The sequence below is a fragment of the Methanoregula sp. genome, from assembly GCF_023227875.1.
Classification (GTDB): domain Archaea; phylum Halobacteriota; class Methanomicrobia; order Methanomicrobiales; family Methanospirillaceae; genus Methanoregula.
Genome location: NZ_JALOCH010000004.1, coordinates 169739 through 226654 on the forward strand (window position 1 = coordinate 169739; position 56916 = coordinate 226654).

Consider the following 56916-nt stretch of genomic DNA (forward strand, 5'->3'; position numbering starts at 1 on the left):
CGTGTGCCGGTTCGGGTCCGTGAATGTCGGCGAGTTCATGGGGATCGAGAAGTTCTCTCATGTCCAGCACATCGTCTCGACTGTCAGCGGGACGCTCCGCGATAACCTGGACTGCTACGATGCCTTCAAGTCCTGTTTCCCGGCGGGGACCGTCTCGGGAGCACCTAAGATCCGGGCCATGCAGATCATCGATGAGCAGGAGCCGGGAGCCCGCGGCCTGTATGCCGGCGCTGTCGGGTATATCGGTTTTGACCGGAACCTCGATTTCGCCATCGCTATCCGGACGATACTGGTCCGGAAGGACCGGGCATACGTCCAGGTCGGTGCAGGGATCGTTGCAGACTCCGTGCCGGAGAACGAGTGGAAAGAGACGGAGAACAAGGCGGCAGCGATGGTCCGGGCAATCGAGCATTCGGGAGCCTGTTCATGAAAGTGCTGATCGTTGACTGTTATGACAGTTTTACCTTTAACCTGTACCAGCAGGTGGGAAAGCTCGGCGCAGAACCTCTGGTGATGCCCTGTGACACACCCCTTGACGTCCTGAAAAAGACCGGTTGTGACCGGATCATCCTGTCACCAGGCCCGGGTACTCCGCAGGACTCCGGTGTCTGCCTTGATGTGCTGGAAACCCTGAGCCGCAAGGTTCCGACCCTGGGAGTCTGTCTCGGCCACCAGACAATCTGCACCGCATTCGGGGGAGAGGTCATCCGGGCACCGCACCTGATGCATGGCAAGACCTCGACAATCCAGCATGACGGGACGGGTATCTTTGACGGTGTCCCGACCCCGTTCACTGCAACGCGATACCATTCACTCGTTGCACGCGAGGGATCTCTTCCGAAGGATCTTCAGGTAACCGCCACCAGCACGGACGATGGGTACATCATGGGTGTACGGCACCGTAACCTCCCGATCGAGGGCGTGCAGTTCCACCCGGAGAGTATCCTCTCGGCAGAGGGGGACCGGATCATCAGGAATTTCCTCACCGATGGGGTGGGCTCATGATGTTCAAAGACGCAATTATGCAGATTATGGATCAACAGGACCTTGGCGAAGTCGAAGCGGCCGGTCTCATGGATATTATTATGGAGGGTAAGGCAACCCAGGCCCAGATAGGAGCATTCCTTGTTGCACTTCAGATGAAAGGCGAGAGCCCACAGGAGATCGCGGCATTCGCCCGGATCATGCGCCGTCATGCGGTCGCGGTCAGGCCGATCACAACAGGGATGCTGGTCGATACCTGCGGTACCGGTGGCGATGGCACCCATACGTTCAACATCAGTACGACGGCAGCGTTCGTTGCCGCAGGTGCCGGAGTACCGGTCGTCAAGCATGGCAACCGGAGCGTGAGCAGCACCTGCGGTTCGGCGGATGTCCTCTCCGCGCTGGGCGTGAATATCTCTGCTGATCCGCAGACTCAGGCCCGTATCGTCGAAGAGGTGGGTATCGCATTCCTGTTTGCGCCGCTCCATCACCCGGCCACGCGCCACGTGATGGCGGCCCGCCAGGAGATCGGCTGCCGGACCGTCTTCAATATCCTCGGCCCGCTCGCAAACCCCGCGGGTGCCCAGGCACAGGTACTGGGTGTCTACCACCCTGACCTGACCCGCACATTGGCAGAGGTCCTCCGGCTGCTCGGGCTCTCCCGGGCCATGGTGGTCCACGGGGACGGTCTTGACGAGATCACAACAACAGGGGAGACCGTGGTATCGGAACTCATCGCCGATACGATCAACACATACACGCTGAACTGCGAGACCTATGGCATTGCCCCTGCCCAACTCCCCGATCTTGCGGGAGGCGATGCGGCAACCAATGCCCGCATCGTCCGGGAGATTCTTGGTGGCGAACGGGGTGCGGGTCGGGATATCGTACTGATGAATGCGGGCGCTGCGATCTATGTGGGGGGACAGGCACGGGACCTGCATGAGGGGATCGCCCGTGCAGTAACCTCTATCGATTCGGGAAATGCCCTCGCTCGGCTGGATGCGCTTGTTGAGGCAACGAGGAGTGCAGCATGATCCTTGACGATATCATCCGCCGGACAGAAAAACGGGTGGCACAGCTCCCGTCATCATTCCCGGAACCGGCTTCAGAGGGACCCCCGAGCCTCTCCGGTGCAATACGGGGCAGGAACGGTAAAAATGCAGTCATCGCAGAGATCAAATGTGCATCTCCCAGCGGGGGGATCATCCGCCGCAACGTGGACATGGCCCAGATGGCTGGTGTCCTCGCGGGAGCCGGGTGCGTTGCCCTGTCGGTGCTCACCGAACCGTACTTCTTCGGGGGAACGGGACTTGATATCGCACGGGTGAAGACCACGGTGGACATCCCGGTGCTCCGCAAGGATTTCATCATCGATGAGCGACAGATCGCAGAATCGAAAGCGCTCGGGGCAGATGCGGTGCTCCTGATTGCAGCAGTGCTCAAAAAGAACCTGCCGGCATTTGTCGATCTCGCTATGGACTACCACCTCGAACCGCTGGTCGAGGTGCACAATACTGAAGAAGCCGAATCGGCACTTTCAACCCGGGCAACACTCATCGGGATCAACAACCGTGACCTTTCTACCATGACGATCAATCGTTCAACAACAAGGCTGCTGTCCGGACAGATCCGGCCAAAAGGCAGGCTGATCGTATCAGAAAGCGGGATGCGATCCGCTGATGACGTGCGCGAGATGCGGGGATATTGCGACGCGTTCCTCATCGGATCATCGATCATGGCAGATGCCCACCCGCGGAAGAAACTGGAGGAGTTCGTATGCGCATAAAGATCTGTGGTATCACGAGACCGGAAGATGCACGGTTTGCAGAGAACGAAGGCGCCGATGCAATTGGTGTCGTGCTCTTCAGCGACTCGAAACGATCGGTCAGACCTGAACGGGCGCGGGAAATTTTCCATGCGGTCGGGCCGTTTACCGCAACTGTTGCCGTAACTCATACGAACTCGGAAGACGATCTCGCGCAGATCATTGCACTGGATCCCGCCGCGATCCAGATCTTCCACCCGTTCGTATTCGATTCACACCCAGGCCCGAAGGTGATCCGGGTGATCGCCCGGGGCGACCCGCTGCCGGATGACTGCGACGCGGTTATCGTGGACGAGAGCCACGGGGGCGGGAAGCAGTTCGACCTTGGGCATGCACGGGAGACCGTCAGGAGATCGCACGTGCCGGTTATCCTCGCGGGAGGACTGGCTCCGGAGAATGTCGGCAGGGCGATCCGGGAAATCGGTCCATACGCAGTGGACGTAGCAAGCGGGGTTGAGGTATCCCCGGGGATCAAGGACCACGAAAAAGTACGGGCGTTTATCGCCGCATGCAGGAGTTATTGACATGACAACGAAAGGACGATACGGCGATTACGGCGGACAATACGTCTCGGAAACACTGATGAACGCCTTACTCGAACTCGAAACAGCGTACGAAAACATTGAGATGGACAGGGCATTCGCAGCCGATCTCGCCGCGCTCCAGAAGGAGTATGCCGGCAGGGAGACCCCACTCACGTTCTGCCCGAATGCATCACGGGAGATCGGGTGCAAAATCTACCTGAAACGCGAGGATCTCGTGCACGGGGGTTCACATAAACTGAACAACACCCTCGGGCAGGCCCTGCTGGCAAAACGCATGGGCAAGAAGCGGCTGATCGCCGAGACGGGTGCCGGGCAGCACGGTGTCGCCACCGCCATTGTCGGGGCGGCACTCGGGATGCCGGTGGAGGTCTACATGGGAGAGGTCGATACCCGGCGACAGGCCCTCAATGTCTTCCGTATGGAACTGATGGGTGCAAAAGTGATCCCGGTTAAATCCGGGACCAGGACCCTGAAGGATGCGATCAACGAGGCGCTCCGGGACTGGGTCGCAAACGTGCGGGATACCTATTACCTGATCGGTTCTGTTGTGGGACCGCACCCCTATCCCCTGATGGTCCGGGACTTCCAGTCGGTAATCGGAAGGGAGACCCGCCAGCAGGTCCTGAAAAAGGAGGGACGGCTCCCGGATACGGTCGTTGCCTGTGTCGGTGGCGGGTCCAATGCGATGGGGATCTTCTACCCGTTCGTCAAAGACGACGTGGAGTTGATTGGTGTAGAGGCGGGGGGCAAAGGTGTTGAGACCGGCGAGCACTCGGCTACGCTCTGTGCCGGTGAGCCCGGGGTGCTGCACGGTGCTCTCTCCTACCTGCTGCAGGATGCCCACGGGCAGGTGCTCCCAACCCACAGCATCTCCGCGGGTCTCGACTACCCGGGGGTAGGCCCCGAGCATTCGATGCTGAAGGACAGTCACCGGGTCTCCTATGCCGCGGCCAATGATCCGGAAGTGCTCGAAGCATTCAGGTTCCTCTCCCGGTCCGAGGGCATCATCCCGGCGCTCGAATCGGCACATGCTCTTGCGTACGTCATGACGAACCGGGACCGGTTCGATCGGGACGATATTGTTGTTATAAACCTCTCCGGCCGGGGGGACAAGGATGTGGCGGAAGTGGCACGGATGCAAGGGTGTGAGGTATGAGCCGAATCGATACGGTGTTTGAAACACCCGGAAAGACTGCTTTTATCGGGTTTACCGTTGCTGGAGATCCCGACGTTGCGACATCCCTCCGGATTGCAAAAGCGCTCATTGACGGCGGTACCGATATCCTCGAACTCGGCGTGCCGTTCTCGGATCCTGTTGCCGACGGACCCACCATCCAGCTGGCGGACGAGCGTGCACTTGCTGCCGGCACAACACCGGATACCATCTTCAGGCTGGTAAAAGAGATACGGGCATATTCCGGTGTCCCGATTGTCTTCCTGACATACTACAATATCGTGTACCGGAGGGGTATCGAACGGTTCTATCAAGAGGCCCGCGAAGCGGGTGTAGACGGAATCCTCGTTGCTGACATGCCGGTTGAAGAATCCGAAGAAGTCACAATGATTGCCGCCCGGTATGGCATCGATCCCATATTCCTCATCACCCAGACAACCAGCGATGAACGAATCCGGAAGATCGCAGCACCGGCACGCGGGTATCTCTATCTCGTTTCCGTACTCGGAGTGACGGGCGTAAGGGCCGAGGTCTCTGCCGGGGCCATCGACCTCCTGCACCGGGTCCGCAAGCACACGGATCTCCCGCTGGCGCTCGGTTTTGGCATATCAACACCCGGCCATGCAGCAACGTGTGCTGCCGCCGGTGCCGATGGCGTGATAGTCGGGAGCGCAATTGTTGATATCATCGGATCAAACCTTGGTAATCCCGGGGTAATGGGGCAGAAGCTCAGGGAGTATGTCGTGCAGATGAAGCAGGCAACAGGATCCGCAGGACGGAAATAATCCCCGTTAACCTATCTTTTTTATCCCGTGCCTTCCAACGATATCGTGGATTTATCATGATGTCCAGAAAGGGTATTTTTATAATTCTTGGGGCCTGCATCATCGCAGGACTTCTCATCGCAGGATGTACACAACCGCAGGCACCAGCCACGGTCCAGACCACGGCACCTTCGGGGATTACTGTCGCTCCTGCTGAACCTGCAGCACCTGTCGGTGAAACAATCGTTGGCATGGCAAACCCGGCATCCGTCAACTGTGGCGCCCTCGGAGGTGCAACCGACATCAGGACCGCCGCTGATGGTGGAGAGTACGGCATGTGCACATTCACCAACGGGACAACCTGTGAGGAATGGGCGCTCTTCCGCGGTGAAGGATGCAAGGCACATATTGACACTGCGGCAACAACTGCAGCCTCCGAAGGTATGGCAAACCCGGCATCGGTCAACTGTGGTACTCTTGGTGGAAAAACCGACATCAAGACCGCCGCTGATGGTGGCGAATATGGCATGTGCACGTTCACCAATGGGACAACCTGCGAGGAGTGGGCACTCTTCCGTGGTGAAGGCTGCAAACCTTACGATGGGAACGTTGTCGCTCCGGCAACCACCGCTTCTCAATAATCTGTCAAATCCACAAGACTACTCAACGGCATCCCCGCGGTACCCGTGTGCCGCAAGGATGCCGATGACCTTTTTCACCCATGCCGGATCGTTCTTACCCTGAAGATGGGGATGGGGAATTGCCACAATCTGTTCGTTCCAGAGCCGGGCGAGCGTCTCATCGGAAGTGCTGATCTCACCAGCCCCGATCACTTTACCTGATAACCGGTTATCAGCATCATACACCAGCATCCGGTAACACCGGAACCCGCGGCAGACCTGAGGGCGGCTGTCATAAATAGTGCAGATAAACCCGTTACCCCCCCGGTTACGACACAGAAACGGGCAGGGCCTTTTCCCGGCAGGTGCAGCGGAGTCAGATGGTGAGGAGTATCGATCAGACACTTCATCCGCATAATCCCTGTCCACATGGACCGGGAACAGGTCGCGGGTCAGGGAATACCGGCAATAATAATCACGGTCATTCAGCTGGCGCTCGATAGTAATGAACGAACCGAAACTTGAACAGCATTTTCCGCAGGAATCACAGGTAAAATCTGCCATATCCTGATCGTTCGTATGACGGGTATGCTGATAAAGGCACAATGTTCCTGCGAATCTTTTTGTGGCAACCGGCCAACATACCTGACAGTCGGTTACCTGATTCGCACGTAAAGGAGAATACACTCATGGCAAAGAAAAGAATCCTCTTCATCTGCACGGCCAATGCCGCCCGCTCCCAGATGGCAGAAGGGCTGCTCCGTGCACGGTACGGCAACCGGTACGAGGTATACAGTGCCGGCACCCGCCAGTCGAAAGTGAGCACCCGGGCGATTGCCGTGATGCAGGAGATCGGGATTGACATTTCCCATCACCGGTCAAAAACCATTGATGAAGTCTCCGGAACCCCATTCGATCTCGCGGTAACGCTCTGTGACAATGCCCACGCCATCTGCCCGGTTGTGCATAATGCAACAAAGACGATCCACCGGGGATTCACCGATCCCCACCTCACACCCGGGACTAACGAAGAGATCCTCAACGGCTACCGGTGCGTCAGGGATGAAATCGCCGCATGGATCGATACCACCTTCGGAACTGCGGGAATATACTGACGACCGGCAACATGTGACAACAACATTGATGAGATACCATCGCGTTCAATGAATCAGGGCTGTAAAAAATGAAACGGGGAAAAAAGGGAGATATATACTCAGAATCCCTCGAACTTCACAGGAAGCACCGGGGCAAGATCGAAGTCTATTCCAAGGTCCCCGTTACCACCCGTCATGAACTCTCCCTTGCATACACCCCGGGCGTTGCAGAGGTCTGCCGGGAGATCCATAAGGACAAAGACCTTGCGTACAAATACACCCTCAAGGCCAACACCATCGCCATCGTGACCGATGGTTCCCGGGTGCTCTCGCTTGGAAACATCGGGGGGTACGCCGCAATACCCGTCATGGAGGGAAAAGCCCTCCTGTTCAAGAAATTGGCCGGGATCGATGCATTCCCCCTCTGTTTTGAGCGGTACCACATGGAGTTTGCCGATGATATTAAGAATATCGCCCCCGTATTTGGCGGGATTGCCCTTGAGGACATCGCGGCGCCACGGTGTTTCGAACTCGAAGAGTCATTGCAGGGGATCGGGATCCCGGTAATGCACGACGACCAGCACGGGACGGCAGTCGTGGTCCTTGCTGCCCTCCTCAATGCGTGCAGGGTGACGAAAAAGAAGTTCGAGGACTTAAATATCGTCGTAAGCGGTGCAGGGGCAGCCGGGTATGCGATAACAAGGATGCTCAAATGCATCGGCTACAATCCCGACCTCTGCAGCAGCGTCAGGGATATCATTGTCTGCGACAGGAACGGGATCATCCACCGGCACCGTGATGGCCTGTACGCCAACAAATACAAGTTCATCATCGCTGAAGAGACCAATAAGGCCGGGCGGACCGGCACGCTTGCCGATGCCATGAAAGGCGCCGATGTCTGTATTGGCGTATCGGTGCCGGGGATCATCACGCCGTCCATGGTCCGTTCGATGAACAAGGACTCGATCATCTTTGCCCTTGCCCATCCCATGCCGGAGATACTTCCCGCGGACGCACTGCAGGCAGGAGCGGCCATCGTAGGTACGGGGCGGAACGATTTCCCTAACCAGATCAACTATGCTCTTGCATTTCCCGGGATCTTCAGGGGAGCACTCGATGCCCGGGCAACGCGGATATCCGACGAGATGAAAGTCGCGGCAGCGCATGCCCTTGCGGATTACGTGAAGCGGCCCGGAAAGACCCGGATCCTCCCCTCGGTCCTCAACCGCCAGGTGGTAACTGCGGTGGCCGAAGCAGTCAGAAAAGCAGCAGTAGCAAGCGGGTGCGCCCGTGCGATCACGTAAGATCACTAAAAGAGGCAGGTGTATCAGGTACGTTGCCCGGTTTTTAACCGGGCCTCATCACCCGGCATACGTTCCCCATCAGTGCATGATGCCGGGACAGTTGTTCAAGGAACAGGGTACTACGTTCACCCGCAGGCATCGGCGTCCAGCTGATACCGCAGTCCGTGTCCCAGAGGATCAGGCCCTCGGAGGGGGCGGGCTGGAGGGGCTTTTTCGCTTCCGCTGTCAGGAGTTCATCGATAGAATTCTCTCCTGATTCGCCGTTCCCGACCCGGAGCAGGGAGGCAGCCATGCTGCGGACCTGGTGCCACAAGAAACTCTCGGCGGTCACTTCAAAGTACACAAAACCGCCCTCCTCGGCAACCGTGGCGGCAAGGACGGTCCTGTACGGGTTCTTACCCTCGAGACGGGCGAAGTTGGTAAAATTATGGTTACCGACAAACCTGCCTGCTGCCTGTGCCATCGGTTCGATATGAGAGGGAGGGTCGGTAAAGTAATACCGGTACGTCCGCTTCTTCGCATCGTACCGCGGGTGAAACGCAGGGAGTACTTCCGCATACCCGGTACACCAGCAGTCAGGAGGGAGCTGGGTGTTGATGGTGCGGACGGCCCGGTCCGGGGCGGGAGTCGTTAAGGCCATCACCTGCCCGGTTGCATGAACACCGCGATCAGTCCTGCCCGCCGACAGGAACCCGGCTTCCCTCCAGTCATCAAAGAGGCTGAGCCGCTGGCAGGCAGCGATGAACTCCCCTTCCACCGTCCGGTGGGAGGCCTGCATCTGCGATCCGAAAAACCTGCTGCCCATGTACGAGACCCGGAACGCGAGCCTCACCGGAGCTGCATGTGCCGGGTGATCCTCTTGATCTTTCTCCATGTGTTGTTGATGGACTGGCGCGTATAGGTGCGCAGCGGTGTCTTCCTGCCGCCACAGGATACTCTCCCGGCCTGGATTGCCTCAAGGATTGCGGGGACATTCTTCTCCGCTTCAATGTAGGTCCTGCCGAATCCGACAAACTTTGCGTTATGGGCATCGCTCCCGCCAACGCACGGTTTACCCAGCCGTTTTGCGATACGGGCCGCTTTCTTGTTTGCCGAGCCGACGATATACCGGCTGTTGAACACCTCGACCGCGTCCACTACGTTCATACCGGCTTTCTTCCTGCGGGCAACCCCGTGCCGCCAGACATGGTACGGGTGAGGGAGGATCGCGATGGCACCCATCCTTCTGGCTATACTGACCGTGGCCACCACATCGAGACCTGCGGGGATGATCTCCGTGACGCCGAGCACCAGCAGGTGGCCCTGCTTTGTCGAGACCTCGATGCCGGGGATCACCAGAACGGTTGTCGGGACCGTCAGGGCTTTTATTGCCCCGTCCACAGAATCGTGGTCGGTGATCGCGATCGCGTCAAGCCCCTCGGCCTCGGCCTGCCGGAGGATCTCCTCGACACTGCTCTCACCGTCCTTGGAATAATTCGTATGCACGTGCAGATCGCAGGCAAGCATCTGATCATAGTGTTTTTATCTCTCTGGTATTAAGGAAACTTATGCGCATCCTCCTCCCCACCGGCACCGCCACCGAAGAGATGGTCCGGATGGCGGCCGCCGGTTTCGACGTGGAGGTTATCGTGACCGGGGAGATTGCATCCTTCCTGACCCCCCACCGGCTTGGTGAACTCATCAGAAAGGGGCACTATGATATGGTACTCGTCTCCGGGATGAGCACTGCATCGTTTGAGGGGGTGGAACGCGAGACCGGTGTGCCGGTCTATCGCGGGCCACGGCACGCAGCGGATCTCGCCATGATTCTTCCCCTCATCGGGAAGATCACCCTTTCCCGTACCGTCCCCGCAGACGAGTTCCTCACATCACAAAGGGCGGCAGATGCGATGGCACGGGTCGATACACGGGAACAGGAGGCGGAGTGCGACTGCATCATCAGGGGACTGAAGATCGGCGGGGGGTCACGGATGAAGGTACTCGCAGAGATTATGGACGCCCACCGGTGCGAGAACATCCGCGAGCGGGCAGAGTCCTTCTTCTCATCGGGCGCTGATATCGTTGACCTCGGGTTCGGGTTCGATGCGACTCCTGCCGATGTGACCCGGGTGTTCTCTGCACTCGACGGGATCGATCGGCCGCTCGCAGCAGACACCCAGGACCCGGCACTGATCCGGGCTGCACTTGTAAGGGCCGATATCATCCTTAGCCTGCAGGAGGAAAACATCCCCCTTATCGGAGAAGATGTGGCACGTGCCGGTGCTGTGGTGGTTGTTGTTCCGGGTGCAGGCACGCTTTCAAAGAATATTGCTCTCGCAAAACAGGCAGGGATCCGGTGCATCATTGCCGACCCGCTCCTCCGGCCAGCCGGGTCCGGCCTTGTTGCGTCCCTGAAAAATTTCAGAAAAGGGCGTTACCCCCTCTTCTTTGGCGCCGGTAATGTTGCCGAACTCCTTGACGCGGACTCTCCCGGCGCCAACGCCCTCCTTGCCGGCATGGCAATGGAACTGGGAGCGGCCGTGATCTTCACGAGCGAACATTCCGACAAGACGCGGGGGTCCGTCCGCGAGATGCGGCAGGCAACGGAGATGATGGTGCTTGCCCGGGACCGGCCCTACCCAAAAGACCTCGGGATCGACCTCCTTGTCCTGAAAGAGAAGCGGAGACGGTGCGAACCGCCACTTGAGTATGAGACGGTCACCCCCGCAAAGGAGATGCCGGACGAGATTGAGTACGATCCGAAAGGTAATTTCCGGATCGGTATCGAGGGTAACAGGATCATGGCAGTGATTAACGGGAAAGCCGTGCAGGGAACGCGATGGCAGGATGTGTTGTATACCCTCCTGTCGCAGGGGAATGTCTCCCTGCTGGACCATGCCAGTTATCTGGGCCGGGAACTCTACAAGGCAGAGCTCGCGATCAGGTACGGGCGGAGTTTCGAGCAGGACGGGGAGTTCTGATACCAACCTTTTATTGCAGGAAAAAATCACCTGTACTCCATGTCCACACAGGCACGCGCATCCCATATCCTTGTAAAGACCGAAGATCAGGCAAACCAGATCATGAAGCGCCTCGCTGACGGCGAAGAGTTTGACAAGGTCGCCCGCAGGTTCTCCTCCTGTCCTTCCGGCAAGCAGGGGGGAGACCTCGGCTGGTTCGGCAAGGGCATGATGGTCCCCGAGTTCGAGAAGATCGCATTCGAGGAAGAAGTCGGCAAGGTGGTCGGCCCGGTCAAGACCCAGTTCGGGTTCCACGTCATCAAGGTCACCGGCAGGAAATAATTTTTTGAGGTTCCCATGGAACTGCAGAAATTCCTTCTCGGTATCGGTCTTGCCATCGTGATCGTCTTCTGCGGTGCATCGGTGTACACCCATTTTGTCAAGGCTGTCCCTGCCCCTGCTGACCACGACACACTCTACCAGGTCTCCACCATCGATGCCCTGATGCTGGGGGTATACGAAGGGGTCCAGCCGGTCGGGGAACTGAAAAATCACGGGGACTTCGGGATCGGCACGTTCGAAGCGCTTGACGGCGAGATGATCGTGCTGGACGGTGTTGTGTACCAGGCAAAGGCGGACGGGCACATCTACGTGGCCGCTGACCGCCAGACAACGCCATTTGCAACGGTGACGCATTTCAGCAGCGATCAGGCGGTCACTACGGACCGCCCGATGAACCTCTCCGTCTTCTCTTCCGTTATGGAAGACCGGCTCCCCACCGGGAACATGGTCTACGCGGTCCGGATGCACGGCACATTCCCGCTCATGAAGGTCCGGGCAATACCAGCGCAGCAGGAGCCCTATCCCACACTGGCCGAGGCATCAAAAAACCAGTCGATATACACCTATTCTGATGCCACCGGCACGATTGTCGGGTTCTATACACCGGTCTTTTTTAAGGGGGTCAATGTCGCAGGATACCACCTCCACTTCCTCAGCGATGACCATACGACCGGCGGTCACATCCTCGACTTCACGGTACCGGCAGACACGACGGTTGAATATGATATCACGCCGGGATTTTCCATGGCACTGCCGACAAGCGGCGATTTCACCGGGGTCGACCTCTCGCAGGACCTGAGCGCGGACCTTGCGAAGATCGAGAAATAATCCCCTTTTTTAAAGGAGAGTTTTTTTGCGATCGCATCCAAGAGGATCGGTACAGTACTTCACGTGCTGGCAGGGACGTTCACATGAAAATCCGCGGCATCCGGCAGGACCTCATCACCCTTCTTCTCCAGATGGGACGCGAGAACCATCCCAACGAGTTTGCCGGTGTGATCCGCGAATGCGACGGTGTCATGGAAGAACTGAACCTGCTCCCCGGGACCATCGGCCGCGAGGATTCCGCATCCATCTTCTACGATATGATGCCCCTTGACACCCACGTTGCCGGGAGCGCCCACAGCCACCCGAACGGCGTGATCAGCCCTTCGGATGCCGATATCAGTTTCTTCCCGAGGACCGGCCGGTACCACCTCATCATCGGGTACCCCTACCGGAACAACGACTGGCGGTGTTTCACCGCGGACGGTCAGCCCTGCAATCTTGAGGTGATCCCGTGACCGTACGACGTATTGTTGCCACGGGGACCTTCGACATCCTTCACCCGGGACACCTCTATTACCTTGAGGAATCGCGGAAACTCGGGGACGAACTCTGGGTCATCGTGGCCCGGGACACCAACGTGAAGCACAAGCCCCGCCCGGTCATCCCGGAGGAGCACCGCCTCGCGATGGTCGCTGCCTTAAAGCCAGTCGACCACGCAGTGCTCGGGGACAAGGTGGACATGTTCCGGCCCATCGAGGAGATCCACCCGGAGATCATAACGATTGGGTTCAACCAGATGTTCAACGAGGAGAAACTCACAGAGCAGCTCCGGGCCCGCAACATATCATCCCGGATCGTGCGCATCGGAAGGTATGCCGATGACGAACTCTGCAGTTCGCGGCTGGTCGTCAAGCGTATCCTCGACAAGCGGTGCCACGACCAGCACCATCCTTGAGTAATCCCGGAATCCTTTTTTACCCATATACCTGCGGGGCATCGGATGCATCAGGAGAGAACTCCCTGCCCGCCGAAAAAAATTGATTATGGGAAGACTATCTGATCGACCGGGCAGGGAAATAACGGGTTATCTTCCCGAATTATGGGGCCGTCGGACAAGAGCCTTTCTCCTGTTGTGACTGACGATCCCCCGTCTCATCGACGTACTGTACCTGGCCATGAACGAACCCACGAGAGTTGTCACAATGACCAGGGCGGCAATGACGGTCCCCACGACGGCTGAGCCGTACAGGACCGCGATGGCGATCGAGAACTCTCCCCGGCTGATCGTATTCGCCCAGATCTCAAGTCCCGACAGGGCAGACCCGTAAATCGTAAGCCCGATGAGCATACCGGAAATCAGCTTGCTGAAAACTGCCAGGATACAGAGTATCGCAATCGCGTACAGGTCCACACCGCTCGCGAAATCGATCGTGACCCCGAAGAAGACAAAGAACATCACCAGGAAGACATCCTTGAACGGCCGTGCGTGCTGCTCGAATGCATCGGGGTCCGTTGTTGCAAGAGCGGCGCCAAGTGCGATCACCATCAGGGTATCCGGAATCCCGAACAATATGGCGAGGGCGGCCGTCGTGAGCACTGCGGCGAAGGTAAACAGGATCGGGGTTTCGTCGTCACGGTCAAGGATCGAGACGAGGAACTCCCTCCCGTGATGCGCAATCAAGTACATGACTCCGAGGGCCAGTACGATCTTGAGGAAGAAGTACAGGAGGTCCTTGTCTGCCGAAGACAGCAGGGCGATGATGACGATCAGGACAATATCCTCGAAGACCTCCAGCCAGATGATAAGCTCGGCCTCCTTCATCATCAGTTTCCGGTTCTCGATGAGAGAGGTGAGGACGATGGCCGTGCTGGTGATGTAGAAGGCTACACCGATGATGAAGGCCTCAATGAGCGGGAAACCGAGGAGGTATGCGGCGGTAAACCCGATTCCCATATCAACGACGAGACCGATGAGTCCGCTGATGAGTAATTTCGAGGGATCGGCAAGCATCCGGTCCAGTCTCAGCTCGAGGCCCATGAAGAACAACAGGAAGAGCAGGCCGATCTCCGAGAAGAACTGGCTGATCTCATCCGACTGGACTACGCCGAGGCCTGCCTTGCCCAGCACGATACCGGCAAGGATATAGAACGGTATGGCTGGAATCGAGAGATATTTGGAAATAAGCGCAAGCACCATGCAGACAAAAAGGGCGATGATGAAGCCTTCCATTACTCCACCATAATTTCGCTCTCAAATTTGTTAATCTGGTCACTCTCCCCTATGACCAGTACTGCGTCCCCAACCTCGAAAACAAATGAGGGGGCGGGATTGATGATATTGTGATCGTGCCGGGAGACCGCAACCACGGTCGCACCGGTCTTCGCCCGGATCTGGAGGTCTTCGATTGTCTTCCCGATGATGGCTTCCGGGATGTAGAACGTGTGGATGGTAACCCGGAGGTCGGCAAGTGCCGAGAATGCGATCTCCACGCTCTCCTGGTCCGCTTCGATGATCGCCCCGGTGAGGATATTTCCCAGGCGCCGGGCCTCCCCGGGGGTCATCTCGGCTGCACTGGGAGTTTTACAGCCTTTCTGGAGCGTGTACATCTGGATGACCCCGGTTGTGGTAAAAAAGATCGCAACAGTGTCACCCTTGTCGGTCTTGAACTCGTATTTTGTTCCAATACCGGGAAGGTTCTTGGATCGAAGCGCCATATCAGACATTAGAGAAATGATCCTGAAATATATTATGGTTCTTAAAGGTGAATGCATCGCCGGAGCGCTACAGAAAAAAAGAAAATAGGGTTTTTGGTCTGAGAGGTCGGGAGGAGCGATGCACGAACATTAACTGGCATCTGACTCTTGAGAGGGTTAGATCGTCCTCCCCACATACCCTGTTGAAACACAGGAGATTTAAAGTCCGGACCGGGCGGAGTGAAAGTGATTCCTCCTCCCCAACGGCGTGCCCGACAAACAACCATTTAACCCGCCATACCGGACACTGATCCATGGATCGGACAGAGCACGTCCATATCATCAGCGCAGGTGAAAAGATACACATTGCCTATCCTGCCATGTTCCGCGAACTCCCGGCCATTTCCCGGACCATGGTGTTTACCGACAGCACCGTTCATGAGGAATCCACGGACCCGGTTACGGACAAGTACCGGCTCGCGGTCCGGAATGCCGTTGCGGCAACGCAGGAGATCTCCGCGTCGCTCTTGATACCCTTCAGCAGGGAGATGATCTTTCCCCCGGCCTATGCTTCTGTCCGATCGGCGCTTGCAAAGATACGGCGGGAGTACCCGGATGCACGGTTCACGTTCGACCTGTCGGGCGGGTCAAAAGAACTCTGCCTGGCGCTCTTTGCTTTTGCCCCTTGGCTTGGTGGGGAGGTCTATGCTTCCTTTGATGAGAAAACCGCACGTCACGTCCCGCTGCCGGACCGCACCATCGGTTCCCTGCTTTCGAGTCCCAATCACCAGATGATCCTCGCGATTCTCCTCAACCGGAAGAAGATGAAAAAGGACGCAGCAAAGGGTGCGGTGCCAGAAGACCCGGCGTTGTGGGTGCCCCGGCAGTACCTGTACGGGCAGCTCGTTTCGTCCTATGTCCCGTCCCGGACCGGGAAGGAAAAACCGGGCGCTCCCCCAAAGCCTGTTGCACAGTATAAGAGCGGACGGAAACCGGTCGCAGAACTATCCCACGCCACCTTTTCCGGGTTCATGCGCACGCTCCGCGATGCCGGGCTCGTTGAAGAGGGATACTCTCCGGGCAGCCGGAAAGAGAAGAGTTACCGGATTACAGAAGCCGGGGAGATTGCCTTCCGGTTCTTTTCCGATCCTGCCACCAGCTCGCTGGTCTGGAGCATGCTGGAGAGTTCCTGAGGCAGGAACCAGGATCACGTTTTTCGTGCATTTTTTCGTGCACAATTTTCTGCTAGAATTTTCTTTTTTACAAAATTTTTTTGGGTCGGACCCTGCCGGAAAAATTTCAGTCGCGATCATGAGGTGTTAGTTGGTGAGGCTACAATCGGATAATTATGCTACAAAATGCCTGTACATGCTACAAAATTTTTGATTCTCCGGGGTGAGGGGCCAGGCGTGTTGGCCAGACCCTGCCGGAAAAATTTTGGTGAGGGGGCGAGGGGGTGATTGAAAATTTTTTGGCGCACGGGCGATAGCGAATTTTTTTCGCGGGCCGGATCCGGAGTTTTGTGTAATGTGTTTGCCAGAATTTGATCTGGATCGATTCAAAATCAAATCATAAGATTGTTGAAATTGAATGTACTAAAGAGGTTCCCCGCCTCAGGGCCTCTCCGAGGCACGGCGGGGCGGGGAGGTTTCTTTTAGTCGTTGAAACCGCCGCGGGGGCGTCCCTTCGGGGGCGGCGGCGTTCATCCCAATCTCTCTAAAATAAGAGCATCCCATTTTCACACATTTTTTACCACAATTTATCCAATCGATCATGCTCGTTATCTAGGTTCGAATCCCTATACCCGCACGTTTACATTGGATTATAGGTATCTGCCAAAATGCAACCCATCACTTTCGATGTCGCGGGTGATGTCACTGTTCTGAAAAAAGCGTTGTTGGGCTCGTGCGCGGGTTTAGTTAAGGGTTGCACATTCAGCCTTAAATGAAAGGTAATTGACTATTATCTACAATCGGATTTAGTCATTAATTTGACTTTAAAATGCTGTTAACCTTTGTATAAAGTTCTCTTTTTTTAGTCCGAGGTGAGACATCTATGTTGTTCTTTGAAAGAAAGTCATCAATATTGGTTTCTGTAACCATTTTCAAACCAAGTTCTTTAGCCCAACTAACACATGGGTTAATTAAAGTGGAAACCTCTGGATTTTCTTTTTTTAATTTGATTTTAACCAATGATTGAAGTGACCTTTTTTTAGTGCGAGAAAAACCGTGTGTATCTCTCTCTAAAATAAACCCGTCAATATCGGCCTCAGTAATCTTCTTTAAACCGTATTTTTTCGCCCATTCTACACATGGATCAACTAAAGATAATATTTCGTCATTTTCCTTTCTTTCTCTTTCATCATCAAGTTGTTTTTGGGCTAATCTGTCGGCTTTTCTAACTTTTAGTTGTAAATCCCATGGAAGATCCCATTTATTAACATTTTTGTTTTCCCAAAACATACTTATTATCATCCTTATATCTGATAATTGGTCTGCGGATTCCTTTTTAGCAAATGCTATTATTTGTCCTGCAAGTTCTTCAGCGCTGGATGATTTGATTTCATCCGGTATTTTTTTGTCAATGGTTAATCTTTCAATTTCCTTTTCTGATTGCATGGGGATGCATTTTAGTTCTGCATTTGTATCTGCTTCATTATCTATGAGGTCTTCTAAAACTCCAACCGATTCCCAAACGGAAATTGTATCGCCATCTTTTGTCCTTGCTCTAAAGAAATCTAGATAATCGTTGAATTCTTCCAACGTGATTATTTGAATGCTATAATATGATTGATCTATTGCTCCAATCAATAAGTCGGTATAATCGTCATTGAATTTTAGTGGAGAATAAACTTCAATACTGCCCCAATTTTTCTTTATCATCTCAGTTAGGGTAGGAATCCATGCTTGGATATTTGTGGTAGATTCTACTATTATGTTCATCCGGATTTACCCCTTTTTATGAGTCATTATCAATGATTCATTAATTTGTTTTCTATCGGATTTTTACGAAAGATTCCGCTCAAATCTGATTTGTTACTCCCTCATCCCATTGATCCAATCTTTCCCTAACTTGTTTATTGAGAGTAAACGGCCTGTCGCTCTCGGCGTTCTTCTTCATAGAATTCAGGCCACCATTTGAGAATCCACGTTTCTTCCATTCTGAGTAAGGGATGCTCAATATTTGCCGGATTCATCCGCCAGCAGTATACAGCAAACTCTTCCACCCCCACATCAGCTCAATTATGATACTTTTTTCACCAGCCGTGATGATAAATAATGATAGATCCACGATCGCATCATAGCGCTCTCCGATCATTCACCATTACCTGCAGGAGTTGGACACCATCCCAGAAATCCCCAAGGAAGAATATATCCTGAAGTGCACGTCAGCCTGTGCCGGGTGCAGCGACTCGCTCGCCCTCCGGTACGTGCTCAAGGCCGCAGGCCCGGATACCGTGCTGGTCGTGCCGGCATGCTGCACGAGCGTCATCCAGGGCATCTACCCGAACACGGCCTTCAATGTCCCCGTATACAACATCGCCTTTGCCTCAGCAGCGGCCTGTGCATCGGGCATGAGCAACGCATTCCGCGCAGCCGGCAAAAAGACGAATGTGATCGCCTATGCCGGTGACGGCGGGACACTCGACATCGGGATACAGGCAATGTCGGGGGCTTTCGAGCGTGGCACGGACTTCCTCTATATCTGTTACGATAACGAAGCCTACGGCAATACCGGGATGCAGCGCTCGGGCGGTACTCCCCTCGGTGCTCGGACCACAACGACCCCGACCGGCAAGACCGATAACAAGAAGGACATCGATGCGATCATCGCAGCCCATGACCCGCCGTACCAGGCAACGGCCTGTGCCGCTTACCCGCAGGACCTCTTCAAGAAGGTGGCAAAGGCCCTCACCTTCCGTGGGCCGACCTTCATCCACATCCTTGCACCCTGCCCGCCCGGCTGGCGTTACTCCACAGAGAAGAGCGTTGAGATGGGCAAACTCGCGGTGAAGTCCGGCATGTGGGTGCTGTACGAACGCGAGTACGGGAAACTCACGATCGGAGCGCAGTCAAAGGCTGCAATCAAGAAGCCCATCCCGCTCGAAGATTACCTTGCACCGCAGGGCCGTTTCAAGGGGATCGATCCAAAAACCGTTGAGATCCTGAAACAGCGCATTGCAAAGAACCTTGCAAAACTCACAGCAGAGGAGGCGGCATCATGAAGAAGATCTCAACCGGGAACAAGGCCGTTGCCGAAGCAGTGAAACAACTCGTTCCTGCCGTAGTCGCAGCATACCCGATAACACCGCAGACCGAGATCGTCGAACAAATCGCCGAATTTGTCAGCAGCGGGGAGCTGAAAAGCAGGTACATTGCAGTCGAGAGCGAGCACTCCGCGATGGCAGCCTGTATCGGCGCCAGTATCACCGGTGTCCGCACGTTCACGGCAACGAGCTCCCACGGCCTCCTCTACATGCACGAGATGACCAACTGGGCGGCAGGTGCAAGGCTTCCCATTGTCATGGCAAATGTCAACCGTTCGCTCGGACCCGGCTGGAACATCTGGGCGGAGCATACCGATGCCCTGCAGGAGCGGGACACCGGCTGGCTGCAGGTGTACGTGAGCACCGTGCAGGAAGCCTACGATGCAACGATCATGGCCTTCCGGATCGCGGAACACAACGATGTCCTCCTGCCGGTGATGGTGAACCTCGACGGGTTCCTCCTCTCCCACATCATGCAGCCGCTGGACACCGTTGATGTGGGTGACTTCGTCCCGCCCATCCACCTCCCGCATGCCATCGACGTGAAGAACCCGAGGGGGTACGGGGGACTTACCGGCCCCGACCAGCAGTTCAGATTCAGCTGGGACATCGAGCGGTCGATCCGTGACTCGGTCAAAGTAATCGAAAAGACCCAGAACGATTTCGCAAAACGGTTTGGCCGGAAGTACGGGTTCACCGAGGACTACCAGTGTGGAGATGCCGATGTCGTCATTGTTGCGATGGGCACGCTCGGCAAGGAAGCGGAAGTCGCCATCGATCTCCTCCGTAAGGAGGGGATCAAGGCAGGCTCGATGCGCCTGCGCTGGCTGCGCCCGTTCCCGAAGCTGGACCTCAAGGGAAAACAGGTCGTTGTCATTGACCGCGACTACTCCTTTGGCCGGGGGGGGATCCTCGCCACCGAGATTGTGGCACAGACAAAGGAAGACGTCTTCAGCGTGATCGCCGGCCTCGGAGGGCAGGAAGTCACGTACGAGGACCTGGCAGACTTTGTCCGGAAACGTCGCATGGGCGAAGAGTTCTGGTTCGGGGTGAACGCCAATGTTTGAGATCCGGATCCATTCCCGTGGTGGGCAGGGAGGCGTCACCGCAGCCCGGCTCCTTGCCCTTGCTGCAATCCATGATGGTAAGTACGCGACAGCGGCCCCGTTCTATGGGGCAGAACGCCGGGGGGCACCGATTGTCTCGTTCGTCCGCATTGATGACAGGCCGATCCGTATCTACAGCCAGATCAAAAAACCCGATATGGTCATCGTGCTGGATGCGAGCGTCATGGACGTGGTCGATGTCCTGCAGGGCCTGAAATCCGGCGGGAAAGTCCTCATCAACAGCCAGCAGAAGAAGGAATTTGCCGGCTTCACATCAAGCCATGTGGACCTGACCGGTATTGCGCTCAAAGAGAACCTTGTCGTCTCCGGCAGCCCGATCCTGAACACACCGGTCATCGGCGCCCTCGCAAAGCAGGGAATTGTCTCGGTCGATTCCGCTAAGAAAGCGATCCGTGAGATGTTCTCCGATGAACGGAATGTAAAGGCGGCCGAGACGGCCTACCAGGAGATGAGCGCATGACTCCGGATACAAAACGCGAGCGCCTTGCCCTGAGCAGACCGGTGGTGGGGGCTGCCGGTAAGACCGGGACATGGCGGGTCTTCCGCCCGGTCGTGGACAAAGAGAAATGCAATGAATGCGGACTCTGCGCAACCTATTGCCCCGATGCAGCAATCGATGATGACCTCATAGTCGACCTCGGGTTCTGCAAGGGCTGCGGGATCTGTGCGAACGAATGCCCGAAGAAAGCCATTTCCATGGTCCGTGAAGAAAAATAAGCGTTCTTTACGAAGATCTCCTCCCTTTTTTCATTGCGGAAATTATTTCACAACCTTTTTTATCTCATGCTAAAAATATAACGCTCAGGGACTACTCCATGAACATTTCCTTTTCGGGGGACACTCGGGACCTCTTCAAGTTCGATCTCGTCCGCCATATCATGAAGAGTTTCCCGGGCCTTGCCAGCTTCACCTTTATCCCGATGCTGACCGACCGGGAAGAGCCGGCAAAACAGAAGAAGAGCAAGAGGGCCGACCTGAAAAAAGCGGTCAAGACCGGAAAAGCGGGTTCCCAGAACCGGGAACTGATGGAACAGATGGGAAGACTGCAGGAGATCGAGGATGAGTCAGGCTATTTCTCCGGTATCAGGTCCTATTTCAGGGGAGAGAATATCCTTGTCGATATCCTCCACAGGGACCGGTTTTCCCATGAACACCGGGTAAACTATTTCAAACCGGTATTTGATAAATTCCCGGAGCGGTCCCTCATCTTCCTCGACCCTGACACCGGGCTTGAAGTGAAGAATCCCACTCAGCGCCACCTGCTCTTTGATGAACTCAAGAAGATTGCAGAGACCATGGACAGCCGCTCGATCCTGATGATATACCAGCACTTCCCCCGGGAAACACGCGAAGGCTACGTCAGGCAACGCTGTTCGCAGATCGCCGGAGTGACGGGCATCAGTCCGGTATCGATCACGGACAATGAGATCGTCTTTTTCCTTCTTGCAAAAAGCCCGAAACTCCGTGAGCAGCTCCAGGACAAGGTGGCTGCCTACGCAGATACGTACCCGGCCCTCCGCTCGTGCGGATGATCATCCGTTTTGCCTGAATATCAGCACTGCGTGCCCCGACCGCATTTCTCCCCGGAAGGGATCCCGACAGGTCCCTCAATATAATAGGTCTTCCCCTGGTACCAGACAATCCGGTCCTGCACGGCAGACAGGAACGCATCATCGTCCGGTGAGACCGGCATCCAGCTGTACCGGTTCCACTCCAGTGCCAGGGACAGTACCTGGCGGGGATCAAGGGAGACCACCACCCGTTTCCGGTGGATAATCAGTGCAGAAAGTGCCGGATGAGCGGTCATATCCTCCCCGGTCAGGTACCGGGCACTGACAACATCCGGATGATCCCGCGGGGACTCATCCCGGTGGGCTTCATAGTATTGTGCCGGAATTGTGAGACCATCTATATGAAAAATAAAAATGAGCAAAAGCCCTGCCATAAAAAGCGTCAGGAAAAGCGCGGCCAGGATGACCAGGGTCATTAAACCCGTTTTATTATCCATCAATTATCTTTAATATTGATATCCTGATAAATCCGACAGATCAGATCCCGAAATTACTTGACAACACAACTACGTCGGGATTGAGAGCGCGTCATCCAGCAGGCCCCCGTGCAAGCATTTTTCCCCCTCTGACCCCCAGAACCCCGTTCAGGAACTATGGAGTATGAGTGACGGGAACAGGCCCGGTCTTCAGTTCGTCCTTTGCCATGTACTCGAGATCGAATTTGTAGAAATGGGTAAACCGGCAGTGCCGGCACTGGACCGTGAGGTGCCGTGAGCTGACGATGATATCATGGGGACCGGTCACATGACAGTTCCGGCACGTGGCATCCTGCACCAGCTCCCAGACCGGGTACTTCCCGATTTTTGTTAACGTCCCGGTCGCATCCACATCCTCGACACGGGGGATGAAGACCCTCGTCGCCCCGCAGTTGTCACAGGCAACCTGGGCCTGGTACGGGACCGCCTTGATGATCTGGTCTGCGATTGCTTTACAATGGTAGCAGTCCGTTAAGAATTTTGTAAAGATGAACCGGTCGCTCATGGAAGATACTGGAGGCGTACGGGTTCATTAACCTGTTGCCCGGCAGGGGAGAGGTTCAGCACATCCATATAACAGGTATACAGGTCCTGCCGGTTGCCGGTACCTTCCTGCCGGAGAAATGGGGAAATGTAATATTATTTTTATATTTTTTTCCTTTGAACGAAAATCTGCGAGTTTTTCCCTGCTGAAAGAAAATTCTGGGCGCTTGGAGGAAAAGAGTTGCGAACAGGTCAGTAAATTTAATTATCAGGTGAAATCAATTTATTGGATATGAAGAAATTTCTCGGACTTCTTATCCTGGTCATTGTCCTTGTTGCGGTGAGTGGATGCACCCAACCGGCAACGACAGCGCCCGCGACTACGACAGCAGCTACGGAGATACCTACCGTTGTTGAGACAACCGTCGAGGAGACAGCTACCCCGACAATCGAAGAAACACTGGAGACAACACCCGTTGAAACCACTGCTGCCACAAATGAGACCGCCGCTGTTACGAATGAGACAACCGTAGTTCCCACGGCAACAGAACTCATTACCGCAGGCATGACCCCGTCAACCAAGATCACGGTCGTCCATATCGCCAACAACACGTTCACCCCCTCACCATTGATGGTCCTCCCGGGAACCCGGATCACCTGGGTCAACGATGACTCGACGGTTCACTCCGTCAAGATGATCGGGGAACATGCAGGCAAGTTCAACTCCGGCGAGATCGCAAGAACCGGCCGCTGGGGGTATGACTTCGGTGATGCCGAGGGGACCTTTGAATATGCCGACGGGACCAACATGAATGTCACCGGTGTTATCATCGTCAAGAAAGGCGATTCACTCGTTGGCAATGTGGTAGCCACACCGTACGTGACAAGCAACGCAACCTGGTAACATAATCAGGTCTCCTTTTTTTTCTTCAGGGTATTATCGTCACGGTCCAGCCATAAGGGCAACCGCAATACCTGCCCGACAGGACACCATTATTTGAGTGATCGCATGACCGGATCCGATCTCTGCTGTCAATAACACAGGCGATGCAGGAAAACCAAAACCGTAATAAAAACCGGCAATGCGTCCCGCGGGGAATTACCTGATCGGAAAATGTTCTTTTAAAAAAAGGGATTGAAGTTAGAAGTCGCCGCCCATGCCGGGGGGCATACCGCCCATTCCACCCATGCCGCCCGGCGGCATACCGCCTTCGGGCATCGGGCTCTTGGACGAGGCGATGACATCGTCAATACGCAGGATCATGACCGCTGCTTCTGCAGCAGAGGAGATGGCCTGGGTCTTGACGCGGAGGGGCTCGACGACTCCGGCTGCCTTCATGTCGACTGCCTTGCCTTCGAACACGTTCAGGCCGTGGGTCTTCTTGCCCTTCTCGTGGGCTGCACGGATCTCGACAAGCATGTCGATGGGGTCAAGACCTGCATTCTCCGCAAGGGTGCGGGGGATGACTTCGAGTGCATCCGCGAACGCGTTGATGGCGAGCTGGGCCCGGCCGCCAACGGTTGCTGCGTACTCGTGGAGACGGAGCGAGAGCTCGGTCTCAGGTGCGCCGCCACCGGCAACAACCTTCTTGTCTTCGACAACGACCGCGACAACGCGGAGTGCGTCGTGAATTGCACGCTCGAGCTCATCGACTACGTGCTCGGTGCCGCCCTTGACGATGATGGAGACCGCCTTGGGGTTCTTGCACTGCTCGACAAAGGTCATCTCTTCGCCACCGACCTTGCGCTCCTCAACGAGTCCGGCCTTGCCGAGTTCTTCCTTGCCGATTGCATCGATGGAGGAGACGAGGCTTGCACCGGTTGCCCGGGCGAGTTTCTCCATGTCGCTCTTCTTGACACGGCGGGTTGCAAAGAGTCCGGCCTTTGCCAGGTAGTGCTGTGCAATGTCATCAATGCCCTTCTGGCAGAAGAGGACGTTTGCACCACTCTTGACGATCTTGTCGACAATGCCCTTGACCATCCGCTCTTCCTCGTCGAGGAATGCCTGGAGCTGGTCGGGGGAGGTGATGTTGATCTCGGCGTCGACTTCGGTCTTCTTGAACTCGACTGCTGCATTCAGGAGAAGGATCTTCGCATTGGTGACCTTCTTGGGCATCGAGGGGTGGACACGTTCCTTGTCGATGAGTACTCCCTCGACGATCTCGGAGTCCTCGATCGATCCGCCGGTCTTCTTCTCGACTTTGATGTTCTCGATGTCGACGGTGCCGTCTGCATCGGTGACCATGGTCACTGCCTTGACAACGAGGTCACAGAGCTTGTCCTTGCTGGCCTCTGCGCTCTTGCCGGTCATTGCAGTGCCTGCAATATTCCGGAGCAGCGCCTTATCGGTTACCTTGACATCGAAGGCGAGCTCTTTTAAGAGTGCCTGTGCCTTCTCGGCTGCCTGGCGGTAACCTGCTGCGATAACGGTCGGGTGGACGTCCTGCTCAAGGAGGTCTTCTGCCTTCTTTAAGAGTTCCCCGGCAATGACGACTGCTGAGGTGGTCCCGTCGCCGACTTCGGCGTCCTGGGTCTTTGCAACCTCGACCATCATCTTTGCGGCAGGGTGCTCGATGTCCATTTCCTTTAAGATCGTGACACCATCGTTTGTGATCACTACGTCGCCAATGGTGTCGACGAGCATCTTGTCCATGCCCTTTGGACCGAGTGTGGTCCTGACTGCAGCTGCCACTGCCTTTGCGGCGGTGATGTTCATACCCTGAGCGTCGCGGCCGCGGGTACGGGTGCTGCCTTCCTTGAGAATAAGTATCTGCTGTCCTCCAAGTTGTTGTGACATAAAAATCACCACTTTTAGCACTAAAAGTGGTATGCGGTTCTATATAAACGTTATTGAAAATTCACTCACCGAACAGGTCGAGGAGCTCGAAGCCGTCTTCGATTTTATGGAGGCGCTGCTCGCTGATCACGAGCGTACGCCCGATCTTCTTCTCCTTTTCCGAATCGGTGATGATGCACATTGCGTGCTTCTTTGCGATCTGCGAGAGGTTCCCGATCAGGGCCGCCCGCTTCACGACCTTCTGCGCCGGTCCGTAGCCCGTGAGGATCGTGTGCTTATCAAACGTGAGGAGTGCCTGGAACGGGGCGCCGTGGAGCGTGTGGAGCCGGACGCCGATCTGCTCCAGGAACTCCATCGGGCTCTGGATGTACGAACCGGTCTTCGCTTCGGCCTCTACGGCCTTCAGCTTATCGTGCCGGATGAGGTCGATGGACTCGACAACACCGGTATTGAAGAACTCCTCGATACGGATCGCGACATCGAGCGTTGTGCCCATCCCACTCTCGTACTTACTGATCGTACGCCTTGAGACCCCGAGCACGTTCCCGAGGTCCCCGAGAGACATATTCCGTTTCTCGCGGAGGTCCCTGAGCACGTCCCCGTCGATGTTGACATAGAGCCCGCCGGGCGAAGCGTACACGAGCGGGGGGATCTTCTCCACGAAATAATCGTAGAGTGTGGCAGGGCTCACCGCGTAGATGCCATACCGGACATAAACGGCCCCCCGTTCCAGTTCCGCGTCCCGGGCCCGTTCCCCGACAATGAGCGGGATACCGCCAAGAAGCCTTGAAATCAGCTCGATATCGAACGCCACCTCCTCGCTCACCGAGTCGATATGCGCGACCACCTTGATGACGAGCAGCGTCCCGTCGTTCCGTGCGATGAGGTCGAAACTCCGCGGGCGCAGGGTGAAGCGCTCAGAGACATCGAAACCTGCCGTGATCATTACGCTGGTGACCAGCTGGAGCTGGCGGTCCTGGGACATGTGAATACAAATGGATGGAGCGCTCCCATATATTAATATAGACATGCTGATCGGCGTTGATGATACGGACTCCCCGCAGGGCATGTGCACGACGTACCTCGGGGCCGTGCTCGCCCGGCAGCTGATCCGCGAGCACATGCAGGTGCGCGAAGCCCGGCTCGTCCGGCTCAACCCGAACGTCACGTTCAAGACCCGGGGCAATGCCGCGGTCATGCTCGATGTGGAGGGCGACCCGGACCGTGCCTTTACGATCACATGCGCACTCGTGGAAGAACTCGCGGACTTCTCCTGCGAGAATACGAACCCCGGGGTTGTTGTTGCTGAAAAACAGGTGGACCCGGCATTCTACCGGCAGGCAGTAACGGACTTCTGCGAGATCGACGCGGCGGTGGCACTGCTCGATACGGCCGGCGCCCGGTACAAGGGCTGGAAGAACCGGCGCGGCCTTATCGGGGCAACGGCAGCCGTGGCAAGCAGCCTTCCGGACAGGACCTCCGAGATCCTCGTGTACCGCGAACCGGCCCGGTTTGGCACGCCGCGTGACGTTGACCGCACAAGCCTGTTCGCCGCGGAGGCGGCAACCTTCCCGCATACATGGGACACCGTGGACGTGGCAAACGATGTCGTAGTCTGCGTACCCCACACACCCGATCCGGTCCTCTTCGGCATCCGGGGCGAGAGCCCGCGCTGGGTGCTGGCTGCCCGGCAGATGGTCCAATCCGAGAAGCCGGGAATCGAACAGATCTGGGTGACGAACCAGGGCACCGATGCCCACCTGCTTGATGCAACGATTCGTGAATTGCAGGATGGACTCTCGTACCGGGTCCGCGGAACCGTTGCGGAGTCTTCGAAGACGGGTACCGGAGGGCACGTCTCGTTCACGATCCATGACGGCGATCATGCCGTGTGGTGCATGGCGTACGAGCCCACGAAAAACTTCCGGCAGCTCGTCCGCAAGCTGGTGCCGGGCGATGAAGTAATTGCGTGCGGGAGCTTCAAGAAAGGGAGCATCAATCTCGAAAAACTGATGATCGTTTCCCTTGCAAAGGACCAGACAACCCGCCCCCCGGTCTGCACCGCGTGCAGCAAGCGGATGACGAGCGACGGGAAGCGCAAGGGCTGGAAATGCAAAAAATGCGGCGCCCGGGCTGATGCTCCGGACATTGAGGAGAGCCCCCGCATGCTGGAGCCGGGATGGTATGAAGTCCCCCCAACGGCAAGACGGCATTTAGCTAAACCATTATGCCGGGGCTTACCTCCTTACTGAAGATTAAATAGGCAGCCAAATGGTCGCCCCGGTTTCGAAAGGCGGAGCATTCGTGCGAGACCACGGTGCCGGGGAGGGCCGGAATACCACCTTTTGTTAACGTGAGATCAGTCAGAAAACTATGTGTTAAGGGAATCTTTTTCTATCTGCGTAATCCTCTAAAGATCATCGATTCATACGGGTCACGCAATGATCTCTCTCCTCTATGTCGACGATGAACGGGACCTCCTTGAAGTGGCACAGGTCATCCTGGAAGAGTCCGGCGAGTTCAGCGTCAAAACCGCGACATCGGCAAAGGAAGCACTGGCGTTACCCTCCATCTCGGAGTACGATGCCATCATCTCCGACTACCTGATGCCGGGGATGGACGGGATCGCTTTTTTAAAAACCGTCAGGGAACGGTACGGGGACATCCCGTTCATCCTCTTCACCGGAAAGGGCCGGGAGGATGTGGTGATCGAGGCGATCAACAGTGGTGCTGATTTCTATCTCCAGAAGGGCGGGGACCCGGAGGCCCAGTTTGCGGAACTCGCGCACAAGATCCGCCAGGCAGTCCGGAGCAGGAGGTCGGAGCGGGAACTCCGGATCAACGAAGAGCGCCTGCGAATGGCCCAGGCGATCGGCCATACCGGCAGCTGGGAGTATTCCCTTGCAACCAACACGATCTGGGGGTCTGCAGAAGGGCTCCGCATGTTCGGGTTCCCCCCAAAAGCCGGTAATTTCCCCATCGAAGATATCGAAGCATGCATCCAGGAGCGTGAACGTGTTCACCAGGCACTCGTTGACCTGATCGCCTCCGGAAAGGAGTATAACCTTGAATATACCATCCATCCCGCGGACGGCTCAGCACCAAAAGTGATACACTCCATTGCCCGGCTCGATAAGGACCCCGCGGGAAAACCGCTCAAGGTTATCGGCTCCATCCATGATATTACCCCGCGCAAGGCCACCGAAGATGCCATGCGGGAGAGCGAGAGGAAGTTCCGGACCATCTTCGAGAACAGCCCGTACCCCATTGCGATCAACAGCATCACGGATTACAAATTCCTGGAGATCAACAAGGCGTTCCTGGACGCCAGTGGCTATACGGAGGAAGAGATCATCGGAACGGACCCGGTGGGACTGGGACTCCTCCCCTTAACGGAGGCGGCAAAGCTCATCTCGCGCCGGGTGCTTGCAGGAAAAATTGAGAACGTCCCCCTGGCCCTGACCGTAAAAGAGGGGAGACGGGTCCATGTCCTGTTCTCGACCATGCCGATCACGATCAACAACACGCCTGCCATCGTGACCGTGACCACGGAAATTACCAAACTGAAACGGATCGAAGAGGACCTGCTCCGGAAAAATGAAGACCTCAATGCCGCCTATGAACAGCTCGCGGCTTCGGATGAAGAACTCCGGCAGAATTATGACGAGCTCAGTAAAAAGGAGGGCGTGCTCCGGGCCAACGAGGAGAAGTTCCGGGCACTGGTCGAACACTCGCTTGACGGCATCGTGATCGCGGACTTTGGGGGGACACTCCTCTTTGCAAACCGGGCAGCAAGCATCATTGTCGACGCACCGGATTACCAGTCGATGGTTGGGAAGAAGAACGTGATGGAATATGTCACCCCGGAATCACAGGCCGATGTGCTCAGAGATTTCCGGAAAGTCTCGCAGGGTATCGATTCGTACCTCGTCCACTATAAACTCATCACCGAGAAAGGACGGGAGGTCTGGGTCGAATGCATTGGGAAGAAGATTCCGTTCGGGGACACCGAGGCCATGCTGGTCTCCATGCGGGACGTGACCGAGCGCAAACTGGCCGAAGAACGATTAAGGGAGTCAGAGAAAAAATTCTCCACCGTCTTCCGGAGCAGCCCGGTCGCACTCACGCTCGTATCGGCAACGGACGGGACGATCGTTGATGTCAACGACGTGTTCCTGAGAAACACCGGCTATGCCCGCCACGAAGTGGTTGGCAATATGGCAGTCGCCCTCGGGATCTTTGCCGACCGGACCGAATATAAACGCTTCAATTCCGACCTCCGTAACCACCGGACGGTGTACGGCATGGAGATGAAGTGCCGGATTAAGTCCGGCGAGATCCGGACCTGCCGGTTTTCTTCCGGTGTTGTCCTGATGGACGGAAAACCCCATATCCTCTCGACCGTCGAGGATATCACCGAACGCAAGAAGACCGAGGAGGCGCTCCAGGAGAGCGAACAGAAGTTCCGCCGTCTTGCAGACAATGCACCGGATATGATCTACCGCGTGTCAATCCCGGACGGGAAGTACGAGTACATCAGCCCGGCATCGGTCGCGCTCACGGGGTATTCACCGGAAGAGTACTACGCAGACCCCACCATCTTTGAGAGCCTGATCCACCCGGCCTGGAAGGAGTACTTCCACAGGCAATGGGTGGGAGTCCTTGAGAAGAATGTCCCGCCGGTATACGAGTACCAGATCATTGACCGTGATGGCGAGACCCGCTGGTTTCACCAGAGGAATATGCTCATCACGGACGACCATGGGCGTGCCGTGGCAATCGAGGGGATCGTCACCGATACCACCGTACAGAAGAACACTGAACACGAACTGCGGAGAAACGAGCTGCGGTCCCTTGCGGTGAGCGAGACGGTGGGGGACTGGATATGGGAGATCGATCAGGACGGCATGTACCAGTACTCAAGTCCCGCTGTTGCCCATATCCTCGGCTACCAGCCGGACGAACTGGTAGGAAAGAAGCATTTCTACGACCTGTTCGACCCCTCGATCAGGGAGAGCCTGACAACAACGGTATTTGGCACCATGGAGAGCCACGAGCCGTTCCGGGATTTCGAGAACCTCAACCGCCACAAGAACGGGAACCCGGTCCTGCTGATGACGAGCGGTACGGCGGTGTTCGATGAGGACGGGACGTTCACCGGTTACTGCGGGGTCGATGAGGATATTACGGAACGCAAGGCCCGGGACTCCGCATTCCAGGCAATCGTCCGGAGCATGGTGGGAACGACAGGGATGGACTCTCTCCGGCAGATCGCGGAGAACATCAGCTCCTGGCTTTCAACCGACTGCGTCATGATCGGGGAGATCCAGCCGGACCACCAGACCGTAAAAGTCCTCTTCATGCTCCTTGACGGGAAGGAGGTCCCCGGTTTTCAATACTCGCTCAAGGGTACGCCCTGTGAAAATGTCGCGGAGAAGGGCTTCTGCCTGTACGAGGACAATGTGAAGCAGCTCTTCCCAACGAGCAGGGACCTCTTCGAGCTCAATATCCGCGGATACCTCGGGACGCCCCTGCGGAACTCCGCGGGACAGGTATCCGGGATCCTCTGTGCGCTCTCCCGTGCCCCGCTCAGGCCCATCCCGTCCATGCAGGAGATCATGGAGATCATTGCAGTGAAAGCGGCTGCGGAAATGGAGGGCATGCAGATGGACCGGGCGCTCCGGGAGAGCGAACAGAAGTTCCGGTCGCTCGTAGAATATGCCCTTGAAGGCATCCTGATCACCGATATGCAGGGTACGATCCTGTTTGCGAACAATGCCATGGCCCGCACGGTTGAATCCGCAGATTCGGCAGGACTCATTGGCAGGAACGTGATGGAGTTCGTTGCACCCGAATCGCAAAACGATGTCAAAAGGGATTTTAGCGAGGTAGCGAAGGGGCACGATGCGTACATTGCACAATACAAGGTGATCACCGATAAAGGGAAGGAGATCTACATCGAGAGCATCGGCAAGGCCATCAGCTATGAGGGAAAGCCGGCAGACCTCGTCTCCATCCATGATGTCACCGAACGCAAACGGGCGGAAGACGCGCTGAGCAGGAGCCAGCGCCAGCTTGCCGAGGCGATGGGCCTGGCACACCTGGTGAACTGGGAGTACGATGTCGCATCGGGCATGTTCACCTTCGATGACCGGTTCTATGCCCTGTACGGCACGACAGCACAGCGCGAGGGGGGCAACCTGATGTCCGCGGAAACCTATGCCCGGGAATTCGTCCACCCGGATGACATGCATGTGGTGAGCGAGGAGATTGAACGGTCCATGAAAACAACCGATCCCGACTACGTTGCCCGGATCGAACACCGGATCATCCGCAGGGATGGCGAGGTCCGGCATATCGTTGTGCGGATACGGCTCACCAAGGATGCAGAGGGCCGGACCATCAAGACCCATGGGGCAAACCAGGATATCACTGAGATCAAGCAGGCGGAGGAGGCACTACGGGAGAGCGAAGAACGCTTCCGGTCGCTTGTCGAGACCTCGCCCGGCATCATCTGGGAGATCGACACAGGCGGAAAATTCCGGTACGTCAGTCCTATTATGAAGACAATCATGGGCTATGAACCGGACGAGCTGATCGGAAAACCGATCACGGACCTGGTACTGGAATCATTCCAACCACTCGTGATCGAGGCACTCCGGCACTTCGTTTCAACACAGGAAGAGCTGGTCCAACAACCCATTGAAGTCGTTGCCCGTCACCGCGATGGCCATGACCTGGTGATGGAGATCCGGTCTTCAAAAATTACCGGTATTGACGGGAGGGTGACCGGGTTCCGGGGCGTTGCCCATGACACCACCACACGCAAGAAAGCGGAAGAGGAACTTAAAAGGGCAAACCGCCAGCTTACCCTGCTTGGCAGTATCACAAGGCACGACCTCCTCAACAAGATTACCGTCATCCTCGGGAACCTCAAGATCGCCGAAAGAAAATGTTCCGACCCGGCCCAGGGCGAATATTTACATAAGATACGCAATGCAACGAGCGCCATCAAGTCCCAGATCGAGTTCACCCGGGTGTACCAGGACCTCGGTACCAACGAGCCGCAGTGGATTGACCTGGACTCGGTCATGCCCCACGCACATGTCCCGTCAACAGTGACCCTGGATGCAGCAGTGCAGTACATCCAGGTACGGGCCGACCCGATGCTGGAGAGGGTATTTTTCAACCTCATCGACAACTCGGTCCGGCACGGCGAGCGGGTGACCAAGATCCGCATCTCGTCCCACCAGTCCGGCGAGGACCTTGTGATAGTCTGGGAAGACAACGGGACGGGTATTCCCGCTGATGAGAAGGAGCAGGTCTTCGAGCGGGGTGTCGGGAAGAACACCGGGCTTGGGATGTTCCTTGCCCGCGAGATCCTTGCCCTGACGGGTATCACGATCCGGGAGACCGGGGAGCCGGGCAGGGGTGCCCGGTTCGAGATCACGGTACCGAAAGGGGGGTACCGGATTGCTGCGGAAAAAAACCCTGACCCGGATAAACCGGATTTATAGGGTAATCCTGCCGGATGAGGTGACAATAGTCCATTTCAAAACCTATTTGTGGTACTGAATTCCTCTATCACTATTGGATTTCTCATGAGGATCGGATATGACTTCAGTCCTGTATGTCGATGACGAACCCGACCTCCTCTATCTCGGGAAACGGTCCATGGAGAATTCCGGGGATTTTTCTGTCACAACCTGCGAGTCAGCGTCCGCTGCAATGGACCTCCTCAAAACATCACACTACGATGCCATCATTTCCGATTACCAGATGCCGGAGATGGACGGGGTGGAATTCTTAAAAAACATCCGTCTTCATGTCGGCCAGATCCCCTTCATTTTATTCACCGGAAAGGGCCGGGAGGATGTAATGATCGAGGCAATCAACAGCGGTGCTGATTTCTATCTCCAGAAAGGCGGCAGCCCGTCCGTTCAGTTTGCTGAGCTCATGCACAAAGTACGGCAGGCGGTCAGCAGGAATGAGGCAATGCAGGCGCTGCGCGAAAGCGAGGAGAAATACCGCTTTCTTCTCGATGAGTCATCGGACCCCATCTTCTCGTTCTACCCTGACGGGACGTACCGTTACGTCAACCGGGCATTCGCCGAAGGTGTCAGAAAAACCGTTGACCAGATCATCGGAAAGAAGATCTGGGATGTGTTCGATGAAGACGAGGCAGAGAAACGGTTCTCTACCCTTCGCACGGTCTTTGCCACCGGGAAAGACACAGAATTCGAAGTCCGGGTCCCCCGCCCCGATGGCGATCGGTACTACGTGACAACCATCGTCCCGATCAAGGATGAGAAAGGATCGGTTGTCTCCGCGATCTGCTCATCAAAAGAGATTACTGCCCGCCGGCATACCGAGGAGGCACTCCGGCAGGCAAACAAAAAACTCAGCCTCCTCTCCGGCATCACCCGGCACGACATCAATAACCAGCTGCAGGTACTGAACGGGTATCTTGAGATACTCCACAATCAGGTCCCCGATCCCGCCCTTGAAAAATATTTCAGCCGGATCATGGGAGCAAGTGACGGGATCTCTACCATGATCCGGTTCACCTCGGATTACGAAAAGATCGGTGTACATGCCCCGGTCTGGCACGACCTCCGGGCCCTGGTAAAGAAAGCGGGGACAGGTGTTACGTTTGGACAGGTCGTGCTCCAGAACGACCTTCCGGCAAACACCGAAGTATTCGCCGATCCGCTGATCTTCAGGGTCTTCTTCAACATGATCGACAATGCCCTGCGACACGGGGGGAAGGTCACGACAATCAGGTTCTCTGCCGAGTTATGCAATGAGAACCGGATCATCGTATGCGAGGATGATGGTGACGGCGTGGTCACGGAGGAGAAGGAGATGATATTCCACCGGGGGTTCGGGAAGAATACTGGTTTTGGCCTAGCCATCTCCCGGGAGATTCTTGACATTACCGGCATCGCCATCCGGGAGACCGGGGCGCCGGGCAGGGGCGCCCGGTTCGAGATCCTCGTGCCAAAGGAAGCGTACCGGCACACTCCTGAGCACTGATCCAGAACGGATAGACTGGATTTCTTTTGTTTGTTGTGATGTGCCGGGAAGAAGTATTCGTTCCCCGGTACTCACGTGGTACCATTGTCAGGAGAGCCCATGTCCGTCAGGATGCCCTGGTACATTTCCACCATGGACTGTGTGGAGGCGAGGACATGGGCGGAGATCTCCACGCTCACGAGCGGGTCGAGCTTGATCGCCTCGTTATAGGACGTCATCGCATCGCGGTATGCCTGGGTGGACTGGAATGCGTCCAGCCCGGCAGTGACATTGCCCGGCGAGGCCGTGAGTGTCGTACTACCGGCAGTGAGCGTGCGGTACTGCTGCCGCATCTTCTGCATCTCCACCATTGCAATGGCCAGGTCCGCATCGCCCTTCCGGACCCAGATCTGCGCATTCTTCCGGTCGAGCGAGAGCGCCTTCTCAAAATACCGGATCGCTGCCTCGTACTCGCCATTGTCATAGAGGATGTTGCCGGTCATCACGAGCGGGGCGGTCTCATTCGGGTTGTTAACAATGAGATACTCGAGGTCCGTGCGGGCGATCTCATCCCTGCCAAGGTAATGCATGGTCTTTGCCTTGCTCATCCGTATGTTTGAGTCGTTCGGGGCGAGCGCGATCGCTGATTCGTAGAACGGTACGGCATACAACGGGTATTTTGTATCGGCAACGGCGCCGGCAGTGACCGAGATGCCCTGTGCAGCTACCGCAGGGGTATAGGCCACGAGCAGGATGATCCCGGCAATGATGACAAGCACGGAAACTTCCGGCCAGAACAGGCAGCTCTTTTTGTGAAACTTTTTTTCAAGACGGTTGATCTTCCGCGAGCTCAGGAAGGCATCCAGTACCGCCACTGCCCAGATGAGCAGCATGACGATGAGGGGATCAACAATCGTGAAAAGAGGGAGGACAAACGGGGCGCCCAGGACCAGGGCAAGAAAGAGGACCCCTTTTGCCGTTTCCCCGTTATAGAACTGGCCAAGCCCGATGCCAACGAGGGACAACCCGGCGGACGCCCAGGGTTTCCTCCATTCATCCTTTGAGAGATCGAGGCGATGGCACGAAGATTCCTCCGGCCCGGGGTCCTCAAACGTCCGCTGGCAGGAATAGCAATAATTATCGTTATATGGAATGGTTGTCCCGCAGTAAGGACATCGTTTCATAGCAATCCGATGACGCGAAATTTTATATTTATTTCTAAATTATTCCGCAACGGGTGATGCACCACGAGATCGTTTTTATATTATGCCAATCTTGTAAGATCATTCATATCCCGGTGTCAGGACAATGATCACGGTTCTCTACGTTGATGACGAACCGGAACTCCTCGAAGTCACACGGGTTTTCCTGGAGCAGGCCGGGGAGTTCGAAGTCAGGATCTCAACCTCGGCACGGGAGATGCTGGACTCCGGTACCGTCCCGTCGTGCGATGCCATCGTCTCCGATTACCAGATGCCGGAGATGGACGGGATCGCTTTTTTGAAGGAGGTCCGGGAACGGTTCGCCGATCTCCCGTTCATCCTCTTTACCGGCCGGGGGCGCGAAGAAGTGGCCATCGAAGCGCTCAACTATGGTGCGGATTTTTATATCCAGAAAGGCGGGGAGCCGAGGGCCCAGTTTGCCGAACTGTCCAACAAGATCCGGTATGCCGTATCGCGGAAACGGGCAGAGAAGGAGCTGCGGAGAAAGAACGATGAGCTCAATGCGTCCTACGAGCAGATCGCGGCAAACGAGGAGGCGCTCCGGCAGCAGCTGGATGAACTTACGGGAAAACAGGAGGCCCTGAAATCTTCCGAGGAGAAATTCCGGGCATTCACGGAAAATATTCCGGACCTTACAACAATCGTTGATTTGACCGGGGTTTACACTTATATCAGCCCGTCAATCCAGCGGATTACCGGCTGGACCGAGGATAAACTGCTGGGGAAAAAATTCGGAGGGATCGACGCCATCTTCGGGATCCTGCCGGAGGAGGCAGAGATTCTTTTGAAATGCGGCCGGATGGCGATCCAGAAACCCGGGGAAGCCATCCCGGTGCCCCCGTTCAGAATACGTGACTTTAAGGGGGATATTCTCTTCATTGAGGGCACGAATACGTACCTCCCTGACGTAAAGGGCATCCAGGGGATCCTGTTCCACGGCCGTGAGATCAGCGACCGCGTCCGGGCCGAAGAGGAATTGCGCCGGAAAAACGATGAGCTGAATGCGTCCTATGAACAGATTACCGCATCGGATGAGGAACTGAGAGCCCAGTACGAGGAACTTGCCCTGATCGGGCAGCAGGTCCGCGAGAGCGAGGAAAAGTTCCGGGGGATTTTTGAAAAGATCCATGATGCCCTCATCCTGTTCACGGAAGACGGGTGTATTGACTGCAACCGGCACGCGCTGGAGCTGTACGGGTTCCCGTCCAAAGAGGAGATTCTTGGAATGTTGCCGGCAGATGTCTCCCCCCCGGTCCAGCCGGACGGACAGGACTCGCGGAGTGCCTCAGCAGCGCATATCTGTGCCGTCTTTCATAAGGGAGTGGAACGCTTCGAATGGCTCCACCAGAAAAAAGACGGCAGCACCTTCCTTGCCGATATCCTGCTCTCGTCATTCGAACTGGATGGGAGGCAGGTCTTCTTATCATCGGTCAGGGATATCACCGAACAAAAAAGAAACGAGGAGGCGCTCCGCGAAAGCGAGGAGAAATACCGGACCCTGGTCGAGAATGCCAAAGAGGTGATCGCCATCGTACAGGACTGGACCATTGTCTTTGTTAACAGGAGCGGGGCGGACCTCCTGGGCGTGCCAGCCGGAGACCTTGTCGGCAAACCGTTCATGGATTATATCTGGCCCGAAGACCGCGAGAGGATAAAAGCGCTTCACAGCGGGCGTGAAGCCGGGGACACCGTTGCTGATGCGTACGATTTCAGGATCGTCGGTGATGAAGGCAGGCCGGTCTGGGTCCTCATCTCGTCCGCCACCATCTCGTGGCAGGGAAGACCGGCAACGCTCAGCCTGATGACCGACATCACCGAGCGGAAATTCATTGAGGGGGCGCTCCACGAGAGCGAGGAGACATTCCGGAGGGTGATCGAAGGTGCGCCGGATGCGATCTATATCGGGACCGACGGGAAATTCATGTTCCTGAACCCTGCCGCGCTCAGGCTCTTTGGGGCAACTTCCGGGGAACAACTCGTGGGGACCCCGTTCCTTGACCGGATCCACCCGAAGCATCACGACATCATCAGGGAACGCGTTCACCAGCGTTATGACGAGCTTCTCCCGACACCCCTGCTGGAGGAAGTATACCTGAAGCTTGACGGGACCGCGGTGGATGTCGAGGTCTCATCAGTACCGTTCAGGTACATGGGCAGGGACGGCGCACTGGTGTTCGTCCGGGACATCTCCGAGTGGAAACAGGCAGAGCGGGCGCGGCGGGAGAGTGAGGAGAAGTACCGCAGTATCCTGGAGAAGATGCAGGACGCGTACCTGCGGGTCGACCCGGACGGGAAACTGACCATGGCAAACCCTGCAGCAGCCCGCATGTTCGGGTATGACTCACCTGAAAAGATGATCGGGATACCGGTGATCTCCCTGTACTACAATCCCGGGAGGCGGCGGGAAATCATTAAAACACTGCAGGAGGGCGGGAAAGTTGCCGATGTCACCGAGAGGATGATGCGCATGGACCGCACAACGTTCTGGGCCTCGCTCAGCGTCCAGTCCATCAGAGGGGATGACGGCAGTCTCATCGCCACCGAAGGGATCCTCCGGGACATCACGGAGAGGAAGTCCATGGAGCAGGCGATCCAGGAGGCGAACAGGAAACTGAACCTGCTCAACAGCATCAACCGTCACGATGTCGTCAACCAGCTGACGGTGCTCCAGGGGTATACGCAGCTGGCCGCGATGAAGGGCACCGACCCGGTCATCGCTGACTTCTTAAAGAAGATCGAGGCCACGGCAAACACCATCGCCCGCCAGATCGAGTTTACGAAGACCTACCAGGAGCTGGGCGCCCAGACCCCGGCCTGGTTCCGTCTTGACGAGACGGTTGAACGGTCAGGCCGGGCGGAGGTGAGGTTCTCCAACACCTGCCGGCCGGTGGAGATCTTTGCCGACCCGATGCTCGAGCGGGTTTTTTACAACCTCTTCGAGAACGCGATCCGCCATGGCGGGCACGTGACAGAGATCGCAATCCGCTGCGAGCGGGAGCCGGACGGGCTTGTAATCATCATCGAGGACAATGGTGTCGGGGTGGTGCCGGAAGAGAAGGAGAAGATCTTTGAGAAGGGATTTGGGAGGAACACCGGCTTTGGCCTCTTCCTTGCCCGCGAGATCCTCGCGATCACCGGCATCACGATCCGCGAGACCGGATATGCAGGGATCGGCGCCCGGTTTGAGATCACGGTGCCAACGGAGAGGTACCGGATCGCTGCCGGGTCGTGATCTCCGGACAAGAAAGGATATCTGCTTCTGGTTCATTCTTTTAAAGAAATATTTCAGAAAGAATAGTTCGTACATCGATTGTCCGGAACGGGAGAATGAATGAGAGGACGAAAACGTGACGTTACGATCGGCAGGGCAAAAAAATTTGCAGAGCGGCAGGGTTACCGCTGGGTTCCCAACCCGGATACCGACATGCCATTCGATGCGCTGGTGTACCGAGCCAATGACATGTTTATTGTCAGCATCCGGACAAGCCGCAATGCCCCAGGCGAGTACGATCTCCCTGAAAATTTTTTCCGGAATGATTTCCAAATCCTTACTGCGCTGCCGTTCCCACCATACCTGCCCCGCGAGGTGTGGGTCCGGTATTCCTGGAGCCGGAACTTCCACCGCTTCCGGATTTTCCGGGACACGTTTGTCGCAATTACCATGATCGACAGGGAGAAGCCGCTCTTTGAGCCACGGGTGCGTGGTGCCGGCACTCCGTCGGAGACTAAAACCCCCCCGGGAGATGAAGTCAAATAAGCCCTTTACGGGCTCCGTTTGGCAAACGGACGAAGGGTGGATCCGGAGGGGGGCCCGGAGCGTCAACGCCCGGAAAAATTCGCGCGATAAACACGTATTTTCGAAAAATATTTGTTTTAAACGAATTTCGACCTGTCAAAATAGCGGCCCTGCAACAGCCCCTTTTTTGACACATAGTTCAGGTTGTCTGAAAAAAAGAGGCTGTCCGGAGGCCGCTATGACCGTTTTAGAGGGGGTCAGGCCTATGAGCTCGCTTCTACGACGGAGATTTCTTCCGGCGTCAGTCCGTACAGCTCGTACACCAGCGCATCGATCCGGACATCCGTTGCGTCGATCTCCTGCTGTACGAGCCGGCGCTCCTGGTCGGTCTTTGCCTGCGGGAGGTAATGGTTCAATTCCAGGATGTGCGAGACGAGCGAGACCATCCGGTCGTGCCGGGATTTTTCCGCGAGCCTGTCGAAGTCGGGGACGTAGACTGGAAATTTCCCGAGCGCTGCCGGGCTGATATGATACCCTCGGTCGGTCAGCGGGCAGGTACGCGTGAGGACAAACCGGGCGAGCGTCGAGTTCAGGACCCCGGCAAGAAACGGGTCGTTCCGGGGGATCGCAAGAAGCGTCTGTGTGATTGCATAGCGGCCTTCGCGATCAAAACAGAATGCCGGGCCCTGCTGGTATGAAGAGAAAATTATTTTTGGCCGGCGCTCTTCCGCATCCGGATTTTCGTTGCCCTCATCCGGCCCGGGTTTTTTGTCCCAGCCTCCCGCATTCTTTTCAAGATACGCGACTAATGCCCGGCACTTCCGGAACTTCCGGTTGTCTCTGATCGAAAGCACAAACCGTTCCGGCCGCTCCGGCACATAGCGCCGGATATCGGCCGGGCGCAGCAGCGGGACAAAAAACTGCCGGCACCGCACCGCGTGCGTTGTCAGCTGGTCCATTGTTGCCGTGTCCACCACCAGCGGGTTATTTTTTACCCGGTGCGTCCCGGGATCGACCTCCCCCATGACGTAATCGTCAAGCGGGGTTCCCCTCGCCTGGATCTTTTCAAGGATATCGATGGTGCGGGTATCATCGAGTCTCCACCCCCCGTCATCGAGCGAGCGCTGGTCGAGCGTGAACGCGTGCCTGCTGTACCGTATGTCATGAGAGGACCCGGAACCGGCCCACTCCGGCACCACGAGAAAGGGCCCTTCGGGCGGCTGGTTCCGGAGCGAGAGGGCATACACCGGCACCTCGCCTTCCGGCAAATACCGGGTCCGGCCGGTGCTGGTGATCGCAACGATCTGCCGTGAGAGGAGGAGGCGCCGGAGCGGCCGGGCATTCTGAGACCGGAGGAATGTGCCGGGAACAAGGACCGTCATGATCGCACCGGGCTTCAGGAGCGAGAGGGCCCGCTCGATAAAGTAGCCATACAGGCCGGTCGCGGGTGCATAGGCATCGTAATGGGTCTGGAAATATTCCTCGCGGGCTTTTACGGCAAACGGCCGGTACGGCGGGGGCGCCCCGATCACCGCATCGAACCCGCCCCCTGCCATGATCCCGGGAAACACCTCCTTCCAGTCGAACGCGTTAACTTTCCGGCGCTCGTCCGCGTTGAACGGGAACACCGGTTTTCCGGAGAAATAATCCGGCGCGATCAGGGAGTTGCCGGACCGGATGGTCCTGGTCAGGCCCGCAGAAATTTCACGTACCGTATCGGGCGATACGACCCCGCTGCCCGGGCGCCGGCTCTCTTCGATGAATGCAAACAGCAGGACCATCCGTGCGGCACTCACGGATTCGGGATCGATGTCGGTACCGAAAACCGCACTGACGGCAAGGTCCGAAAGGACCGCCTGCATCTCGTCCGGACGATCGAGAGCCCGGATCTTTTTCCGGACAAGGGACCGGTACGCTGCAAGCAGGAAGAGCCCGGAACCGCATGCCAGGTCGAGGACCCGGGCGGCCGTCCTCCCGCTCATCGCGGGGCTGTCGCTGATCCCGCCAACCGCCCCGCTCACCACGTACTCGACGACCGTTTGCGGCGGGACATCCACCACCCCGGTGTAGAGCATCGCAGATTTGCCGACACGGTTCACGTGGAAGCCTTCCCCCAGCTGCATCCGTGTCCCAAGGAACCGGTCAAGCACACCGGCAAGATCTTCCAGGGTGAGTGAGGTAAGGGGGGCCGGAAGGTCCGGCTGGTCCAGCATCCCGATGATCCTGCGAAGCGGTTCATCAGGAATGGCGGGGAACGTGCGGGTGCCTCTTGGCCCTTTCTCAAAAAAGAGGTCGGGGCTGAGCCCGGCATCCGTGCACGCCCGTCCCATGCGTTTTGCGATCCCGTCACACCCGGTAAGCGCCGCGAGCGTGCCGGGTTCAACAAACCCGCAGTCTTGGCCGGTCCTGAGAAAAAGGACCTGGAGGATGGATGAGATTGTGAGATAATTTATGTCCGGGTCGGTGACCGAGTGATAGTCACTGACAAGCCGGCGGGCGAGGAGATCGCGGGCAGACTCGAAGTGGGTGAGGAGGACGGTGCCCTTGTCGGAAGGGGTCGGTGATACGCCGGTATCAGATCCAATCGGTGCCCGCATTGGGATAATAATTGATCTGTATGCCGATATTGTTGTCGTGCCCGATATCGGGCTGCGTTTTTTTCTATTAAAAAAGTTCAGAACCCCATCGCCACTTCGCCATCGCCGCTGCCCGAAGGTTCCTTCTCCGCAACCGCGAGCATCAGTATGATCCCGATGATCTCCAGCACCATGCAGAAGAGGAACGCGGCATCGAACGCGGAGGCGAGGCCCGCCCCTTCAAGGGTGTGGGCAGAATACTCGGCAAGTTTTGGTCCCGCTGCAATGGTGGCGACGAGCATCACGAATGCAACCCCAAGCGATGACCCGAGGTTGGTCATCATCTTGACCAGGCCACTCGTAGACCCCCGGTCTTTTGCCGGGCACTCACCCATCACGGCGCTGTTCAGCGGCGAGAAAGCAATACCGGTACCGGCGCCTAAGAGGAAGAGGTAGATACCAATGTGCCCCACGCTCGTGCGGGCGGAGAGCGTGGAGAGGAGAGCCAGGGCAACCGTGCAGATGATAAAACCTGTGATGATCGGTTTTTTCGTGCCGATCACGTCCGAGATCTTCCCGGCAAGCGGGGCGGTCAGGATCATGCCGATGGGCAGTGCGAGCAGGATCGTGCCGGCATTGTCCGTCGGGATCTTCTTGACCAGCTCAAGGTAGAAGGGCATGATGACCATGACGCCGGCCATCGCCATCTGGATCAGCATCACGTTCACGTTCTGGAGCGAGTACCCCCGGCTGGTGAAGAGGTTAAGGTTGACCAGCGGTGCTCCTGAACGGCGCTCCTGGACGATGAACAGGACCCAGAAGATTGCCGAGATGACAAGGGCGATCATCCCGAGCATCGCATTGCTGCCCTGGACCGAGGTCAGGCCAACGATCAGCGTGGAGAGCGCAACAAAAACCAGCATGACCCCGGGGATGTCGAGCTTTGCCGTGGGGGTTACCGGGTCCCGCTGCGGGAGGATTTTCATGCCGAGGAGGATGGCCACGATGCCCACCGGCAGGTTCACGAAGAAGATGTACTGCCAGCTGAAGGCACTCGTGAGAAAGCCGCCGACCACCGGGCCGAGGGCCGCCCCGAGCATGGTGAACATGGCAACAAGTCCCAGCGCCTGGCCCCGCAGGGATGAGGACAGGTAGGACGTGACCATGACGGCCCCGAGGGCCGAGATGACCGCCCCGCCCACGGCCTGGACCATCCGTGCGAGGATGAGCGTGTCAATCGTGGGGGACAGACCGCAGAGCGCGGACCCGAGGGTGAACAGGGCAAACCCGCCAAGGAAAATATTCCGGTACCCTTTCATATCCCCGAGCCGGGATGCCGCAAGCAGGAGGCTGACGAGGATGATGAGATACGCGTTAAGCACCCACGAGACCATCACCGTGGACACCTCAAAGGATTTCGCAATCGCGGGGAGCGCAATATTCACAATCGTTGCATCGAGACCTGCCATGAACGAGCCGAGCGCAATGACGATCACGATCATTAGCTCTTTTGTGGTCATCTTCGGTTGGGATACGGGTTCCGCCATGGTACCTCTGCTTCAGTACAGAGGGAGATTGATTTGTTTCCATAAGAACGCTCGGTTCGGGACGAGGGCCCGTGCGGGGAAACGGTTATCCTCCTTACCGCAAAACCACCTCGTACGATACGTTACGTATCGGTGACCAGCCATGCCGGAAAACCAAACGACCGCAAACGCAACGGCACAGGTACCCTTCAGGACCATTGCCCATATCTTCGACCCGGATGACCCTTCCCCTGATGAGTGCCGGGAACTCTCAGACAGGGCCGAGGAGCAGATCTTCCATTCAATACTGGATCCCGCAAAGGAATCCCGGAAGGTACTCTGTGACCGGATCGAGATCACGCTCCCCTCCACAGATCTAGCACCGGGCCGGGATCAATCCATTGCTTCAGCGGTCCGGTCCCACTTCCGGCTCCGGGCAGTCGAAGTGCAGAGGAATATGAGACTCACCCAGCGGGTCGGGCTCCGGGAGATCCGGCTCACGCTTGCCGTGTGCATCCCGTCGTTTCTTGGGATTGCCATCTGTTCCCAGTTCAAAGGCGATCCCCTCGCTGAAGTGATCGAGAATGTGCTGGTCATCTTCTGCTGGGTGACGATCTGGCAGCCGTTCCAGTCACTCGTCTTCGACCGGTGGACGCAAAGCGAGACGGCAACGGTGTACCGGAAGATCGCGGATATGGATATCAGCGTGCGGGCAGCATAACCTCAATATTTGAAAGAGCCCACGGGAAATGTGGAACATGCACAACGGACCTTCACCACGAAACGAGCCGGCCCTCACCGGCCTTGAGATCGTCATCCTGCTGGTCATCCTGGTACTGGCTGTCGGTTATATCGGATATGGGGAGTTATCCCCGGATACATCAGACACCCAGAAGAGCGGGGGTATGCTCCACAAAGAGATCGTGGCAACGAGCAACCTGCTCTCCAACCCCGGGGGGCTGTACGGGTTTCCTGCGGTCGATGGCATAATTGACGGTACGCCGGTACGGTTCAGGACACAGGATCCCCGGGCGCTGGGAGCTTACGAGATCACCGTCCAGCCGTTCATGATGACCACAGGCGCGATCGACATGGGCCATGCCTCCGTCATCTGGGCAACCGGGAACCACTCGGAGACACTCTCGCTCGTGCATACCCCGGAGCTGATCTGCCCGAACTGGACGATCACGAGAAAAGCGAACTTCATCCCCCTGCAGGGCGCTGACCAGGACATCCTGCTGGAAGGTTCCGAGCAGTTTTCGCTCCTCATCTGTCCTTCAAAGAACACGGTCCCCTACCAGAAGTTCAGCATCACGATCGCCCCGGCGAACAGCGAGATCCTGCCCCTGAGCTTCACGGTCCCTGCGGGGATCACCAGGGTAACAAAATTCACGTAACAGTGCCGGGAAATTTTCCGCACGTGTGATCCCCGGGCCGGGGGCATCAGGTAAAAAAGAGGGGGAGAGGGGGCGGATTATTGCCGGCCCATCATCGAATGGATCTTGATCAGGCCGGCACACGACTTGCAGGTATAATGGTCGTCCTTCCAGCAGCCGTCGCACGCCCAGCGCCCGCAGAGTACGCACTGGCGGAGCTCCGAGACCGGGTGGGGCGTGCTGCAGAGGTCGCACATGTACTGCGCGAACGAACCGGGGTTCTTGACGGGGGGTTCGCCCTGCTTGCGCATCACCGCGATCTCGCTCTTCAGCTCACGGAAGCGGTCGGGGGCGCCCTTACTTTTTGGCTGTTCCTTTCCGGGCAAGTTCTTTTTCCAGAGTGTCAAGTCGCGCCTCCAGCGATACCAGCGTGGTCTGCATCCCGGACTCGTAGTTCTTCAGCCCGGCCAGGCGTGCCTCGTCCGATTCGATCTCTTGTGTGTGCTGTCCCACAAACGCGCTGAGCCGTGAGTGCGAGACCAGCTCCCATTCATCGACCATCTGCTGGAACCGGCGGTCAAGGTACTCGTCCACCCGGCTCTCCACCGGCCGTGCAAGCGCGAGGTCTCCTTTCGCGCCCCGGAAAAAGTAATACACCATGAATAGGACGGCAATGAGGATGATGACGAGGATGAGGAACGTCAGGAGGTCCATTTCAGAGCCTCCCCTTCAGTTTCCTGGCACGGTTTTCGAGCTCGTTCAGCTTGTCCGCGGCCGCGTGTTCGAACGCCTGGAGCCGGGGGATTTCCTGCTCGAGTGCGTACAGCCGTTCCGTGAATTCCGAGAGATCCGATCCCGTGGAGAGGTCCCATTCCCCGACAATGTATTTCATCCGGCGGTCCACGTAGGCGTTGAGATAGGAGTCCATACCGATCATAATGACTTCTCCATGGAGGTGATCAGGTCGTCCAGCTTCTGTGCTCGCGTCTCGATCGCCATCTTCCCTGCATAGAGACTGCTGATCTCATCCGTTACCCGGGTGAGCCGGGTCGCGAGCCGGTCGAGATCGCTCTCGGTCACGAGGTCCCACTCCTCGATGATCGCGGCAAAGTGCTGGTCGAAATAATTGTCCAGCGACCTGTCGAACGTGGGGACCCGGGACTCGATCGCCCCGGGGATATGGGAGAACCTGTCCCAGAACGAATCCCCGGTCGCGTGCTGGTCCGGGTTCTGGTTGATAACCGGGTACATTTATTTCACCTTCTTCTCTTGTTCATCCGCATTGGCGAGGAGGTTGTCCAGTTTTCTCGACTTCACGAGATGCTCGAGCCGTGTCAGCCGGGTCTCGAGGAGCTGTTCCTTTGCGAAGATATTCGTCTCAATGGTCCGGTTCTCGTCCTGGACCTCTTTGATCGCAGCGGTCTGCTCCGGGGAGAGCCGGGTGAACGGGAACCCTTTCTGGGCTTCGTGCTGCTGGAGGAGCTTGAGCTTGTCCTTCTCCAGTTCCAGTTCCGTTGTCCGGTTGGCCGTCTTCATGATCCGGATCTCGCGGAGCATGAAATACACGATCGCCATCCCGGCAACTACGACCATTCCCAGGACAATGGTATCGTTGAACAAGGGTGCCTGTGACATCACTACATCGGTTGCCATGATTTATTCACCACATTGCATACAAAAGAATTATTTCAGAGATCCTTACTGGATCCCTTCGTCTTCTTCACGGTTTTTTTCACCGTATCGGCGGTTTTTGCAGCAACCTTCCCTATCTTGTCGGATGCCTTCTTTGTCTCCTTCTTCACGGTCGCTGTTGCCTTTGCTGTCCCGGCTTTCACGTCCTTTGCAGTTTTCTTTGCCGCGGTATCGAGTTCCTTTGCACTCCTGGAGAGCGATTTGTTGGCATCAGCTGCCACCTTCCTGATCTTCTCTTTGAAGGGGGGCGTCTTTATGACAAGGACTTCATCCTCGTCATTGAGGCCCAGCGTTTTGAGGTCCTCATCGCTTACGCGGACCTGCCCCTGCCGTACCATGGTATCCGCGATCACGGTGGTGGTAACGGATTTTTTAGTGGCCTCGTTGATGAGGTCCACCTGGCCCCCTTCGGGGATTCCCAGCTCCGGGAGGTGCGCGATATTGAGACGCACCCGGCCCTGGCTTGGGAACGCCCGCTTCTTGACGGTTAACCGGACTTCCTGCATAGAGGATAGACCGTCATGAAAGGGTAAATATCTTCCTGATTCCGGTATTTCCGGGCAATTATTCCTGTACCCGGGTTCCTGAAACACAGTTATCTGGCAGGAAAACCAATACCCTTGCAACATTGGGGGAATGTTTCTGACACAACCATGCGATCAGCCGGTCACCCAGCTCCATGTGAAACCAAAGATGACGGTGAACGAGCTCGTTGCGGCGATGGGACAGGCCGGCGCCTATAACGGGGGGTCGCTCTCCCGTGCCGCGGATATCTGGGAGCAGATGCTCAAAGATAAGGACGCCACGAAATTCTTCGGGCTTGCCGGGGCAATGGTCCCCGCGGGTATGGGCGGGATCGTCTCCGACCTGATCAAAGCAGGCCACATCGATATTCTCGTCTCGACCGGTGCAAACCTCACGCACGACATTATCGAGGCGATCGGGTGCCATCACTTCCACGGCACTGCGTTCTGCAACGACATCGAGCTCCGGCACGACGAGATCAACCGGATCTACGATGTCTACCTCCCCAACGATGCCTTCGAGCACTTCGAGGAGTTCATGCAGGGCGTGTTTGGCGAGCTCGAACCGAAATCCACCATCTCCATTTCAGCACTCCTCGAACACATCGGGAAGCACACGAAGTCCGGCATACTCCATACCGCTGCACGGAACAAAATCCCCGTATACAACCCCGCTGTGCAGGACTCGATGATCGGCCTCCAGTACTGGCTCTTCTCGCAGACCAACAAGGTGACGGTCGATGCATTCGCCGACATGCCGGCGCTGATGGACCGGTGTTTCACCGCCAAGAACGCGGGGGCGATGCTCGTGGGCGGCGGCGTGCCCAAGAACTTCATCCTCCAGAGCATGCTGATGACCCCGAACGGGTTCAGTTACGCGATCCAGCTGACCGGCGACCGGCCGGACCTTGGCGGGCTCTCGGGAGCAACGCTGGACGAGGCCCGGTCATGGGGCAAGATCACGGAAGAGGCACAGGCCGTAACGGTATACGGGGACGCAACGATCACCCTGCCCGTGCTGACCGCGGCGGTAATGGACAGGCTGGTACAATGACCGAACTGATCCTTGCGCTTGACGTGACCGAGAAGAAGAAGGCGCTCGCTATTGCAGAGGCCTGCGCCCCGCACCTCGACGCGATCAAGCTCGGGTACCCACTCATCCTCTCCTCCGGCCTCTCGATCGCAGGAGAACTGGAAGAGCTGGACCGGCCCCTCATCGCGGACTTCAAGGTCGCCGACATCCCCAACACGAACCGGCTGATCGCGGAGCAGGTCTTCGATGCCGGCTTCTCCTCCATTATCTGCCACGGGTTCACCGGGGGGGATGCGATACAGGCCTGCGTGGACGTGGCCTCCGACTACGGGGGCGCATGCTTCGTGGTGGCAGAGATGAGCCACCCCGGCGCCACCGCATTCTTCCACGGGGGGACCGCCGAGAAGATCGCCGCGCTTGCGGTGGAGTGCGGGGCGGACGGGATCATCGCCCCGGCAACGCGCCCCGAACGGGTCAAAATCCTGCGGGGAATTGTGGGCAGCCGCAAGATCCTCTCGCCCGGGGTGGGTGCACAGGGCGGGGATGCACAGGCCGTCGCGAAGCTCGTGGACGGGATCATTGTGGGACGCGCAATTTATCAGGCAACCGACCCGGTTACTGCGATAACAGCATTTTCAATGGTCCGTCAGGGCGTAAAGATTTATTAATAACCTCCAAATTCTGACCAGATCCGGATATCCCCGCTATATAAACCATGAATCCCGCATTGGCTGGATCTCCTTGGTCTAAATATTTATTAAGGACATGTGCGATGTTATAGTATGGAATGGACCGCAGAACAACGAAAACTGGCAGAGCACTACAAGACATTATCCGACATTCCTGAGACAGAACGTAAATACAAGTGCCACACCTGCCACCTCATCGTCGAGGAGAACCCGTGTCCGAACTGCGGCGAGACACACCTCGAACTCATGTGCCCCCTTGACCACTGCCACTGCACCCACGAAGTGATCTCGGGGATCGAGTACTGCCCGCTCTGCGGCCAGGCGGTCTGCCCCGAGTGCGGCTCCCACGATGTCACCCAGATCAGCCGGGTCACCGGTTACCTGCAGGACGTTTCCGGCTGGAATGCCGGCAAGCAGCAGGAACTCAAAGACCGCACGCGCTATTCTGTTGCATGAGATATTACCTGGACGCCAGCACTCTTTTCATCCGCGGACCGTTCCGCGCAGCCAGTACCGGCATTGCCGGGGGCATCCGTTCGGTTGACACGCTCTTTAACCACACCGTGCCTGCCGACTGGCAGAGCGATCATCCTGAGAGAGAACTCGAACTGGTCGCCGCCGCTGCCGGGATCGACCCGGAATTCTTCGGCCTCCTGACTGCGGTCCCCGTGCAGCAGGCCTGCGTGCTCCAGTATGATTTCATCACGGTCTTCATCACGGCCGGCATCCGCCGTGAACCACCGGCAACCGCGGGCACGATCAACATCATGGTGACAAGCCACGAAGGCATGGAGGATGCGGCCCTGCTCGAGACGGTCATGGTCGCGACCGAGGCAAAGGCCGAGGCACTAATCGACCTTGATCTCCCGGCCACCGGCACACCCACGGACGCCGTGATCGCTGCCTCCGAAGGGGAGATACGACACCGGTATGCCGGCCGGATTACTGAAGCCGGCCTCCGGGTCCGGGAGGCCGTGCTCCACGGGATACCTAAAGCGCTCGGGCATCACGATGCCGAGGTCAGGCCGGACAGCCCGGCCTTCCTCATCTTCAGCCGGCTCCAGGGCGGGCACTGGATCGAGTGGTCCCCAAACGAGTGCCGGTATTATCCCTGCCATTTCAAGGGCCAGTCCTGCGATTTCTGTTACTGCCCGTTCTATCCCTGCAAAGACGAGAGTCTCGGGCAGTGGGTTGAGAGCTTAAACGGGGGAAAGGTCTGGAACTGCGCCACCTGCACGCTCGTGCACGAGCCGGCAGTTGCGGACTATTACAGGAAATTCCCAAACGCTTCACGTGAGGAGCTGATGCAGCTGCACGGGAAGATCAAAGGCATACAATAAAACCGGTTTTTCAAATCCCTATTATAACCGGATTACAGAAAAAAGATTGTTCCTTAATGCTCAGGTGATATTATTGCCCGACTAAAAGAGTGGTTTCAATCACTCTTTTACGCCAAGAGCGGCGAGGAGCTCGGCAAGGGGGATGCCGTGGGCCTCGGCGGCTTCGCGGATGGTCTCACCACGGGCGATTGCACACCCGACACAGCCCATACCGAACTTGAAGAGTGCTTCTGTTGCCTCGGGTTTTGCCTTGAGGAGATCGTAGATCGTGCTGTCAGCAGTGATTTCAGACATAGTATCACTTAGTCAGCTTTGGGGTCAGATAAACTTCACGATAATGACTGTCCGGGCAGGGTGCATGGGGAGATGCAAAGCAACACTTTCACTACGCATGGTGACACACTTATGTCCAGAGGATTGCGACTTTTATAACTGGAGATGTATGAAAATGGATTATTCCGAAGCAGCAAACAGAATCTCCCGAAAATTTGCACAAAGCGGACAGACCCCCGATGTGAAGAAGATCGAGGGGAAACTCAAGAGGCTCGTGGATGAATTCGGCGTTCAGCCGTCAGAGGCGGAGCGGAGCGTAACAAGCGAGCTCGCAAAGGAGTTCAACCTCCCGGTCCCGGGTGCGGGCAGCGCCCCCGGCGGCGGAAAGGGTGGAGGCACCGAGGAGAAGAAGATCGCAGAGAGCGTGCCCGGCGAATGGGTGACCATCGAGGGAAAGATTGTTGCGCTCTCTGCCCCGGCGTCGCCGTCCATTGCCCAGAGCGGCATTATCGCGGATGACTCCGGCGCGATACGGTTCGTGGTCTGGGCAAAATCGAATGCGCCGGCTATGACGGATGGATCCTGGTACCGCATCGAATCTGCGGTCGTGGACGAGTTCAAAGGAGTTGCCAATCTCAAGGTCCATTCCGGTACAACGATTAAGGAGATCACAGACGACCGGTCGCTCATCCCGACACCTGCACCGATCAAGGATCTTCACCCGGGGATTGGAAATGTCCGGGCGAAGTTTATCCAGGAGTGGGACGCTTCACACGACCGGATGCTCCAATCCGGGCTTCTTGGCGACGAGACCGGGACGATCAAGTTCGTGATGTGGAAAGAGCCCGGCAAGGAGAGACTCGTGCCCGGCGCGGTGTACAACCTCTTCTATGCACAGGTGGACGAGTTCAATGGCCGGCTCTCCCTGAACCTGAACACGGCAACCATCCTGCAGGAAGAGGGCGAGATTGCGGTCACTGGCGGGGAGGCAACCATCACCGGCGCCATTGTCCACATCGCACCAGGTTCAGGTATCATCAAGCGCTGCCCGGTCGAGGGCTGCAACCGTGCCCTCTCACGCCAGAACTATTGCCCGGTCCACGAGATCCAGCCGAAGTTCATCTACGACCTGCGGATCAAGGGCTGGCTCGATGACGGGGAGAAGACCCACAACGTTTTGGTCCAGCGCGAGGTGGTGGAGTCGCTGACCGGAATCTCCCTTGCACAGGCACAGGAGATCGCGGAGAACAACCCGCTCGGCATGGACGAGGTCTTCCTCCAGATGCGGGACAAGGTGCTCGGCCGGTACATCACCTGCAGCGGCCGCGAGATCGACAACCGCCTGCTCGTCAATAAATGCGAGATCGTGAAGTTCAGTTCAGCGGACCATACTGCCTTGCTAAACCGGGCCGGGGGGGCACCATCATGAGTACGAATGCAAAAGATATGCCGCCCCGCAGGGAAGGGGCCTTCGAGCGCGAGCCGGCACGCCGGGTCTTTGCCGCAGAACTGCGGGAATGCCGGTACCAGTTCAGGGAGGGCGAGGACGAGAAGAGCCCGACGTTCGTCCTGCTGCCAAGCGGCGAACGCTCGAACCGGATCTTCATTGTCGGTACCCTGACCGAGAAGACCCGGCAGGGCGAGCAGAACATCTTCTACCGGGGCCGCGTTGTCGATCCCACGGGCACGTTCTTCATCATGGCGGGGAGCTACCAGCCCGAGGCAATGCAGCAGCTGGCGAAGATCGAGACCCCCGCGTTCGTTGCGGTGATCGGGAAGCCCAGTCTGTACCAGAAACCGGACGGGGCGTGGCTCGTCTCGGTCCGGGTCGAGTCGATCACGGTTGTAGACAAGGACACCCGGGACCTCTGGGTGCTGGACGCGGCAAAGCACACGCTGGACCGGGTCGATGCCTATGCAAAGGAACCGACACCGGACATCCTGAAGGCAAAAGAGCAGTACCCCACGATCGATCCCTCGCTCTTCCGGAAGATCGCGTACGATGCGCTGGCGCAGATCAAGATGTAAGGAGAACTCCTTTTTTTATAACCAGGTGACTGCCCTGATCAATGGTCAGGCTCATCGCTTTTTTTAAAAAAAAGCCTGTTAGTCTTGGTAAGAATATTACCGGTTAAAAATGAGAATGAAATAATTTTTATATTGTAAATATTCATACATTTACATATGTTCCAATCAACCTCAAACAATCGGTATAGAATATGGATGATGATCCTGCTGCTCATCATAGCCGGTACAGCAGTATTGGCGCTGTCTCCCGTATCTGCAGAGAAACCGGTGGTGATAATCTTGGCGGAAGGGGATGGATCGTATTATCTGGGGGAAGAAGTGATATTCCGCGGGACGAATTCTGATTCCGATTCCACCTACCTCTTCATGACCGGGCCGGGCATCTCCGCGAGTGGCGGGAAACTCACTGCACCTCACCAGAATGTTGTCAATGGAGATCCGGGTTCATTCGACACGGCAACAACAAAACCGGATCACTCCTGGGAGTATACCCTGTATACCTACAATCTTCCGCTTGATCCTGGATCATACACCATTCATGCCGTGAGCCAGCCACAAGCGAAAGATTGGTTCAACGATTTAACAACATATGGAACGACCAGTATCATCATTAAAAAACCGTTCATATCTGCCGTAGTCTCACCGTCATCAGTCCCGAGAGGACAGCCATTCACGGTCACCGGCATTGCGGAAGGGGATCCAACGGAGGTCCAGGTATGGATTATCGGCGGTAAATACGCGTATAATGCAATGGTTCCGGTAAACCCTGACGCATCATATGCTTTTAATGCCGGTACGCAAATCGCAGCAAATCTTCCCACAGGACCGGCTTTTCTCATCGTCCAGCACCCGATGCAGAATAACCAGCATGATATCGTTGTCAGCGGGGAATTTGTCAAGAACCTCCTCCTCAACGAAGGGGGTTCAACGGACGGCATGAACATCTTCAAGATCAGCGGAACAGGAAGCCTGCAGGGCCTCGACACGGTACAGGCGCTCATTGCCGGTATCAGCGACTCCAATGTCGATGACTCCTATACAGAGATCCCGCTCATTGTTGATGGTACGGGCATTTCAGCACCGCAGGCACAAGCAGGAGCGCCTACCCCGATCCCGCCACAGACCAAGCCATCCCCGCTTCAGTTTGCGCCAATCGGAGCACTTTTCCTGATCGTGGGAATTGCCGTGTGGCGCCGGCGTTAGGACGCCATTTTTTCAGGAGTGGGGATTAGCGGTTTTCATCCTGGATTTGATGCGTATACACGCCCATCTCCCAGTTTACTTTTTCATCCTCATACATTTATTCAAGAATGTTTATCCACATGCCGGTGCAACCTGATCCTGTTATCGGGTGGTTACCATGGTCTGTTCCGGCATGCGCATTGTTCTTTCAAGTTTTCTGATTCTTCTGGTTCTCCTTTCAGGATGTACAGACCTCCGCCAACAGGAAAACGGGACACCGGGCCAGCCGGAAGTTCAGGGGGTTCCTGCTGAATATGCTGCTTCACCGGCACCGGTCCTGTCACCCGTGGTGACAACGGAGACTCCCCGGGAACCGGAGATGCCGGTACGAAAGACCGTGAATGTGCTGCGGGGAGAACCATTCACGGTCAACGGGTCGGTGAAGGACCGGTCGATCACCGAAGTGCAGGTCTGGATGCTGAACGACACCACCAGCACCCGGCGCGTGCCGGTGAGAGCGGATGGATCCTTCCAGATCAGCATGAGCCCGGAAGAGACCAACAAGTTGTCCCGTACATTCACCTCGGCCCTCATCATCCAGTATCCTTCGCCACCGGATCATTTTACTGTAAACCATGATGCGGTATCCGGAAACGTAACCGGAACCGGTACAACGCCGGAAAGAATCCTTGCAGAGCTGAACAATAAGGAGAATTATCCCACAACGCTCGCTGATTACCTGGACCAGGCAATAACCGAATATGGTGCTGGTAATTCGTGTGAGATCTATTTCATGAACGGGATCGACGCGTGGATCGCTATTGATCCCATCTACCCTACGCCCCCGGGAACCATGACCGTGTCCGGCACCACGAGCCTGCCGGCAGGATCGCTACTGTCCATATCGGTTGTAACGGCATATTTCCATCCCTCATCGAAAAATTATGACTGGTCTCATGAAATCGCGGAGGGGAGTGTGATGGTCGTTCCCGGCAGCAATGGGATCAACACGTTCTCAGGCATTGTCGATACTGCACGTCTCAATACCGGCAAATACCTGGTCCTTGTCGAATCCCGCGATGAGGCCCTGCAGGCGGTTTCCAACAGTACTGCCGACATTATCGCACCCCTGCCTGCACATCCGGAAACCGGGAATTATATCGACTGGTCCCGGCTTGCACTGCCCCCCCTTGCAGTGAATGAGACAATGCAGCCGGTGATGTTGGAGGGTGATTGGAAGATTGTGCCTCGCGGGGCCCAGAAGACAAACAATCAAGTGCCATACGGCTCGATCATCGATTGCGCACCCGACGGGATCTGCAGGGTATTTAACCAGTCAGGGGTCCAGTTCCTTGCGGTATACAACTCGAACGAGGCGCACAGGATGGAGGTGCCGAATGGTGCAGCCGGGGATGACGGGACCATCGGGAATGTCTCCAGGATCAGCCTCAACGGGGAGGTCATCCTGACAAAAATCAATGAACAGGGAGAATGAAATCCCCCAACCGCCAATATCTATGACATCAGCAGGTTTTTTGCATGCCAGAACCCTCCCGCCAGTCCCTTGCCACCGGTTTCCGCGATGTAGACAGCTCCGGCGATACCACCGCGTGCCACCGATGCCTTGACCTGATCGCCGGCATCCCGTCATTCCGGGAGGTCAAGGAAGAGAGTATCCGGATCGTTGCCGACACGAACCCCTCACGGGTGCTCGATGCCGGCTGCGGGGCGGGGGCCGATCTCGTCAGCCTTGCCCGCCACCTTCCGGACCGGTGTCATGTCATGGGGCTGGACGCGAGCGGCTCCCTTCTTGCATGTGCGGCAGAGCGGACGGGGGAATGCCCGGGCCGGTGTTCGCTGGTCAGGGGGGACATCACAAGGATCCCCTGTAAAGGAGAGGTATTCGATGCCTGCCGTATTGACCGGGTGCTCCAGCACCTCCGCGACCCGGGGGCGGGAGTACACGAACTCACCCGGATCCTCAAACCCGGCGGGATGCTGGTCGCGTTTGACAACGACTGGGACACGTTCTCGATCAGCCTCGATGACCATGACCATGCCACCCGGATCAGCCGGTCGTGGCGCGACAGTTTTGCATCGGGCCGGGTCGGCAGGGACCTCCACAGGTTGTTTGAGGCATGCGGCATCACCGCGATCCGTGCGGAGCCACAGACCATTGAGCTGACAGACCTGTCCATCGCAAAACAGGTCTTCGATCTTCCGGACCTGATGGAGCGGATGGTCAGGGCCGGCACGCTCGGATCGGGAGAGGCGGCTGTCATCTGGGAGGAACTCATACGCAAGGCCCGGAAAGGTATGTTCTCTGCGGGATATACCGGGTACCTGGTGCGGGGGACGAAGCCGGGGTAGACGTTGTGCCTCAGGAGGAGTAAAGAATTATCCCCATCAGTATGAAGGTTAATACAATCCCCGCAATGAGAAGAATAAAATCGACGAATGTTTCCCGTTTCATTTTTCCTCGGTAGAAATTATTCTTGGTTCATCTCACTAATGAAAACAGGATCCTCAATTGGGGATCCTGTAAATACTGTTGTTGCGAAAGTACAGGAATTTCGTCCCCGGTACGGGTGGCTGGCAGCGGAGAGGGTGTTCTACGCTGATCCAGAAGGTTTGACGAGATGCAGGTGTCGATATCTCCAAAAAGTTATGGGAACCGTCAGATGACTCGGGGAAACGATTTCGGGTGTTCTCGTGCTGCTCTTCTGGCCTGCATCCATCGGTTTCTTGCATTCCCACGTCCTTTCAAGGTGTCTGAATTCCATAATTTCTCACTGCGACAGCCCGCCATTACCAAGCGTTATTCCGGGTTTGACGTTCCTGGACTCTTCCATTAATGGCAATTCATTGATATTCCTCCCTTAATGCATCACGGGGAAGCACACCCCGGTTGCAACGTCGGATCTTC

General features: G+C 56.7%; 59 protein-coding genes (2 of these 59 only partly in view). 38 read left to right on the top strand and 21 right to left on the bottom strand.

Annotated elements, in window-relative coordinates:
* The 8 genes in view from trpE to M0R30_RS06045 are tightly spaced (at most 56 nt apart) and all read left to right on the top strand, a layout consistent with a single transcriptional unit that may run on beyond the window.
* Positions 1-430: the end of an anthranilate synthase component I gene (gene trpE, locus M0R30_RS06010; protein ID WP_292544633.1), read on the top strand. 1097 nt of this gene lie to the left of the window's left edge; the window shows 430 of its 1527 coding nt (coding positions 1098-1527); the start codon falls outside the window, past its left edge; it ends in the stop codon at positions 428-430.
* Positions 427-1005, top strand: a complete 579-nt coding sequence (locus M0R30_RS06015; RefSeq protein ID WP_292544636.1) for an aminodeoxychorismate/anthranilate synthase component II — start codon at positions 427-429, stop codon at positions 1003-1005. Before trpE ends, M0R30_RS06015 begins: the two co-directional genes overlap by 4 nt.
* Complete coding sequence (gene trpD / locus M0R30_RS06020) at positions 1005-2021, top strand: anthranilate phosphoribosyltransferase (RefSeq protein WP_292544795.1); 1017 nt, start codon at positions 1005-1007, stop codon at positions 2019-2021. Before M0R30_RS06015 ends, trpD begins: the two co-directional genes overlap by 1 nt.
* The gene (locus M0R30_RS06025; protein ID WP_292544638.1) at positions 2018-2773 is read left to right on the top strand and encodes an indole-3-glycerol-phosphate synthase; all 756 of its coding nucleotides are present in this window, start codon (positions 2018-2020) and stop codon (positions 2771-2773) included. Before trpD ends, M0R30_RS06025 begins: the two co-directional genes overlap by 4 nt.
* Positions 2764-3336 (top strand): phosphoribosylanthranilate isomerase, encoded by a 573-nt coding sequence (locus M0R30_RS06030; protein ID WP_292544639.1) that lies wholly within the window; start codon positions 2764-2766, stop codon positions 3334-3336. Before M0R30_RS06025 ends, M0R30_RS06030 begins: the two co-directional genes overlap by 10 nt.
* Before the next feature lies 1 nt (position 3337).
* Entirely contained in the window at positions 3338-4513 is a 1176-nt protein-coding gene (trpB, locus tag M0R30_RS06035) for a tryptophan synthase subunit beta (RefSeq protein WP_292544642.1), read from the top strand.
* Positions 4510-5316, top strand: coding sequence for a tryptophan synthase subunit alpha (trpA, locus tag M0R30_RS06040; protein ID WP_292544645.1), 807 nt, complete (start codon positions 4510-4512; stop codon positions 5314-5316). The genes trpB and trpA overlap by 4 nt, the downstream gene beginning before the upstream one ends.
* Positions 5317-5372: 56 nt before the next feature.
* Entirely contained in the window at positions 5373-5936 is a 564-nt protein-coding gene (locus M0R30_RS06045; protein WP_292544647.1) for a DUF333 domain-containing protein, read from the top strand.
* 18 nt (positions 5937-5954) lie between these two features.
* Here M0R30_RS06045 and M0R30_RS06050 read toward each other — a convergent pair whose 3' ends face one another.
* Complete coding sequence (locus M0R30_RS06050; RefSeq protein ID WP_292544649.1) at positions 5955-6479, bottom strand: YkgJ family cysteine cluster protein; 525 nt, start codon at positions 6477-6479, stop codon at positions 5955-5957.
* A 125-nt stretch (positions 6480-6604) separates the two neighbouring features.
* On the opposite strand from M0R30_RS06050, the gene M0R30_RS06055 reads away from it, so the two are divergent.
* Both M0R30_RS06055 and M0R30_RS06060 read left to right on the top strand, forming a co-directional pair.
* A complete protein-coding gene (locus M0R30_RS06055; RefSeq protein WP_292544652.1) occupies positions 6605-7030 on the top strand; it encodes an arsenate reductase ArsC in 426 nt (141 codons plus the stop codon).
* Positions 7031-7098: 68 nt separating this feature from the next.
* Complete coding sequence (locus M0R30_RS06060) at positions 7099-8313, top strand: NADP-dependent malic enzyme (protein ID WP_292544654.1); 1215 nt, start codon at positions 7099-7101, stop codon at positions 8311-8313.
* A gap of 43 nt (positions 8314-8356) precedes the next feature.
* Here M0R30_RS06060 and truA read toward each other — a convergent pair whose 3' ends face one another.
* Both truA and M0R30_RS06070 read right to left on the bottom strand, forming a co-directional pair.
* Entirely contained in the window at positions 8357-9187 is an 831-nt protein-coding gene (truA, locus tag M0R30_RS06065) for a tRNA pseudouridine(38-40) synthase TruA (RefSeq protein WP_292544658.1), read from the bottom strand.
* Entirely contained in the window at positions 9142-9819 is a 678-nt protein-coding gene (locus tag M0R30_RS06070) for a PHP domain-containing protein (protein WP_292544661.1), read from the bottom strand. Before M0R30_RS06070 ends, truA begins: the two co-directional genes overlap by 46 nt.
* A gap of 41 nt (positions 9820-9860) precedes the next feature.
* Between M0R30_RS06070 and M0R30_RS06075 the strand changes: the two genes are divergently transcribed.
* The 5 genes from M0R30_RS06075 to M0R30_RS06095 all read left to right on the top strand — a co-directional run bounded on the left by M0R30_RS06075 (position 9861) and on the right by M0R30_RS06095 (position 13317).
* Positions 9861-11273 (top strand): dihydropteroate synthase-like protein, encoded by a 1413-nt coding sequence (locus tag M0R30_RS06075; RefSeq protein WP_292544664.1) that lies wholly within the window; start codon positions 9861-9863, stop codon positions 11271-11273.
* Between the two features lie 39 nt (positions 11274-11312).
* On the top strand, positions 11313-11594 hold the full coding sequence (locus tag M0R30_RS06080; protein ID WP_292544667.1) for a peptidylprolyl isomerase: 282 nt from the start codon (positions 11313-11315) through the stop codon (positions 11592-11594).
* Between the two features lie 15 nt (positions 11595-11609).
* Positions 11610-12422 (top strand): acetolactate decarboxylase, encoded by an 813-nt coding sequence (budA, locus tag M0R30_RS06085; RefSeq protein WP_292544670.1) that lies wholly within the window; start codon positions 11610-11612, stop codon positions 12420-12422.
* 83 nt (positions 12423-12505) lie between these two features.
* Positions 12506-12877, top strand: coding sequence for a Mov34/MPN/PAD-1 family protein (locus M0R30_RS06090; RefSeq protein ID WP_292544673.1), 372 nt, complete (start codon positions 12506-12508; stop codon positions 12875-12877).
* On the top strand, positions 12874-13317 hold the full coding sequence (locus M0R30_RS06095) for an adenylyltransferase/cytidyltransferase family protein (RefSeq protein WP_292544675.1): 444 nt from the start codon (positions 12874-12876) through the stop codon (positions 13315-13317). Before M0R30_RS06090 ends, M0R30_RS06095 begins: the two co-directional genes overlap by 4 nt.
* 129 nt (positions 13318-13446) lie before the next feature.
* Here M0R30_RS06095 and M0R30_RS06100 read toward each other — a convergent pair whose 3' ends face one another.
* Positions 13447-14592 carry a cation:proton antiporter gene (locus M0R30_RS06100; protein WP_292544678.1) on the bottom strand — a complete coding sequence of 382 codons (1146 nt, stop codon included), beginning with the start codon at positions 14590-14592 and terminating at the stop codon, positions 13447-13449.
* On the bottom strand, positions 14592-15077 hold the full coding sequence (locus M0R30_RS06105; protein ID WP_292544680.1) for a TrkA C-terminal domain-containing protein: 486 nt from the start codon (positions 15075-15077) through the stop codon (positions 14592-14594). The genes M0R30_RS06100 and M0R30_RS06105 overlap by 1 nt, the downstream gene beginning before the upstream one ends.
* A 293-nt stretch (positions 15078-15370) precedes the next feature.
* Here M0R30_RS06105 and M0R30_RS06110 point away from each other — a divergent pair, with 293 nt between their 5' ends.
* Positions 15371-16249 carry a hypothetical protein gene (locus tag M0R30_RS06110; RefSeq protein WP_292544683.1) on the top strand — a complete coding sequence of 293 codons (879 nt, stop codon included), beginning with the start codon at positions 15371-15373 and terminating at the stop codon, positions 16247-16249.
* A 792-nt stretch (positions 16250-17041) separates the two neighbouring features.
* On the opposite strand, the gene M0R30_RS06115 is transcribed toward M0R30_RS06110, so the two are convergent.
* A complete protein-coding gene (locus M0R30_RS06115; RefSeq protein ID WP_292544686.1) occupies positions 17042-17998 on the bottom strand; it encodes a hypothetical protein in 957 nt (318 codons plus the stop codon).
* A 404-nt stretch (positions 17999-18402) separates the two neighbouring features.
* On the opposite strand from M0R30_RS06115, the gene M0R30_RS06120 reads away from it, so the two are divergent.
* The 5 genes from M0R30_RS06120 (at position 18403) to M0R30_RS06140 (ending at position 21982) form a co-directional block, all read left to right on the top strand.
* Positions 18403-19281 carry a thiamine pyrophosphate-dependent enzyme gene (locus tag M0R30_RS06120; RefSeq protein ID WP_292544798.1) on the top strand — a complete coding sequence of 293 codons (879 nt, stop codon included), beginning with the start codon at positions 18403-18405 and terminating at the stop codon, positions 19279-19281.
* Positions 19278-20390 carry a transketolase C-terminal domain-containing protein gene (locus tag M0R30_RS06125; protein WP_292544688.1) on the top strand — a complete coding sequence of 371 codons (1113 nt, stop codon included), beginning with the start codon at positions 19278-19280 and terminating at the stop codon, positions 20388-20390. Before M0R30_RS06120 ends, M0R30_RS06125 begins: the two co-directional genes overlap by 4 nt.
* Positions 20383-20910 carry a 2-oxoacid:acceptor oxidoreductase family protein gene (locus tag M0R30_RS06130; protein WP_292544691.1) on the top strand — a complete coding sequence of 176 codons (528 nt, stop codon included), beginning with the start codon at positions 20383-20385 and terminating at the stop codon, positions 20908-20910. Before M0R30_RS06125 ends, M0R30_RS06130 begins: the two co-directional genes overlap by 8 nt.
* Positions 20907-21167, top strand: coding sequence for a 4Fe-4S binding protein (locus M0R30_RS06135; RefSeq protein WP_292544693.1), 261 nt, complete (start codon positions 20907-20909; stop codon positions 21165-21167). Before M0R30_RS06130 ends, M0R30_RS06135 begins: the two co-directional genes overlap by 4 nt.
* Positions 21168-21265: 98 nt before the next feature.
* Positions 21266-21982 (top strand): hypothetical protein, encoded by a 717-nt coding sequence (locus M0R30_RS06140; protein ID WP_292544695.1) that lies wholly within the window; start codon positions 21266-21268, stop codon positions 21980-21982.
* A gap of 20 nt (positions 21983-22002) precedes the next feature.
* Here M0R30_RS06140 and M0R30_RS06145 read toward each other — a convergent pair whose 3' ends face one another.
* Together M0R30_RS06145 and M0R30_RS06150 are read right to left on the bottom strand one after the other, a co-directional pair.
* Positions 22003-22437 (bottom strand): hypothetical protein, encoded by a 435-nt coding sequence (locus M0R30_RS06145; RefSeq protein WP_292544698.1) that lies wholly within the window; start codon positions 22435-22437, stop codon positions 22003-22005.
* Between the two features lie 175 nt (positions 22438-22612).
* Positions 22613-23002: a hypothetical protein gene (locus M0R30_RS06150; RefSeq protein ID WP_292544700.1), complete on the bottom strand. Its 390-nt coding sequence runs from the start codon at positions 23000-23002 to the stop codon at positions 22613-22615.
* Positions 23003-23272: 270 nt separating this feature from the next.
* Between M0R30_RS06150 and M0R30_RS06155 the strand changes: the two genes are divergently transcribed.
* Positions 23273-23884, top strand: a complete 612-nt coding sequence (locus M0R30_RS06155) for a hypothetical protein (RefSeq protein ID WP_292544703.1) — start codon at positions 23273-23275, stop codon at positions 23882-23884.
* A 237-nt stretch (positions 23885-24121) separates the two neighbouring features.
* Here the strand turns inward: M0R30_RS06155 and thsA are convergent, their stop codons facing one another.
* A complete protein-coding gene (gene thsA, locus M0R30_RS06160) occupies positions 24122-25777 on the bottom strand; it encodes a thermosome subunit alpha (RefSeq protein WP_292544706.1) in 1656 nt (551 codons plus the stop codon).
* A gap of 61 nt (positions 25778-25838) precedes the next feature.
* The gene (locus M0R30_RS06165) at positions 25839-26762 is read right to left on the bottom strand and encodes a transcriptional regulator (RefSeq protein WP_292544709.1); all 924 of its coding nucleotides are present in this window, start codon (positions 26760-26762) and stop codon (positions 25839-25841) included.
* Positions 26763-26805: 43 nt separating this feature from the next.
* Between M0R30_RS06165 and M0R30_RS06170 the strand changes: the two genes are divergently transcribed.
* The 3 genes from M0R30_RS06170 to M0R30_RS06180 all read left to right on the top strand — a co-directional run bounded on the left by M0R30_RS06170 (position 26806) and on the right by M0R30_RS06180 (position 34813).
* Complete coding sequence (locus tag M0R30_RS06170) at positions 26806-28029, top strand: tRNA(Ile)(2)-agmatinylcytidine synthase (protein ID WP_292544711.1); 1224 nt, start codon at positions 26806-26808, stop codon at positions 28027-28029.
* Positions 28030-28218: 189 nt separating this feature from the next.
* On the top strand, positions 28219-33294 hold the full coding sequence (locus tag M0R30_RS06175) for a PAS domain S-box protein (RefSeq protein WP_292544714.1): 5076 nt from the start codon (positions 28219-28221) through the stop codon (positions 33292-33294).
* Between the two features lie 97 nt (positions 33295-33391).
* On the top strand, positions 33392-34813 hold the full coding sequence (locus M0R30_RS06180) for a hybrid sensor histidine kinase/response regulator (protein WP_292544717.1): 1422 nt from the start codon (positions 33392-33394) through the stop codon (positions 34811-34813).
* A gap of 71 nt (positions 34814-34884) precedes the next feature.
* On the opposite strand, the gene M0R30_RS06185 is transcribed toward M0R30_RS06180, so the two are convergent.
* The gene (locus M0R30_RS06185; protein WP_292544720.1) at positions 34885-35976 is read right to left on the bottom strand and encodes a tetratricopeptide repeat protein; all 1092 of its coding nucleotides are present in this window, start codon (positions 35974-35976) and stop codon (positions 34885-34887) included.
* 124 nt (positions 35977-36100) lie between these two features.
* Between M0R30_RS06185 and M0R30_RS06190 the strand changes: the two genes are divergently transcribed.
* Positions 36101-39247 (top strand): PAS domain S-box protein, encoded by a 3147-nt coding sequence (locus tag M0R30_RS06190; RefSeq protein WP_292544723.1) that lies wholly within the window; start codon positions 36101-36103, stop codon positions 39245-39247.
* A 99-nt stretch (positions 39248-39346) separates the two neighbouring features.
* Positions 39347-39772 (top strand): hypothetical protein, encoded by a 426-nt coding sequence (locus M0R30_RS06195; protein ID WP_292544727.1) that lies wholly within the window; start codon positions 39347-39349, stop codon positions 39770-39772.
* Positions 39773-40014: 242 nt separating this feature from the next.
* Here M0R30_RS06195 and M0R30_RS06200 read toward each other — a convergent pair whose 3' ends face one another.
* Both M0R30_RS06200 and M0R30_RS06205 read right to left on the bottom strand, forming a co-directional pair.
* Positions 40015-42348, bottom strand: a complete 2334-nt coding sequence (locus M0R30_RS06200) for a hypothetical protein (RefSeq protein WP_292544730.1) — start codon at positions 42346-42348, stop codon at positions 40015-40017.
* Positions 42349-42425: 77 nt separating this feature from the next.
* Positions 42426-43874, bottom strand: a complete 1449-nt coding sequence (locus M0R30_RS06205; protein ID WP_292544733.1) for a DHA2 family efflux MFS transporter permease subunit — start codon at positions 43872-43874, stop codon at positions 42426-42428.
* 142 nt (positions 43875-44016) lie between these two features.
* Here M0R30_RS06205 and M0R30_RS06210 point away from each other — a divergent pair, with 142 nt between their 5' ends.
* The gene (locus M0R30_RS06210) at positions 44017-44574 is read left to right on the top strand and encodes a hypothetical protein (protein WP_292544736.1); all 558 of its coding nucleotides are present in this window, start codon (positions 44017-44019) and stop codon (positions 44572-44574) included.
* Between the two features lie 37 nt (positions 44575-44611).
* Positions 44612-45250 (top strand): hypothetical protein, encoded by a 639-nt coding sequence (locus tag M0R30_RS06215; protein WP_292544739.1) that lies wholly within the window; start codon positions 44612-44614, stop codon positions 45248-45250.
* Positions 45251-45327: 77 nt separating this feature from the next.
* Here M0R30_RS06215 and M0R30_RS06220 read toward each other — a convergent pair whose 3' ends face one another.
* The 6 genes from M0R30_RS06220 to M0R30_RS06245 are packed head-to-tail and all read right to left on the bottom strand — an operon-like array spanning position 45328 to position 47427.
* Positions 45328-45615 (bottom strand): hypothetical protein, encoded by a 288-nt coding sequence (locus M0R30_RS06220; RefSeq protein WP_292544742.1) that lies wholly within the window; start codon positions 45613-45615, stop codon positions 45328-45330.
* A complete protein-coding gene (locus M0R30_RS06225) occupies positions 45587-45943 on the bottom strand; it encodes a hypothetical protein (protein ID WP_292544744.1) in 357 nt (118 codons plus the stop codon). Before M0R30_RS06225 ends, M0R30_RS06220 begins: the two co-directional genes overlap by 29 nt.
* A 1-nt stretch (position 45944) precedes the next feature.
* The gene (locus M0R30_RS06230) at positions 45945-46166 is read right to left on the bottom strand and encodes a hypothetical protein (protein ID WP_292544746.1); all 222 of its coding nucleotides are present in this window, start codon (positions 46164-46166) and stop codon (positions 45945-45947) included.
* Positions 46163-46480, bottom strand: coding sequence for a hypothetical protein (locus M0R30_RS06235; protein ID WP_292544749.1), 318 nt, complete (start codon positions 46478-46480; stop codon positions 46163-46165). The genes M0R30_RS06230 and M0R30_RS06235 overlap by 4 nt, the downstream gene beginning before the upstream one ends.
* Positions 46481-46882, bottom strand: coding sequence for a hypothetical protein (locus tag M0R30_RS06240; RefSeq protein ID WP_292544751.1), 402 nt, complete (start codon positions 46880-46882; stop codon positions 46481-46483).
* A gap of 35 nt (positions 46883-46917) precedes the next feature.
* A complete protein-coding gene (locus M0R30_RS06245; protein WP_292544754.1) occupies positions 46918-47427 on the bottom strand; it encodes a hypothetical protein in 510 nt (169 codons plus the stop codon).
* A 130-nt stretch (positions 47428-47557) separates the two neighbouring features.
* On the opposite strand from M0R30_RS06245, the gene M0R30_RS06250 reads away from it, so the two are divergent.
* The 4 genes from M0R30_RS06250 (at position 47558) to M0R30_RS06265 (ending at position 50507) form a co-directional block, all read left to right on the top strand.
* On the top strand, positions 47558-48499 hold the full coding sequence (locus M0R30_RS06250; protein WP_292544757.1) for a deoxyhypusine synthase: 942 nt from the start codon (positions 47558-47560) through the stop codon (positions 48497-48499).
* Complete coding sequence (gene pyrF / locus M0R30_RS06255) at positions 48496-49146, top strand: orotidine-5'-phosphate decarboxylase (RefSeq protein ID WP_292544760.1); 651 nt, start codon at positions 48496-48498, stop codon at positions 49144-49146. Before M0R30_RS06250 ends, pyrF begins: the two co-directional genes overlap by 4 nt.
* A 114-nt stretch (positions 49147-49260) precedes the next feature.
* Positions 49261-49623 carry an anaerobic ribonucleoside-triphosphate reductase gene (nrdD, locus tag M0R30_RS06260; protein ID WP_292544762.1) on the top strand — a complete coding sequence of 121 codons (363 nt, stop codon included), beginning with the start codon at positions 49261-49263 and terminating at the stop codon, positions 49621-49623.
* Complete coding sequence (locus tag M0R30_RS06265) at positions 49620-50507, top strand: adenosylcobinamide amidohydrolase (RefSeq protein WP_292544765.1); 888 nt, start codon at positions 49620-49622, stop codon at positions 50505-50507. The genes nrdD and M0R30_RS06265 overlap by 4 nt, the downstream gene beginning before the upstream one ends.
* A 99-nt stretch (positions 50508-50606) precedes the next feature.
* Here the strand turns inward: M0R30_RS06265 and M0R30_RS06270 are convergent, their stop codons facing one another.
* A complete protein-coding gene (locus M0R30_RS06270) occupies positions 50607-50801 on the bottom strand; it encodes a DUF1858 domain-containing protein (RefSeq protein WP_292544768.1) in 195 nt (64 codons plus the stop codon).
* 148 nt (positions 50802-50949) lie between these two features.
* Between M0R30_RS06270 and M0R30_RS06275 the strand changes: the two genes are divergently transcribed.
* The 5 genes from M0R30_RS06275 to M0R30_RS06295 all read left to right on the top strand — a co-directional run bounded on the left by M0R30_RS06275 (position 50950) and on the right by M0R30_RS06295 (position 56360).
* On the top strand, positions 50950-52209 hold the full coding sequence (locus M0R30_RS06275; protein WP_366513118.1) for a nucleotide-binding protein: 1260 nt from the start codon (positions 50950-50952) through the stop codon (positions 52207-52209).
* Positions 52206-52808 carry a nucleic acid-binding protein gene (locus M0R30_RS06280; protein ID WP_292544771.1) on the top strand — a complete coding sequence of 201 codons (603 nt, stop codon included), beginning with the start codon at positions 52206-52208 and terminating at the stop codon, positions 52806-52808. Before M0R30_RS06275 ends, M0R30_RS06280 begins: the two co-directional genes overlap by 4 nt.
* Before the next feature lie 195 nt (positions 52809-53003).
* Entirely contained in the window at positions 53004-54011 is a 1008-nt protein-coding gene (locus tag M0R30_RS06285; protein ID WP_292544774.1) for a hypothetical protein, read from the top strand.
* A 157-nt stretch (positions 54012-54168) separates the two neighbouring features.
* A complete protein-coding gene (locus tag M0R30_RS06290; RefSeq protein ID WP_292544776.1) occupies positions 54169-55485 on the top strand; it encodes a hypothetical protein in 1317 nt (438 codons plus the stop codon).
* Between the two features lie 44 nt (positions 55486-55529).
* Positions 55530-56360, top strand: coding sequence for a methyltransferase domain-containing protein (locus M0R30_RS06295; RefSeq protein ID WP_292544778.1), 831 nt, complete (start codon positions 55530-55532; stop codon positions 56358-56360).
* A gap of 517 nt (positions 56361-56877) precedes the next feature.
* Here the strand turns inward: M0R30_RS06295 and M0R30_RS06300 are convergent.
* Positions 56878-56916, bottom strand: part of the annotated coding region (locus tag M0R30_RS06300) for an MATE family efflux transporter (protein WP_292544781.1) (this coding region is incomplete at its 5' end). The annotated region continues 704 nt past the right edge of the window; 39 of its 743 annotated nt are in view.

Bases quoted from the DNA above. Each gene is read 5' to 3' on its own strand.
- M0R30_RS06015 (WP_292544636.1), top strand. From the start codon at position 427: ATGAAAGTGCTGATCGTTGACTGTTATGACAGTTTTACCTTTAACCTG.
- trpD (WP_292544795.1), top strand. From the start codon at position 1,005: ATGTTCAAAGACGCAATTATGCAGATTATGGATCAACAGGACCTTGGC.
- M0R30_RS06025 (WP_292544638.1), top strand. From the start codon at position 2,018: ATGATCCTTGACGATATCATCCGCCGGACAGAAAAACGGGTGGCACAG.
- M0R30_RS06030 (WP_292544639.1), top strand. From the start codon at position 2,764: ATGCGCATAAAGATCTGTGGTATCACGAGACCGGAAGATGCACGGTTT.
- trpB (WP_292544642.1), top strand. From the start codon at position 3,338: ATGACAACGAAAGGACGATACGGCGATTACGGCGGACAATACGTCTCG.
- trpA (WP_292544645.1), top strand. From the start codon at position 4,510: ATGAGCCGAATCGATACGGTGTTTGAAACACCCGGAAAGACTGCTTTT.
- M0R30_RS06045 (WP_292544647.1), top strand. From the start codon at position 5,373: ATGATGTCCAGAAAGGGTATTTTTATAATTCTTGGGGCCTGCATCATC.
- M0R30_RS06050 (WP_292544649.1), bottom strand. From the start codon at position 6,479: ATGGCAGATTTTACCTGTGATTCCTGCGGAAAATGCTGTTCAAGTTTC.
- M0R30_RS06055 (WP_292544652.1), top strand. From the start codon at position 6,605: ATGGCAAAGAAAAGAATCCTCTTCATCTGCACGGCCAATGCCGCCCGC.
- M0R30_RS06060 (WP_292544654.1), top strand. From the start codon at position 7,099: ATGAAACGGGGAAAAAAGGGAGATATATACTCAGAATCCCTCGAACTT.
- truA (WP_292544658.1), bottom strand. From the start codon at position 9,187: ATGGAGAAAGATCAAGAGGATCACCCGGCACATGCAGCTCCGGTGAGG.
- M0R30_RS06070 (WP_292544661.1), bottom strand. From the start codon at position 9,819: ATGCTTGCCTGCGATCTGCACGTGCATACGAATTATTCCAAGGACGGT.
- M0R30_RS06075 (WP_292544664.1), top strand. From the start codon at position 9,861: ATGCGCATCCTCCTCCCCACCGGCACCGCCACCGAAGAGATGGTCCGG.
- M0R30_RS06080 (WP_292544667.1), top strand. From the start codon at position 11,313: ATGTCCACACAGGCACGCGCATCCCATATCCTTGTAAAGACCGAAGAT.
- budA (WP_292544670.1), top strand. From the start codon at position 11,610: ATGGAACTGCAGAAATTCCTTCTCGGTATCGGTCTTGCCATCGTGATC.
- M0R30_RS06090 (WP_292544673.1), top strand. From the start codon at position 12,506: ATGAAAATCCGCGGCATCCGGCAGGACCTCATCACCCTTCTTCTCCAG.
- M0R30_RS06100 (WP_292544678.1), bottom strand. From the start codon at position 14,592: ATGGAAGGCTTCATCATCGCCCTTTTTGTCTGCATGGTGCTTGCGCTT.
- M0R30_RS06105 (WP_292544680.1), bottom strand. From the start codon at position 15,077: ATGGCGCTTCGATCCAAGAACCTTCCCGGTATTGGAACAAAATACGAG.
- M0R30_RS06110 (WP_292544683.1), top strand. From the start codon at position 15,371: ATGGATCGGACAGAGCACGTCCATATCATCAGCGCAGGTGAAAAGATA.
- M0R30_RS06115 (WP_292544686.1), bottom strand. From the start codon at position 17,998: ATGAACATAATAGTAGAATCTACCACAAATATCCAAGCATGGATTCCT.
- M0R30_RS06125 (WP_292544688.1), top strand. From the start codon at position 19,278: ATGAAGAAGATCTCAACCGGGAACAAGGCCGTTGCCGAAGCAGTGAAA.
- M0R30_RS06130 (WP_292544691.1), top strand. From the start codon at position 20,383: ATGTTTGAGATCCGGATCCATTCCCGTGGTGGGCAGGGAGGCGTCACC.
- M0R30_RS06135 (WP_292544693.1), top strand. From the start codon at position 20,907: ATGACTCCGGATACAAAACGCGAGCGCCTTGCCCTGAGCAGACCGGTG.
- M0R30_RS06140 (WP_292544695.1), top strand. From the start codon at position 21,266: ATGAACATTTCCTTTTCGGGGGACACTCGGGACCTCTTCAAGTTCGAT.
- M0R30_RS06145 (WP_292544698.1), bottom strand. From the start codon at position 22,437: ATGACCCTGGTCATCCTGGCCGCGCTTTTCCTGACGCTTTTTATGGCA.
- M0R30_RS06150 (WP_292544700.1), bottom strand. From the start codon at position 23,002: ATGAGCGACCGGTTCATCTTTACAAAATTCTTAACGGACTGCTACCAT.
- M0R30_RS06155 (WP_292544703.1), top strand. From the start codon at position 23,273: ATGAAGAAATTTCTCGGACTTCTTATCCTGGTCATTGTCCTTGTTGCG.
- thsA (WP_292544706.1), bottom strand. From the start codon at position 25,777: ATGTCACAACAACTTGGAGGACAGCAGATACTTATTCTCAAGGAAGGC.
- M0R30_RS06165 (WP_292544709.1), bottom strand. From the start codon at position 26,762: ATGTCCCAGGACCGCCAGCTCCAGCTGGTCACCAGCGTAATGATCACG.
- M0R30_RS06170 (WP_292544711.1), top strand. From the start codon at position 26,806: ATGCTGATCGGCGTTGATGATACGGACTCCCCGCAGGGCATGTGCACG.
- M0R30_RS06175 (WP_292544714.1), top strand. From the start codon at position 28,219: ATGATCTCTCTCCTCTATGTCGACGATGAACGGGACCTCCTTGAAGTG.
- M0R30_RS06180 (WP_292544717.1), top strand. From the start codon at position 33,392: ATGACTTCAGTCCTGTATGTCGATGACGAACCCGACCTCCTCTATCTC.
- M0R30_RS06185 (WP_292544720.1), bottom strand. From the start codon at position 35,976: ATGAAACGATGTCCTTACTGCGGGACAACCATTCCATATAACGATAAT.
- M0R30_RS06190 (WP_292544723.1), top strand. From the start codon at position 36,101: ATGATCACGGTTCTCTACGTTGATGACGAACCGGAACTCCTCGAAGTC.
- M0R30_RS06195 (WP_292544727.1), top strand. From the start codon at position 39,347: ATGAGAGGACGAAAACGTGACGTTACGATCGGCAGGGCAAAAAAATTT.
- M0R30_RS06200 (WP_292544730.1), bottom strand. From the start codon at position 42,348: ATGCGGGCACCGATTGGATCTGATACCGGCGTATCACCGACCCCTTCC.
- M0R30_RS06205 (WP_292544733.1), bottom strand. From the start codon at position 43,874: ATGGCGGAACCCGTATCCCAACCGAAGATGACCACAAAAGAGCTAATG.
- M0R30_RS06210 (WP_292544736.1), top strand. From the start codon at position 44,017: ATGCCGGAAAACCAAACGACCGCAAACGCAACGGCACAGGTACCCTTC.
- M0R30_RS06215 (WP_292544739.1), top strand. From the start codon at position 44,612: ATGCACAACGGACCTTCACCACGAAACGAGCCGGCCCTCACCGGCCTT.
- M0R30_RS06225 (WP_292544744.1), bottom strand. From the start codon at position 45,943: ATGGACCTCCTGACGTTCCTCATCCTCGTCATCATCCTCATTGCCGTC.
- M0R30_RS06230 (WP_292544746.1), bottom strand. From the start codon at position 46,166: ATGATCGGTATGGACTCCTATCTCAACGCCTACGTGGACCGCCGGATG.
- M0R30_RS06235 (WP_292544749.1), bottom strand. From the start codon at position 46,480: ATGTACCCGGTTATCAACCAGAACCCGGACCAGCACGCGACCGGGGAT.
- M0R30_RS06240 (WP_292544751.1), bottom strand. From the start codon at position 46,882: ATGGCAACCGATGTAGTGATGTCACAGGCACCCTTGTTCAACGATACC.
- M0R30_RS06245 (WP_292544754.1), bottom strand. From the start codon at position 47,427: ATGCAGGAAGTCCGGTTAACCGTCAAGAAGCGGGCGTTCCCAAGCCAG.
- M0R30_RS06250 (WP_292544757.1), top strand. From the start codon at position 47,558: ATGTTTCTGACACAACCATGCGATCAGCCGGTCACCCAGCTCCATGTG.
- pyrF (WP_292544760.1), top strand. From the start codon at position 48,496: ATGACCGAACTGATCCTTGCGCTTGACGTGACCGAGAAGAAGAAGGCG.
- nrdD (WP_292544762.1), top strand. From the start codon at position 49,261: ATGGAATGGACCGCAGAACAACGAAAACTGGCAGAGCACTACAAGACA.
- M0R30_RS06265 (WP_292544765.1), top strand. From the start codon at position 49,620: ATGAGATATTACCTGGACGCCAGCACTCTTTTCATCCGCGGACCGTTC.
- M0R30_RS06270 (WP_292544768.1), bottom strand. From the start codon at position 50,801: ATGTCTGAAATCACTGCTGACAGCACGATCTACGATCTCCTCAAGGCA.
- M0R30_RS06275 (WP_366513118.1), top strand. From the start codon at position 50,950: ATGAAAATGGATTATTCCGAAGCAGCAAACAGAATCTCCCGAAAATTT.
- M0R30_RS06280 (WP_292544771.1), top strand. From the start codon at position 52,206: ATGAGTACGAATGCAAAAGATATGCCGCCCCGCAGGGAAGGGGCCTTC.
- M0R30_RS06285 (WP_292544774.1), top strand. From the start codon at position 53,004: ATGATGATCCTGCTGCTCATCATAGCCGGTACAGCAGTATTGGCGCTG.
- M0R30_RS06290 (WP_292544776.1), top strand. From the start codon at position 54,169: ATGGTCTGTTCCGGCATGCGCATTGTTCTTTCAAGTTTTCTGATTCTT.
- M0R30_RS06295 (WP_292544778.1), top strand. From the start codon at position 55,530: ATGCCAGAACCCTCCCGCCAGTCCCTTGCCACCGGTTTCCGCGATGTA.